This window comes from Xanthomonas sp. NCPPB 1132 (assembly GCF_056629235.1).
In genome coordinates this window covers 1154490-1210146 of sequence record NZ_CM152819.1, presented here as the reverse complement: position 1 = coordinate 1210146, position 55657 = coordinate 1154490, and the positions used below count along the sequence as shown (strand labels likewise).

At 69.9% G+C, this 55657-nt stretch carries 52 protein-coding genes and 1 other RNA gene (2 of these 53 only partly in view); 27 read left to right on the top strand and 26 right to left on the bottom strand.

Translation table 11 applies throughout. From position 1 onward, the window contains the following. A protein-coding gene (locus AC1G9L_RS05255) for an MFS transporter (RefSeq protein WP_481071020.1) crosses the window boundary here: on the bottom strand, positions 1-1167 show its 5' portion. 249 nt of this gene lie to the left of the window's left edge; only the first 1167 of its 1416 coding nucleotides appear in the window; it begins with the start codon at positions 1165-1167; its stop codon lies beyond the left edge, outside the window. Positions 1168-1466: 299 nt separating this feature from the next. Between AC1G9L_RS05255 and AC1G9L_RS05250 the strand changes: the two genes are divergently transcribed. The 3 genes from AC1G9L_RS05250 to AC1G9L_RS05240 all read left to right on the top strand — a co-directional run bounded on the left by AC1G9L_RS05250 (position 1467) and on the right by AC1G9L_RS05240 (position 7122). Continuing rightward, the gene (locus AC1G9L_RS05250; RefSeq protein ID WP_019802386.1) at positions 1467-3926 is read left to right on the top strand and encodes a TonB-dependent receptor domain-containing protein; all 2460 of its coding nucleotides are present in this window, start codon (positions 1467-1469) and stop codon (positions 3924-3926) included. Between the two features lie 47 nt (positions 3927-3973). After that, positions 3974-5893, top strand: coding sequence for an alpha-amylase family glycosyl hydrolase (locus AC1G9L_RS05245; protein WP_019802387.1), 1920 nt, complete (start codon positions 3974-3976; stop codon positions 5891-5893). A 419-nt stretch (positions 5894-6312) separates the two neighbouring features. Beyond that, positions 6313-7122 carry a hypothetical protein gene (locus AC1G9L_RS05240; RefSeq protein WP_481070420.1) on the top strand — a complete coding sequence of 270 codons (810 nt, stop codon included), beginning with the start codon at positions 6313-6315 and terminating at the stop codon, positions 7120-7122. A 519-nt stretch (positions 7123-7641) separates the two neighbouring features. Here AC1G9L_RS05240 and AC1G9L_RS05235 read toward each other — a convergent pair. The 3 genes from AC1G9L_RS05235 to rsgA form a co-directional block, all read right to left on the bottom strand. Further along, the gene (locus AC1G9L_RS05235; protein WP_019802388.1) at positions 7642-8322 is read right to left on the bottom strand and encodes a DJ-1/PfpI family protein; all 681 of its coding nucleotides are present in this window, start codon (positions 8320-8322) and stop codon (positions 7642-7644) included. Between the two features lie 102 nt (positions 8323-8424). Then, positions 8425-9669 carry a flavohemoglobin expression-modulating QEGLA motif protein gene (locus tag AC1G9L_RS05230; protein WP_481070419.1) on the bottom strand — a complete coding sequence of 415 codons (1245 nt, stop codon included), beginning with the start codon at positions 9667-9669 and terminating at the stop codon, positions 8425-8427. Positions 9670-9677: 8 nt separating this feature from the next. Continuing rightward, positions 9678-10790 carry a ribosome small subunit-dependent GTPase A gene (gene rsgA, locus AC1G9L_RS05225; protein WP_481070418.1) on the bottom strand — a complete coding sequence of 371 codons (1113 nt, stop codon included), beginning with the start codon at positions 10788-10790 and terminating at the stop codon, positions 9678-9680. A 215-nt stretch (positions 10791-11005) separates the two neighbouring features. On the opposite strand from rsgA, the gene AC1G9L_RS05220 reads away from it, so the two are divergent. From AC1G9L_RS05220 to AC1G9L_RS05205, 4 genes are all read left to right on the top strand, one after another. Then, on the top strand, positions 11006-12283 hold the full coding sequence (locus AC1G9L_RS05220) for an aminotransferase class I/II-fold pyridoxal phosphate-dependent enzyme (RefSeq protein WP_019801768.1): 1278 nt from the start codon (positions 11006-11008) through the stop codon (positions 12281-12283). Positions 12284-12384: 101 nt separating this feature from the next. After that, entirely contained in the window at positions 12385-13026 is a 642-nt protein-coding gene (locus tag AC1G9L_RS05215) for an SGNH/GDSL hydrolase family protein (RefSeq protein WP_481070417.1), read from the top strand. A 57-nt stretch (positions 13027-13083) separates the two neighbouring features. Then, positions 13084-13755 carry a methyltransferase domain-containing protein gene (locus AC1G9L_RS05210; protein ID WP_017910897.1) on the top strand — a complete coding sequence of 224 codons (672 nt, stop codon included), beginning with the start codon at positions 13084-13086 and terminating at the stop codon, positions 13753-13755. A gap of 70 nt (positions 13756-13825) precedes the next feature. Next, positions 13826-14164 carry a hypothetical protein gene (locus tag AC1G9L_RS05205; RefSeq protein WP_019802291.1) on the top strand — a complete coding sequence of 113 codons (339 nt, stop codon included), beginning with the start codon at positions 13826-13828 and terminating at the stop codon, positions 14162-14164. Positions 14165-14242: 78 nt separating this feature from the next. Here the strand turns inward: AC1G9L_RS05205 and AC1G9L_RS05200 are convergent, their stop codons facing one another. After that, positions 14243-15034 carry a polysaccharide deacetylase family protein gene (locus AC1G9L_RS05200; RefSeq protein WP_481070416.1) on the bottom strand — a complete coding sequence of 264 codons (792 nt, stop codon included), beginning with the start codon at positions 15032-15034 and terminating at the stop codon, positions 14243-14245. A 42-nt stretch (positions 15035-15076) separates the two neighbouring features. Here AC1G9L_RS05200 and grxD point away from each other — a divergent pair, with 42 nt between their 5' ends. Beyond that, a complete protein-coding gene (grxD, locus tag AC1G9L_RS05195) occupies positions 15077-16003 on the top strand; it encodes a Grx4 family monothiol glutaredoxin (protein WP_019802293.1) in 927 nt (308 codons plus the stop codon). A gap of 497 nt (positions 16004-16500) precedes the next feature. Here grxD and AC1G9L_RS05190 read toward each other — a convergent pair whose 3' ends face one another. Continuing rightward, positions 16501-17046: a DUF924 family protein gene (locus AC1G9L_RS05190; protein ID WP_019802294.1), complete on the bottom strand. Its 546-nt coding sequence runs from the start codon at positions 17044-17046 to the stop codon at positions 16501-16503. A gap of 163 nt (positions 17047-17209) precedes the next feature. On the opposite strand from AC1G9L_RS05190, the gene AC1G9L_RS05185 reads away from it, so the two are divergent. Both AC1G9L_RS05185 and AC1G9L_RS05180 read left to right on the top strand, forming a co-directional pair. Next, positions 17210-18610 carry an amidohydrolase gene (locus tag AC1G9L_RS05185; RefSeq protein ID WP_481070415.1) on the top strand — a complete coding sequence of 467 codons (1401 nt, stop codon included), beginning with the start codon at positions 17210-17212 and terminating at the stop codon, positions 18608-18610. Continuing rightward, positions 18607-19896 carry an amidohydrolase family protein gene (locus AC1G9L_RS05180; RefSeq protein ID WP_481070414.1) on the top strand — a complete coding sequence of 430 codons (1290 nt, stop codon included), beginning with the start codon at positions 18607-18609 and terminating at the stop codon, positions 19894-19896. Before AC1G9L_RS05185 ends, AC1G9L_RS05180 begins: the two co-directional genes overlap by 4 nt. Before the next feature lie 96 nt (positions 19897-19992). On the opposite strand, the gene AC1G9L_RS05175 is transcribed toward AC1G9L_RS05180, so the two are convergent. Continuing rightward, on the bottom strand, positions 19993-20826 hold the full coding sequence (locus AC1G9L_RS05175) for a GH12 family glycosyl hydrolase domain-containing protein (RefSeq protein ID WP_481070413.1): 834 nt from the start codon (positions 20824-20826) through the stop codon (positions 19993-19995). 315 nt (positions 20827-21141) lie between these two features. Between AC1G9L_RS05175 and AC1G9L_RS05170 the strand changes: the two genes are divergently transcribed. From AC1G9L_RS05170 to AC1G9L_RS05160, 3 genes are all read left to right on the top strand, one after another. Then, the gene (locus AC1G9L_RS05170; RefSeq protein WP_481070412.1) at positions 21142-21771 is read left to right on the top strand and encodes a DsbA family protein; all 630 of its coding nucleotides are present in this window, start codon (positions 21142-21144) and stop codon (positions 21769-21771) included. Between the two features lie 47 nt (positions 21772-21818). Beyond that, complete coding sequence (locus AC1G9L_RS05165) at positions 21819-22760, top strand: DegV family protein (RefSeq protein ID WP_019801569.1); 942 nt, start codon at positions 21819-21821, stop codon at positions 22758-22760. Positions 22761-22840: 80 nt separating this feature from the next. Beyond that, positions 22841-23179, top strand: coding sequence for a hypothetical protein (locus AC1G9L_RS05160; protein WP_193314198.1), 339 nt, complete (start codon positions 22841-22843; stop codon positions 23177-23179). Positions 23180-23239: 60 nt separating this feature from the next. On the opposite strand, the gene AC1G9L_RS05155 is transcribed toward AC1G9L_RS05160, so the two are convergent. Both AC1G9L_RS05155 and AC1G9L_RS05150 read right to left on the bottom strand, forming a co-directional pair. After that, positions 23240-24151: a DMT family transporter gene (locus tag AC1G9L_RS05155; protein ID WP_481070411.1), complete on the bottom strand. Its 912-nt coding sequence runs from the start codon at positions 24149-24151 to the stop codon at positions 23240-23242. Further along, positions 24148-24939, bottom strand: a complete 792-nt coding sequence (locus tag AC1G9L_RS05150) for a PhzF family phenazine biosynthesis isomerase (protein WP_019800725.1) — start codon at positions 24937-24939, stop codon at positions 24148-24150. The genes AC1G9L_RS05155 and AC1G9L_RS05150 overlap by 4 nt, the downstream gene beginning before the upstream one ends. A 106-nt stretch (positions 24940-25045) precedes the next feature. Here AC1G9L_RS05150 and AC1G9L_RS05145 point away from each other — a divergent pair, with 106 nt between their 5' ends. Further along, positions 25046-26458: an aminotransferase-like domain-containing protein gene (locus tag AC1G9L_RS05145; protein ID WP_481070410.1), complete on the top strand. Its 1413-nt coding sequence runs from the start codon at positions 25046-25048 to the stop codon at positions 26456-26458. A gap of 228 nt (positions 26459-26686) precedes the next feature. Here the strand turns inward: AC1G9L_RS05145 and AC1G9L_RS05140 are convergent, their stop codons facing one another. From AC1G9L_RS05140 to AC1G9L_RS05120, 5 genes are all read right to left on the bottom strand, one after another. Then, positions 26687-26815 (bottom strand): hypothetical protein, encoded by a 129-nt coding sequence (locus AC1G9L_RS05140; protein WP_017916620.1) that lies wholly within the window; start codon positions 26813-26815, stop codon positions 26687-26689. A gap of 281 nt (positions 26816-27096) precedes the next feature. After that, entirely contained in the window at positions 27097-27927 is an 831-nt protein-coding gene (gene fghA, locus AC1G9L_RS05135; RefSeq protein WP_019799438.1) for an S-formylglutathione hydrolase, read from the bottom strand. A 95-nt stretch (positions 27928-28022) separates the two neighbouring features. After that, positions 28023-28595, bottom strand: a complete 573-nt coding sequence (gfa, locus tag AC1G9L_RS05130) for an S-(hydroxymethyl)glutathione synthase (protein ID WP_026143453.1) — start codon at positions 28593-28595, stop codon at positions 28023-28025. A gap of 70 nt (positions 28596-28665) precedes the next feature. Further along, positions 28666-29775 carry an S-(hydroxymethyl)glutathione dehydrogenase/class III alcohol dehydrogenase gene (locus tag AC1G9L_RS05125; RefSeq protein ID WP_019799439.1) on the bottom strand — a complete coding sequence of 370 codons (1110 nt, stop codon included), beginning with the start codon at positions 29773-29775 and terminating at the stop codon, positions 28666-28668. A 40-nt stretch (positions 29776-29815) separates the two neighbouring features. Further along, a complete protein-coding gene (locus tag AC1G9L_RS05120; RefSeq protein WP_019799440.1) occupies positions 29816-30091 on the bottom strand; it encodes a metal/formaldehyde-sensitive transcriptional repressor in 276 nt (91 codons plus the stop codon). Between the two features lie 314 nt (positions 30092-30405). Here AC1G9L_RS05120 and AC1G9L_RS05115 point away from each other — a divergent pair, with 314 nt between their 5' ends. Both AC1G9L_RS05115 and AC1G9L_RS05110 read left to right on the top strand, forming a co-directional pair. Beyond that, positions 30406-31116 carry a response regulator gene (locus AC1G9L_RS05115; protein WP_209030781.1) on the top strand — a complete coding sequence of 237 codons (711 nt, stop codon included), beginning with the start codon at positions 30406-30408 and terminating at the stop codon, positions 31114-31116. Then, on the top strand, positions 31113-32624 hold the full coding sequence (locus AC1G9L_RS05110; protein WP_481070409.1) for an ATP-binding protein: 1512 nt from the start codon (positions 31113-31115) through the stop codon (positions 32622-32624). Before AC1G9L_RS05115 ends, AC1G9L_RS05110 begins: the two co-directional genes overlap by 4 nt. 36 nt (positions 32625-32660) lie before the next feature. Here the strand turns inward: AC1G9L_RS05110 and AC1G9L_RS05105 are convergent, their stop codons facing one another. The 5 genes from AC1G9L_RS05105 to AC1G9L_RS05085 all read right to left on the bottom strand — a co-directional run bounded on the left by AC1G9L_RS05105 (position 32661) and on the right by AC1G9L_RS05085 (position 36057). Continuing rightward, the gene (locus AC1G9L_RS05105; protein ID WP_010344561.1) at positions 32661-33047 is read right to left on the bottom strand and encodes a YbjQ family protein; all 387 of its coding nucleotides are present in this window, start codon (positions 33045-33047) and stop codon (positions 32661-32663) included. Between the two features lie 74 nt (positions 33048-33121). Next, positions 33122-33451, bottom strand: a complete 330-nt coding sequence (locus AC1G9L_RS05100; protein ID WP_019801158.1) for a hypothetical protein — start codon at positions 33449-33451, stop codon at positions 33122-33124. Between the two features lie 94 nt (positions 33452-33545). Then, a complete protein-coding gene (locus AC1G9L_RS05095) occupies positions 33546-34127 on the bottom strand; it encodes a hypothetical protein (RefSeq protein WP_019801159.1) in 582 nt (193 codons plus the stop codon). 206 nt (positions 34128-34333) lie between these two features. Further along, complete coding sequence (locus tag AC1G9L_RS05090; protein WP_019801160.1) at positions 34334-34666, bottom strand: hypothetical protein; 333 nt, start codon at positions 34664-34666, stop codon at positions 34334-34336. A gap of 26 nt (positions 34667-34692) precedes the next feature. Continuing rightward, positions 34693-36057, bottom strand: a complete 1365-nt coding sequence (locus tag AC1G9L_RS05085) for a glutamate--cysteine ligase (RefSeq protein WP_019801161.1) — start codon at positions 36055-36057, stop codon at positions 34693-34695. Between the two features lie 220 nt (positions 36058-36277). Here AC1G9L_RS05085 and AC1G9L_RS05080 point away from each other — a divergent pair, with 220 nt between their 5' ends. From AC1G9L_RS05080 to AC1G9L_RS05060, 5 genes are all read left to right on the top strand, one after another. Further along, entirely contained in the window at positions 36278-36973 is a 696-nt protein-coding gene (locus AC1G9L_RS05080; protein WP_481070408.1) for a VIT1/CCC1 transporter family protein, read from the top strand. A gap of 145 nt (positions 36974-37118) precedes the next feature. Next, positions 37119-37541: a VOC family protein gene (locus tag AC1G9L_RS05075; RefSeq protein WP_019799920.1), complete on the top strand. Its 423-nt coding sequence runs from the start codon at positions 37119-37121 to the stop codon at positions 37539-37541. Positions 37542-37601: 60 nt separating this feature from the next. Beyond that, positions 37602-37677: non-coding RNA, sX9 sRNA (locus AC1G9L_RS05070), on the top strand. A 268-nt stretch (positions 37678-37945) separates the two neighbouring features. Next, a complete protein-coding gene (locus AC1G9L_RS05065) occupies positions 37946-38776 on the top strand; it encodes a helix-turn-helix transcriptional regulator (protein ID WP_481070407.1) in 831 nt (276 codons plus the stop codon). Between the two features lie 106 nt (positions 38777-38882). Next, a complete protein-coding gene (locus AC1G9L_RS05060) occupies positions 38883-39875 on the top strand; it encodes an MBL fold metallo-hydrolase (protein WP_481070406.1) in 993 nt (330 codons plus the stop codon). Between the two features lie 303 nt (positions 39876-40178). On the opposite strand, the gene yihA is transcribed toward AC1G9L_RS05060, so the two are convergent. Next, a complete protein-coding gene (yihA, locus tag AC1G9L_RS05055) occupies positions 40179-40802 on the bottom strand; it encodes a ribosome biogenesis GTP-binding protein YihA/YsxC (RefSeq protein ID WP_019802248.1) in 624 nt (207 codons plus the stop codon). A 129-nt stretch (positions 40803-40931) separates the two neighbouring features. Here yihA and AC1G9L_RS05050 point away from each other — a divergent pair, with 129 nt between their 5' ends. From AC1G9L_RS05050 to AC1G9L_RS05035, 4 genes are all read left to right on the top strand, one after another. Next, on the top strand, positions 40932-41753 hold the full coding sequence (locus AC1G9L_RS05050) for a c-type cytochrome (protein ID WP_481070405.1): 822 nt from the start codon (positions 40932-40934) through the stop codon (positions 41751-41753). A gap of 89 nt (positions 41754-41842) precedes the next feature. Then, positions 41843-42484, top strand: coding sequence for a DsbA family protein (locus tag AC1G9L_RS05045; protein WP_019801052.1), 642 nt, complete (start codon positions 41843-41845; stop codon positions 42482-42484). Positions 42485-42588: 104 nt separating this feature from the next. Next, positions 42589-43437 (top strand): thiol:disulfide interchange protein DsbA/DsbL, encoded by an 849-nt coding sequence (locus tag AC1G9L_RS05040; protein ID WP_481070404.1) that lies wholly within the window; start codon positions 42589-42591, stop codon positions 43435-43437. A gap of 25 nt (positions 43438-43462) precedes the next feature. Further along, entirely contained in the window at positions 43463-44230 is a 768-nt protein-coding gene (locus tag AC1G9L_RS05035) for an endonuclease/exonuclease/phosphatase family protein (RefSeq protein ID WP_019802074.1), read from the top strand. A 158-nt stretch (positions 44231-44388) separates the two neighbouring features. Here AC1G9L_RS05035 and AC1G9L_RS05030 read toward each other — a convergent pair whose 3' ends face one another. Continuing rightward, on the bottom strand, positions 44389-47277 hold the full coding sequence (locus tag AC1G9L_RS05030; protein WP_019802075.1) for a TonB-dependent receptor domain-containing protein: 2889 nt from the start codon (positions 47275-47277) through the stop codon (positions 44389-44391). An 889-nt stretch (positions 47278-48166) separates the two neighbouring features. Here AC1G9L_RS05030 and AC1G9L_RS05025 point away from each other — a divergent pair. After that, positions 48167-50134, top strand: a complete 1968-nt coding sequence (locus AC1G9L_RS05025; protein ID WP_481070403.1) for a transglycosylase SLT domain-containing protein — start codon at positions 48167-48169, stop codon at positions 50132-50134. Between the two features lie 131 nt (positions 50135-50265). After that, positions 50266-51501, top strand: coding sequence for a multifunctional CCA addition/repair protein (locus AC1G9L_RS05020; protein WP_481070402.1), 1236 nt, complete (start codon positions 50266-50268; stop codon positions 51499-51501). Positions 51502-51674: 173 nt separating this feature from the next. Here the strand turns inward: AC1G9L_RS05020 and AC1G9L_RS05015 are convergent, their stop codons facing one another. The 5 genes from AC1G9L_RS05015 to AC1G9L_RS04995 form a co-directional block, all read right to left on the bottom strand. After that, on the bottom strand, positions 51675-52523 hold the full coding sequence (locus AC1G9L_RS05015) for a M23 family metallopeptidase (RefSeq protein WP_481070401.1): 849 nt from the start codon (positions 52521-52523) through the stop codon (positions 51675-51677). Further along, complete coding sequence (locus tag AC1G9L_RS05010; RefSeq protein WP_019802453.1) at positions 52505-52855, bottom strand: hypothetical protein; 351 nt, start codon at positions 52853-52855, stop codon at positions 52505-52507. Before AC1G9L_RS05010 ends, AC1G9L_RS05015 begins: the two co-directional genes overlap by 19 nt. 128 nt (positions 52856-52983) lie before the next feature. Beyond that, on the bottom strand, positions 52984-53793 hold the full coding sequence (locus AC1G9L_RS05005) for a fructosamine kinase family protein (RefSeq protein WP_019802452.1): 810 nt from the start codon (positions 53791-53793) through the stop codon (positions 52984-52986). A gap of 114 nt (positions 53794-53907) precedes the next feature. Continuing rightward, complete coding sequence (gene nagA, locus AC1G9L_RS05000) at positions 53908-55053, bottom strand: N-acetylglucosamine-6-phosphate deacetylase (protein ID WP_481070400.1); 1146 nt, start codon at positions 55051-55053, stop codon at positions 53908-53910. Next, on the bottom strand, positions 55053-55657 hold the 3' portion of the coding sequence (locus AC1G9L_RS04995; protein WP_209246297.1) for an SIS domain-containing protein. It continues 424 nt past the right edge of the window; only the last 605 of its 1029 coding nucleotides appear in the window; its start codon lies beyond the right edge, outside the window; the stop codon is at positions 55053-55055. Before AC1G9L_RS04995 ends, nagA begins: the two co-directional genes overlap by 1 nt.

The window sequence follows — 55657 nt, the reverse complement described above, 5'->3', positions numbered from 1 at the left end:
CATCGGCAGCACGATGAACAGGTTGAACAGGCCCATGTACACGCCGGTGCGTTCGGGCGGGATGCTGTTGGCCAGCATCAGGTAGGGATTGCCCATCATGCTGGCCCAGGCCAGGCCGATGCCGACCATCGGCAGCAGCAACAGCCAGCGGTCGTGGATCGACGGCAGCACGCACATGCCGATGCCGGCGGCGACCAGGCAGGCCGCGTGGGTGGCCTTGGGGCCGACGCGGCGCGCCACCGGCACCATCGCGAACGCGGCCAGGAAGGCGACGAAGTTGTAGAAGCCGCCGATCTGCCCGTTGACCAGGCCGGCCTCGCGGAAGCCATGCGAATCGGCCGCGGTGGTGCCGAACAGCGTGGTCGACAGCGACAGCACGATGTACTGCCAGTAGCAGAACATCGCATACCACTGGAACAGCATCACCGGCGCCATCTGCCGCATCGTCGGCGGCATCTGCCGCACCGCGTCGACGATCTCGCGCAGCGTCGCCAGCGGCCCGACCGCAGCGCTGCGCAGGCGCTGCAGCTGCGCCGCCGGCAGCACCGGCTCGCGCACGCTGCGCGCGGTGAGCAGGATCGAGGCGGCGGAGAAGCCCGCACCGATCGCGAACGCAGCGATGGTGACGTAGGGAATGTGGTGGGCGTTGGCCGCGTCCTGGTTCATGCCCAGCCACACCAGCAACGGCGGGGTGACGTAGGCCAGGGTCTGGCCGAGGCCGGTGAACGCGCTCTGGGTCAGGTAACCCAGCGGCCGCTGCGGCGGCGCCAGCACGTCGCTGACCAGCGCGCGGTACGGCTCCATCGCCACGTTGTTGGCCGCATCCAGCATCCACAGCAGCGCCACCGCCATCCACAGCGCCACACTGAAGGGCATGGTCAGCAGGCACAGGCTGCAGACCAGCGCGCCCACCACCATGTACGGCATGCGTCGGCCCCAGCGGGTCACGGTACGGTCGCTGAGCACGCCGACCACCGGTTGCAGCACCAGCCCGGTGATCGGGCCGGCCAGCCACAGGTAGGGCAGGTTGGCGTGGTCGGCACCCAGGTAGTTGTAGATCGGGCTCATGTTGCTCTGCTGCAGCCCGAAGCTGTACTGCACGCCGAAGAAACCGGCGTTGAGCGCCAGCACGCGCGAGAGCGGAAGCAGGGGACGATCGGAACGCATGAGCATCGGCATCGGCCTGGGCGGGTCGGGCACGCGGGAGGCGTGCCGCAGCGGCGGAGCGGAGTGTCGCCGTGCTTGCAATCGTTTGTAACGCTGCGCTGCACCATGCAGAATGCTTCGATCTCCCAACGATAAGGTTGGCGTAAGCGCCCCTGGTGGATTTGCTGCACTGCAAATTGCAATCGATTGCGGACAGCCGTATCTGTACGCCGCCGCACCCACCGACCGCGCCGCGCCCTGCCCGTTCCGGCAGCGGCGCGCCGCCACCCACTGCACCACTCGCTTCGGGAGAGACAGCGATGCACCACCCTTCGATCCGCCTGCAGACCCTGGCCCTGGCCGTCGCCGCGGCGCTGTCCGCCCCGGCCGCACTTGCGCAACAGGCCACGCCCGCCGCTGCCGACACCCCGGCGGCGCAGGGCGACGTGATCAGCCTGGACTCGGTGTTCGTCACCGGCACCGCCACGCCCAAGAGCAAGCTCAAGTCCAGCGTCTCGGTCAGCACCGTCGGCGCCGAGGCGATCGAACAGTCGGCACCGCGCAGCACCGCCGAGATCTTCCGCAACATTCCCGGCATCCGCTCCGAATCCAGCGGCGGCGAAGGCAACGCCAACATCGCCGTGCGCGGCCTGCCGGTCGCCTCCGGCGGCGCCAAGTTCCTGCAGTTGCAGGAAGACGGCCTGCCGGTACTGGAATTCGGCGACATCGCCTTCGGCAATGCCGACATCTTCCTGCGCGCCGACTACAGCCTGGAGCGCATCGAGGCGATCCGCGGCGGCTCGGCGTCCACCTTCGCCAGCAACTCGCCCGGCGGCATCATCAATTTCATCAGCAAGACCGGCGACACCGCCGGTGGCAGCGTCGGCCTCACCCGCGGCCTGGGCGGCTACGACAACAGCCGCCTGGACTTCGACTACGGCGCACCGTTCGCCGAGCACTGGCAGTTCAACGTCGGCGGTTTCTACCGGCGCGGCGATGGCGTGCGCGATGCCGGCTACACCACCGACAAGGGCGGCCAGCTCAAGGCCAACCTGACCCGGCTGTTCGACAACGGTTACGTGCGCGTCTACGCCAAGTACCTCAACGACCGCGCCGCCGGCTACCTGCCGGTGCCCACGCGGGTCAGCGGCAGCGACGGGTCGCCGCACTTCGGCAGCATCGACGGTTTCGATCCCGGCACCGACACGCTGTACAGCCCGTACTTTCGCAGCAGTGCCTCCCTCGATGGCGGCAACAAGCCCTCGCGCGTGGAACTGGGCGACGGCATGCATCCGCTGTCGCGCGCGTTCGGCGCCGAGGCGCAGTTCGACATCGGCGGCGGCTGGACCCTGACCGACAAGTTCCGCATCGCCGATACCTCCGGCCGCTTCGTCGCGCCGTTCCCCGCGCAGGTCGCCGATGCCGGCGCACTGGCGGCGAGCATCGGCGGCGCCGGTGCCGGCCTGCGCTACGTCGACGGCCCGAACGCCGGCCAGGCCTACACCGGGCTGGCGCTGCGCACGCATCTGTTCAACGTGCACCTCAACGACCTGGGCAACGCGGTCAACGACCTCAGCCTGGCGCGCGACTTCGGCAGCGGCGACGGCGGCAATCTCAACCTCAAGGCCGGCTGGTACACCTCGCGGCAGACCATCGACGTGGACTGGACCTGGAACTCCTACGTGCAGTCGCTGGGCCACCGTGCGCGGCTGCTGGACGTGGTCGCCGCCGACGGCAGCCTGCGCTCGCAGGACGGCCTGTACGCCTACGGCGTGCCGTACTGGGGGCTGGACAACACCCGCCACTACGACGTGCGCTACGACATCAACGCTCCTTACCTGGCGCTGAGCTGGGACCAGGGCCCGCTGAGCGTGGACGGCAGCCTGCGCTACGACATGGGCCGCGCGCGCGGCAACACCGCCGGCGGCGTGCTGGCCAGCAATGTCGACGTGAACGGCGACGGCGTGATCGAGGCGCCGGAGCAAAGCGTGGCGACCATCGACTACGCCAACCCCAAGCCGGTGCGCTACGACTGGAACTACCTGTCGTATTCGTTCGGCGGCAACTACATGCTCAACGACGACCTGGCCGCGTTCGCGCGCTACAGCCGCGGCGCGCGCGCCAACGCCGACCGCCTGCTGTTCGGCGTGGTCCGCGACGACGGCTCGGTGTCCTCCAACGAGGCGGTCAACGTGGTCAAGCAGCTTGAGGGCGGCCTGAAGTGGCGCAGCGGCGGGCTGAGCCTGTTCGCCACCGCCTTCGCCGCGCGCACCCAGGAACAGAACTACGAAGCCACCACCCAGCGCTTCTTCGACCGCACCTACAAGGCGCACGGCCTGGAACTGGAAGCCGCTTACCGCACTGGCGGCTTCAGCCTCAACGGCGGCCTGACCTGGACCGACGCCACCATCGACAAGGACCAGATCACCCCGGCCAACGCCGGCAACACCCCGCGTCGGCAGGCGCGCTTTGTCTGGCAGCTGACGCCGAGCTACCGCGGCGAGCGCTACCAGGTCGGGGTCAATGCGATCGGCACCAGCTCGGCCTACACCCAGGACAGCAACCAACTGAAGATGCCGGGCTACACCCAGGTCAACCTGTTCGGCGATTACCGCATCACCGATGCGCTGACCGTCTCGCTCAACGTCAACAACCTGTTCAACACCTTCGGCCTGACCGAAGCGGAGGAAGCGTCGATCGCCGACGCGGCTTCCGGTGTGATCCGTGCGCGCTCGATCCCGGGCCGCACGTCCAGCATCAGCTTGCGCTACGACTTCTGACGAGGACCGCACACCCGCGCCCCGCCCGGGGCGCGGCCAAGCCCCCCATGACCGCACCCGCTCCTTCCGCACTGTCCGCGCTCGCCCACACCCTGTGGCAGGCGCATCTGCAACCGGACGCCGCCGACGCAGTGCTGCCACGCCTGCAACGCCACGGCGAACGCCTGCTCGCCCCATTGCATGCGCTGTACGGCGCGCATCCGGCGTTCGCGCAATGGTTGCCGCAGTGGCTGACGCAACTGGCGGCCACCGCCAATGCGCGGCCGCCGGCGCTGCGCCAGCTCGATGCCGAGCGCGCGCCCGACTGGTTCGCCACCCCGGCGATGCTCGGCTATAGCGCCTATGTCGACCGCTTCGCCGGCACCTTGCATGGCGTCGGCGAACGCGTGCCCTACCTGCAGGAACTGGGCGTACGCTACCTGCACCTGCTGCCGTTCCTGCGCGCGCGCGCCGGCGACAACGACGGCGGCTTCGCGGTCAGCGACTACGGCCAGGTCGAGCCGCGGCTGGGCGACACCGCCGATCTGGCGGCACTGACCGCACGCCTGCGCGCGGCCGGCATCAGCCTGTGCGCCGATTTCGTGCTCAACCACACCGCCGACGATCACCCGTGGGCGCTGGCGGCCAAGCGCGGCGATGCGCGGCATCTGGACTACTACCACCACTTCTCCGACCGCAGCGCGCCGGACGCCTACGAGCGCACCCTGGGCCAGGTGTTCCCGCACACCGCCCCGGGCAACTTCACCTGGGTGCAGGACGCCGATGCCTGGCTGTGGACCACGTTCTACCCCTACCAATGGGATCTGGACTGGAGCAACCCCGCAGTGTTCGGCGAAATGGCGCTGGCACTGCTGCACCTGGCCAACCTGGGCGTGGAGGTGTTTCGCCTGGATTCCACCGCCTACCTGTGGAAGCGCCCGGGCACCGACTGCATGAACCAGCCGGAGGCGCACACGATCCTGCAGGCGCTGCGCGCACTCACCGACATCCTGGCGCCAGCGGTGCTGCTGAAGGCCGAGGCGATCGTGCCGATGGCGCAGTTGCCGCCGTATTTCGGCGAAGGCGCCGCGCGCGGCCACGAATGCCACCTGGCCTACCACAGCACGCTGATGGCAGCCGGCTGGGTGGCACTGGCCGAGCAGCGCGGCGACATCGTGCAGGCGGCGATCGCACACACGCCGGCGCTGCCGCCAGCCTGCGGCTGGCTCAGCTACGTGCGCTGCCACGACGACATCGGCTGGAACGTGCTGCAGCGCGAAGCCGCCGGTGGCGATGGCGTCGCGCCGTTCGCGCTGGCGCGCATCGCCCAGTTCTACGCCGGCCGCACCGCGGACAGCTACGCGCGCGGCGAAGCCTTCCAGAGCAGTGGCGATGGCGTGCACGGCAGCAACGGCATGAGCGCGGCGCTGGTCGGCATCGCCGCGGCGCTGGCCGCCAGCGACAGCGACGCGCTGGAACTGGGCGTGCGCCGCCTGCTGCTGCTGTACGCGGTGGCGCTGGCGATGCCGGGCATCCCACTGCTGTACATGGGCGACGAACTGGCGCTGGGCAACGACGAGGACTATCGCCACGACCCGCTACGCCAGCACGAAGGTCGTTGGCTGCACCGTCCGGTCATGGACTGGACACGCGCGGCGCAACGCCACGACCCCGACAGCCTGCCCGGCCAGGTCTACACCCGTCTGCGCGGATTGATCGCCGCGCGTACTGGAACCGTTGCACTGGCCGCCGACCAGCCACTGCGCGCGGTACCACTGGGCAATCCCGCCCTGCTCGGGCTGGCGCGCGGCGAGGCGTTCGTGGCGGTGTACAACTTCAGTGCGGAGCCGGTTGCGGTGGAGGTCGCCGATGCGCTTGGAGCAGGCGACTGGCAAGCCATTGCCGATGGCGGCAATGATCCGGCAACGCTGGTGCACTGGGATGGCATCCTGCCGGCGTACGGCCTGCGTTGGTGGCGGCGCGGCTGAGCCACGGTCTTTCAGAAATCGGGCCAGATCGTCCGATGAGCCCATACTCAAGGTAGAGTGAGGGGGCAGGTGCTTGAAATTGCAAATTTCAGCTGCAATGCTGGGTCTTAATCAAGCCGAGTATCGGCACTGCTTGTCAAGGACTGGTGGCAGATATGAAAATCCAAGCATTGGAGGCTTATCTACGATATCCGATTGTTCGCAATCTTTCACGGGTCTTACACAGATGCGGCCCGGCGCCGCTGCAAGAACAAATTCCATCGAAGCGCAAAGTGCTTCGTCGGTATCGCAAGACAACACATTCGGGGCCGCATTGAGTCAGCGCCCAATTAAGCAAGACATTGTTTGTGCGCCCCACGGAAGACCGAGAAATAAAAATATGCGCCTAACGAAACGACTGAAGACATGGTGAAATCAGGATGAAGAAAAGATACTACTTGCCCGCTGCATTTGCGATTATAGCAATCCTGATCTTTACCGCGAATATAGACAGAAAAAGCACAAAAACAGAAGATCCAATAAAAACCACACTTGTCACCCCCCCCCGCCCCCCTTCAAAGATATCGCAGCAAATTTCGGAAACTCAATTTCCGGAAGGGAACATCATGGATATCGCCCCCGCACTGAGAGCCAAAGCTGAAAGCGGAGACGCCAAATCAGCGCTTGCACTTTATCTAAAACTTTCATTGTGCCAAAGCACACTACACACCCAAGTCTCTACTGATGAAATAAAAGCGTATGCAGCAGCAGGCATCAGTCCAGAGCGGTTTGCGGAAAATATAGAAAAACGAATATCTCAATGCACCGGAGTATCAGATAAAGATCTTTCTAGCAGGGGCGAATGGCTCGAAGAAGCGGCCATACATGGAGATCTACAAGCAAAATTACTATACGCCAGTGATCCGGAGGCCATCGTTGGCGACTCGACCGATATGTTACGCAATCCTGAAAAGGTAATTGACTACAAGAAAAAGGCCGTTAGGTTTCTATCTGAAGCAGCATCTACTGGAAGCCCTGATGGATTAATGAAAATGGGCGACGCCTATAATGACGGAATCCTCTTACCAAAGGATCCGGTTAAAGCCTATGCATTTTACCGTGCCACTCAGATGACAACACCAAGCATCCTTTCAACCACCCTATCACAAATGGAGCTAGAACTAACACCAGCGCAAATATCCGAGGGCAAAAAAGAAGCCCTATCTATATATAAAAATTGCTGTGCTTGAGCTTAAAAATAATCCACCCAAGGAACTTTGACATGGATAGAAGTCTCGCAAGAATAATTATTTTTATCTTCTCAATCCTCCCAATTTCTATACTGGCCATGGCAGCGGTTTATGGCCCATACCATGAGGTCATTTATCTTGGAACACCAGAACCAGGACCGACAGCGGAGTACACTCTCAAAAAATACATGCACCCACTGCCTAACTCCCCAGCAGTAACTGTCGGCCCTGGCGACAAAGTAATACTTTGTAATGGAAGCACCTGCGTTACCTATACCAGGACCAACAACGGATGGTTGGGAGGCCCCCCAATCCAACAACAGGTGGTTGATGGTGGCGGTGGCGGTAATGGCGGCGGCGGCGGTGACGGCGGTGGTGGTGGTGGCGGCGGTGGTGGCGGTGGTGGCTGGACTCCGACTCCACCCCCTCCAAGCACCTGCCCCAAGTGCACAGTAACTGTTGGCTGATCTGAAGCGCCCACGGCATGTCGCTCCACCATGCCGTGGGCGCCAGAGGGAATCAATTATTCAGCATCTCCAACAACGCCTCAGCCGCCGCCTCGGACGACGCTGGATTCTGTCCGGTGACCAGGCGGCCATCCTCGACCACGTGCACGCCCCAGGCCGCACATTTGCTGTAGTCGCCGCCCAGGCGCTGCAGTTCGTCCTCGACCAGGAACGGCACCACATCGGTCAGGCCCACCGCGGCTTCCTCGCCGTTGGTGAAGCCAGTGACGCGGCGGCCTTTCACCAACGGCGCGCCATCGGCCGCGGTCACCCGGCGCAGCACGCCCGGTGCATGGCAGACGAAGCCGATCGGCTTGCCGCCGCGCGCGAACGCTTCGATCAGGGCGATGGAGTCGCGGTCTTCGGCCAGATCCCACAGCGGGCCGTGGCCGCCCGGGTAGAACAGCGCGTCGTAGTCGTCCACGCGCACCGACGCCAAGATCTGCGTGCTCGCCAGTTGCTGCTGCGCCGCCGGGTCGTCCTTGAAACGCCGGGTGGCCTCGGTCTGCGCGTCCGGCGCATCGCTCTTCGGGTCCAGCGGCGGTTGCCCACCCTTGGGCGACGCAAGGGTCAGTTCGGCACCGGCGTCCTTGAACGTGTAATACGGCGCGGCGAACTCTTCCAGCCAGAAGCCGGTCTTGTGGCCGGTGTCGCCGAGGCGGTCGTGCGACGTCAGCACCATCAGGATCTTCATGCGGGTCTCCTCGTGAGGGGAAAGCGGCCATACGGGGGCAGGCCGGGCGCCGCAGTATCGGCAGCCGCACATTCGCGGCGGGTGAGCGCGACGTGTCGCCGTTCAGTCCACCTGATCCATGCGAATCCGGTTGGCGAACAGCGAGAACGCCAGCATCCCGGCCAGGCCGCTGGCGCGCGCCACCCAGGTCGGCAACCAGCGCGGCGGCGCCAGCACGCCGGACTCGAACAGCGGCGCGAACGCGGCCACGTCCTCCAGCGCCATCTTGCCGGCGAACAGCCAGCGGCACAGCGGCAGCCGGTCGCGCTGCAGCGCCTGGCGGAAGAACGTGTGCACCGACACCAGGCCGCGCAGGTACACGGTGTCCTTGGTGAACGCGGCGCCGCCGGTGGTCGGCACGCCGCGGAACACGCGCTGCGCCGAGGAAAAGCTTTCCGCCGGCGATTGCCCGGCCGCATCGAAGTAGCGGAACACCTCGATGAAGTCGGCGCCGTCGCGGGCCAGCGCGATCGCCTCAATGCGCAGGCTGATCCGCTTCATCCGCTCGATGTCGATGCTGCCGGTGATCTGCTCGGCGAAGGTCGCCAGGCCTTCCTGGGTGGCGGTGGTGCGCGGCGAGGACAGTGCCAGGCTCGGCAGCTGCGCCTGTTGCCGGCCGTTGAGCGCGGTCAGCGAATGCACCAGCGCCTCGTGGTGGAACAGTTGCGCGCGGTCGTAGTCGCTGAAGTGCGCGCCGGAGCGCAGGCGGATGCGCTGCGCACCGGCGGCGGCCTTGGCCAGCAGGTCCGGATCCAGTTCCACCGTGATCACCCGCGCGCCGAAGAATTCGTCCAGATCGCGCTGCAACAGCAGGCGCAAGGCGGTGGCCGACACCGGCACCTGCTCCTCGGCCGAGAACAGCTCGCGGTCCAGCTCGTGGGCGATGCGGATGAAATGGCCGGCGGCCTCGCGGGTGGTGGGACCGTGGCCGGGCATCGGGTCGTCCGGCACGCCGAACAACTGCGCCGAGTACGTGCCCACCGCCGGCGTGCCGAGCGCTTCCAGCAGGGCCGCGGCCAGATCCCAGCTATGCACCGAGGCCTGCAGGTAGGCGCCGAGCGGATGTGCCGGATCGGCGGCCTCGGCGATCGCCGCCAGCTCGCGACGGGTGTCGGCGAAATCCAGCCTGGGGTAGTCCACCTGCGGCAGCTGCGGCTGCCCGCGCGCCACGCTCTCCAGGAACGGCGTCTGCAACGCCACCGGCCAACTCGCCAGCGCCAGCAGGCGGATGCCGCGCACCGCCTTGACCAGCCGCGCATCGAGCGCGGCGTGGTGGCGGATCTCGGCCGGCAGCGCGCGTTTGGCCACGGCCGGCGTCAGCGGCGCAGGGTGCGCGGCGGCGGGCGCTTGCCGCCCGGCTTGCCGCCGCCGGGCTTGCCGCTGCGGCCGGCGGCCGCGTTCTGCGCCTGGCGCTGCGCCAGCTTGCCGGCGGCGCCGGCCACTTCCTCGCGCAGCTTCAGGTAGTTGGCCAGGCGCGCGGCATCGATCTCGCCGCGCTCGATCGCCGCCTGCACCGCGCAGCCCGGCTCGGCCAGGTGCGCGCAATCGTTGAAGCGGCACTGCGCGGCCAGCGCCTCGATGTCGGCGAAGGCGCCCTCGGCCAGGTCTTCCTCGCCGGTGGGCTTGAGTTCGCGCATGCCCGGGGTGTCGATCAGGCAGGCGCCGGACGGCAGCGGCAGCAGCGCGCGATGGGTGGTGGTGTGGCGGCCGCGCGAGTCGGTGGCGCGCACCGCTGCGGTGCGCATCTTCTGCACGCCGAGCAAGGTGTTGGTGAGGGTGGACTTGCCGGCGCCGGACGAGCCGACCAGCACCGCGGTCTGCCCCGGCCCCAGCCACGGCCGCAGCGCGGCGACGCTGTCGGCCTCGCGCGCATTGACGGTCAACAGCGGGATCGACTGCGCCGCCAGTTCCTCCAGCACCGCCAGTGCGTCGTCGGCGTACTCGGTGAGGTCGGCCTTGGTCAGCACCACCACCGGCGCCGCACCGCCGCCGCCCACCAGCAGCAGATAGCGCTCGATCCGCCGCGGGTTGAAGTCCGCATCCAGGCCGCAGACGATGAACACCGTGTCGATGTTGGCCGCGATCACCTGCTGGTGGTAGTGCTCGCCGGCGGCGCCGCGCTTGATCGCGGTGCGCCGCGGCAGCAGCGCGACGATGCGCGTGTCCTCCAGCAACACCCAATCGCCGACCGCGGCGCGCTCGTGGCTGGGAAAGCGCGGCCGCTGCCAGTCCGGCAGCGATTCGACCTTGAATCCGGTGTCCACCGCGTCGGCGACCACGTAGCCGGTGCGGTGCTGCTCCACCACCCGCGCCGGCCGCGCCTGCGGATGCGCCTCGAACAGCGCGCGCCAGGCCGGCTCCTCGGGCAATCCAGGCCAGGGCCAGCCGATGGGGCGCAACGCGTCGAAGTCGATCGGGGAGGAGGTCATGCGCGGATTCTAGAGGGTGTGCCGGGCCCGGAGGTGAGCGCAGTCCGGCCGTGGGGGCGACGTGCGCGGGCATGCCTGGCGCCGCCGCCTCGCCCATCGCAGCACCAAGCGCGCAGGCCGCCCGCAGTAGACGGCCCGCCACCACGCAGCCCCCGCCCCGCCGCGGTGTCACATTTCCGCTACCATGCAGGTCCCACGCCCCACCGGCCAATGCGATGCCCACCCTGCCGATCAAGCCGCTCGCGATCCGCGAACGCCTGTCCGAAGTCCGCTACGAGATCCGCGGCGAACTGGCACGGCGAGCCCGCGAGCTGGAGGCCCAGGGGCGCAAGCTGATCAAGCTCAACATCGGCAATCCCGGCGCGTTCGGCTTCCGTGCGCCCGAGCACCTGCAGCGCGCGATCGCCGACGACATGGGCCGCACCGATCCCTACACCCACCAGCAGGGCCTGCCGGAGGCGCGCGAGGCGATCGCCGCGGCCTACGCCCGGCGCCAGCATCCGGACGCGCACCCGGACCGCATCTTCGTCGGCAACGGCGTCAGCGAGCTGATCGACCTGTCGCTGCGCGCGCTGCTCAACCCCGGCGACGAAGTGCTGGTGCCCTCGCCCGACTACCCGCTGTGGTCGGCGGCCACCATCCTCAACGACGGCCGCCCGGTGTACTACCGCTGCGCGCCGGAGAACGGCTTCCAGCCCGACCCGGTGGAGATCGAGACGCTGGTGTCCTCGCGCACCCGCGCCATCGTGCTGATCAACCCGAACAACCCCAGCGGCGCCAGCTACTCGCGCGCGCTGCTGGAGAAGATCGTCGCCATCGCGGTCAAGCACAACCTGCTGCTGATGGTCGACGAAATCTACGACCAGGTGCTGTACGACGCCGCGGATTTCGTGTCGGTGGCGCCGCTGGCCGGCGCGCATCCGTGCATCAGCTTCGGCGGCCTGAGCAAGGTGCACCGCGCCTGCGGCTGGCGCGTGGGCTGGGCGCTGCTGTCCGGCGATAGCGAGCGCGTCGGCGATTTCCGCAACGCCATGGACCTGCTCGGCGCGCTGCGCCTGTGCGCCAACGTGCCCGGCCAGTTCGCCATCGATGCCGCGGTCAACGGCCCGGACACAATCTCGCCGTTGTGCGCGCCCGGCGGCCGCCTGTACGAGACCCGCCGCGCGGTGATCGAGGCCTGCGCGGCGAGCGAACACCTGTCGCTGGTGCAGCCGGCCGGTGCGCTGTACGCGTTCCCGGCCGTGGTCGGCGCCGCCGCGCGTGGCTTCGACGATCACGCTTTCGCCCTGGAACTGATGGAACAGGAAGGCGTGCTGGTGGTGCCCGGCTCCAGCTTCAACGTGCCCTACCGGCACCATTTCCGCGTCACCCTGCTGCCGGAAGCGGCGACGATGCGCGAGGTGTTCGCGCGCATCGACCGCGTGCTGGCGCGCCGCGCCGAGGACGCCACCAAGGTGGTGCCGCTGAAGCCGCGGGCGGCTGTGGGGCGGTGAGTGGGGAATGGGGAATGGGGAATGGGGATCGGGAATGGCTGAGCGTGCGCCGTTCCTGGATCGCGTATCCCGGTGATCTGGCAGCTGCCGGTTCCGCATAGATGAGCAAAGGCAGTTTCGCCACGCCCGAGCACATACCGCTGCGCTACCTGGCGCTGGGCGATTCCTACACGATCGGCGAAGGCGTTGATGTCGACGGACGCTGGCCGATGCAGCTGGCGGCGGCGCTGCGCCGCGACGGCATCGCCCTGGCCGATCCGCAGATCGTCGCCACCACCGGCTGGACCACCGACGAACTGGACGCCGGCATCGACGCGGCCACGCCGCAGGGTCCGTTCGACCTGGTGACGCTGCTGATCGGCGTCAACAACCAGTACCGCGGCTATCCGCTCGACGGCTACCGCGCGCAGTTCGACGCGCTGCTGCAGCGCGCGATCGGTTTCGCCGACGCGCGGCCGCAGCGGGTGCTGGCGGTGTCGATCCCGGACTGGGGCGTGACCGCCTTCGCACAGCCGCCCGCACACGATCCGGCACGCATCGCCGCGCAGATCGACGCCTTCAACGCCGCCGCGCAGGCCTGCTGCGCCGCGCGCGCGGTGCGCTTCGTCGACATCACCGCCTGCAGCCGCGACGGCGGCGGCGACGCGGCGATGCTGGCCGCCGACGGGCTGCATCCGTCGGCGGCGATGTACGCGCGCTGGACCGCGCTGCTGTTGCCGGCGGCACGCGATGCGTTAGCCTAGCTGGCGTACGCCCGCTGCCAAGGACCGACATTGCGCGACGCCAGCACCACCCAGCCCATGACCCGCCCGCAGGCCCTGGCCATCGCCCGCGCCTTCCTGCCCACGCACCCGCTGGGCAATCGCTACGACTATTACTACACGCGCACCAAGCTGCGCACCGATCCGCTCTACCCCGGCGTGCTCGCCGCGCTGCGCGGCACCGACGCGCCGGTACTGGATCTGGGCTGCGGGCTGGGCCTGCTCGCGCACGCGCTGCGCGCCGACGGCCAGCGCCAGCGCTACCACGGCGTGGACATCGACGCGGCCAAGATCCGCCGCGCCGGCGCCATCGCCGCGCGCAACGGGCTGCAGGACACGCATTTTGCGGTGGTCGACCTGGGCCAGTCCTGGCCCGAGCACCACGGCAGCGTCGCGATCCTGGACGTGCTGCAGTACCTGGACCGCGACATGCAGTCCAACCTGATCCGCAGCGTGGCGCGCATGCTCACGCCCGGCGCCAAGCTGGTGATCCGCAGCGGCCTGGGCGATGCCAGCGGCCGCGGCCGCACCAGCCGCATCACCGACGTGCTCGCGCACCTGGCCGGCTGGATGCAGGAGCTGCCCAAGGCCTACCCCACCCGCGACAGTCTGCAGGCCCAGCTCGACGCCGCCGGCCTGCGCGCCAGCTTCGCGCCGTTGTACGGCAACACGCCGTTCAACAACTGGCTGATCGTGGCGGAGCCGCGTTGAGGCGGGTGCAGGAAGGCCGCTTACGCAGCGGCCGCGTCGGCTGCGCCGACCCGCATCCGGTTGGCCGCGCATGACCGCACCCGCGCCACGGCCACGCTCCGGCCTGGGTATCGCGTCCCTGGCGACCAGCCTGCTCAGCGCGTTGGTGCTGCTCGCGGCGCTGGTGCTCAGCACCTTCTTCGTGATTCCGACATTCGCCGCTGGTCCGCACGCGCCGATGTCGCTGCTGCTCGGCCTGCTGGCACTGTTCACCGCCATCGCGCAGGTCTGCGCCATCGCGCTGGGCATCGGCAACTGCCTGCAGCCTGATCGCAGCAAGCAGTATGGCCTCCTCGGCCTGTCGTGCGCCCTGCTCACCCTCGGCGCGATGGCGGCGCTGATGGCCTACGGCATGACGCGACCGGGCTGATTCAGGCGCCGAGCGAACCGATCGGCACCCGGCGTGCCGCGCGCATCGCAATGCCGCGGCACGCGATGCACCTCCGAGTCAATCCGGCAGCACCGCCTGCAGCCCACGTGCCTGCAACGCCTGCAACACCCCCTCCACGATCGCCGGGTTGTGCCCGTGCGCCGCGCCCTCGTGCAGCAGCACGATGGCGCCGGGGCGCAGGTCGCGGGCGATGCGCGCAACGGTGATGGCGGGGTCGCAGCGCACGCCATCGAAGCCGCGCGCGCTCCAGGCCACCCGGGTCAGGCGATGCCGGCGCAACGGTGCGGCGACGAAAGGGTTGGTCATGCCCACCACCGAGCGGTACCAGCGCGGCGCAGTGCCGGCGATCGCGGCCAGGGTCTGCTGCGCCTGGCCGATTTCCTGGGCCATGCGTCGCGGCCCCAAGGCCCAGAACCACGCCTGCGGGTGATGCTGGCTGTGGTTGCCGATGCCGTGGCCGCGGCGCAGGATCTCGCGCACCAGTTGCGGGCGCGCGGCGGCGCGGGCGCCGACCAGGAAGAAGGTGGCCTTGGCCTGGTGGCGGTCGAGCAGGTCCAGGATCGCCGCGGTGTCGTCGGACGGGCCGTCGTCGATGGTCAGCCACACCCGCGGTGCGCTGCCGGGCAGGCGGTCCAGCACTGGCGCGTACAGCCGCGCCCGCGGCAGGAACACCGGCAGCACCAGCGCCGCGTGCGACAGCAGCAGCGCCGGCAGGCCGACCTGCCAGCCGTACACCCACCACAGCGCCGCCACCAGCGCCTGCGAGGCCAGCGCCCAGGGCAGCCAGCGGTACGGGTGGCGCGGGATGCGATGCAGCGTTTCCGGAACTGTCATGCCCCATGATGCCATGCGGCGTAGAATGACCGGTCCGACTCTGCGACGACTGCTGCCATGTCCCTCGACCCCGCCCTGCGCTCCCGTATCGAAACGCTGCTCAGCTCCAACCGCGTCGTGCTGTTCATGAAAGGCCAGCCGGGCATGCCGCAGTGCGGCTTCTCCGCCAAGGCGGTAGGCGCGCTGAACGAGCTCGGCGTCGACTTCGCCCACGTCAACGTGCTGGCCGACCAGGACATCCGCGAGGGCATCAAGGTCTACGGCGACTGGCCGACCATCCCGCAGCTGTACGTGGACGGCGAACTGATCGGCGGCAGCGACATCATCCTGCAGATGGCCGGCAGCGGCGAACTGAGCGAACTGCTCGGCGTGGCCGCGCCGGACCGCACGCCGCCGTCGATCACCATCACCGATGCCGCCGCCGAGATGCTGCGCGGCGCGCTGGCCGACGCCCCGGGCGCGAGCCTGGCGCTGGCGATCGATGCGCAGTTCCAGCCGAACTTCCAGCTGGCGCCGACCGATCCCAACGCCATCGCCGCCGAGTCCAACGGCCTGCGCGTGCAGTTCGACCTGGGCAGCGCGCGCCGCGCCGACGGCATCACCATCGACTGGGTGGACGATATCCGCGGCCGCGGCCTGGCGATCGACAATCCCAATGCGCCCAAGCCGGTGCAGGACCTCAGCCCGCGCGACGCCGACGACCAGGTGCGCGCCGGCGGCCTGCTCCTGGTTGACGTGCGCCCGCCGGAGGAGCGCGCGGTGGCGGCGGTCAACGTGCCGTTCCGCACCCTCGACGGCGAGCAGCGCGCGCAACTGGAAGCACTGCCCAAGGACACCGCCCTGGCCTTCCTGTGCCACCGCGGCGGCCGCAGCGCGCAGGCCGCCGAGCACTTCCGTTCGCTGGGCTTCAGCAAGGTGCACAACGTCGTCGGCGGCATCGACGCCTGGACCGACCAGGTCGACGGCAGCGTGCCAAAGTACTGAGTCACGCACCTCGTCGTTTGCGTCCAGTGCGGACGCGCCGAAAGGGCGATCGAACGATCGCCCTTTTTTGTGCCCGCGCGCCGCGTTCGCCACAACGCGCAACCGCGCAACCGCGTAGGAGCGGCTTCAGCCGCGACCGGGCCTTACCGGGAACGCCCGGTCGCGGCTGAAGCCGCTCCTACCCTGGGCACACCACCGTTTGGCGTTTTGCGCACCTGCTGACGGCAGCAGCGAAGTCCGGCAATCCTTGTGGGAGGGACTTCAGTCCCGACTGCAATGAGGTCGAATGCGCCCGATGACTTCGCTCGTCGCGGCTGAAGCCGCTCCCACAAGAAGCGCACTCCTTGTCCCTGGTGCGCGTACCAGGCAAATGCTGGCAGCCGTGCCAGCAGCCTGGTGCCTCCCTGTGGGAGGGACTTCAGTCCCGACTGCAGTGACATCCGATGCACCACTGGCTTCGCTGCCATGAAGCAGCGAACGCGCAGGCACCGCCTCCCTCACCCAGCGAAGCCACCCGCATCCAGGAACGCCTGCTCTTCGGCCATGGTCGTGCGCCCCAGCGCCGCATTGCGGTGCGGGAAGCGGCCGAAGCGCTGGATCACGTCCTCGTGCACCACCGCCCACTGCAGCGACTCGGCATCGCCGAGCGCGCTGAACAGCTCCACTGCCTGGCGCTGCCGCGCCGCGTCCTCGGCATGCGTGTAGGGCAGGTAGAAGAACATCCGCAGTTCCGCATCGATCTCTTGATCGAAGCCGGCCGCCAGCGCCTGGTCGGCGTAGCGGCAGGCCAGGCCGTCGGTGGCGAAGGCGTGGGCGCTGCCGCGGAACACGTTGCGCGGCACCTGGTCGAGCAACAGAAGCAGCGCCAGCGCGCCCTCGGCGTCGGCCAGCCAGTCGGCGCGTTCGCCGCGCGCGGCGGCGTGGTGCGCCTCCAGCAGGTGCTGGCGGACATTGGCGTCGAAGGAGTCGTTGGCGGCGAACCAGCGCTCGCGGCCGGCGCTGCGCCAGAAGTCCACGACGGTGCGCGCGGGGGTGTCGGTCATCGCAGTTTCCATGGGCGGCAATCGGCCTGGATAGCAGGGTCGGCGTCGCGATCCGGTGCAGCCGGGCGCGCCGATGCCGCACCCGCACTTGGCAAGCGCGCCGGCTCGGGCTAGCGTGCGGGCACGGCCGCAAGGGCCGCGTCCATCTTCCGGGGAAAATCCGATGCGTCATCTGTTGCTCGCCTGCCTGGGCGTGGCGTTGTGCGGCCCTGCCGCGGCCGCCTCGCGTTTCGTCGACGATCCCTATCCCAGCACCTACCGCGCGCTGCCGTCGGTGCCGGTGCTGATCGAACACGCCACCGTGCTCACCGGCACCGGCGAGCGCCTGGACGATGCCGACGTGCTGCTGCAGGACGGCCGCGTGCAGGCGGTCGGCCGCGCGCTGGCCGCGCCGGCCAACGCCACCCGCATCGACGGCCACGGCAAGTGGGTCACGCCCGGCATCATCGACGTGCACTCGCACCTGGGCGTCTACCCGAGCCCGGGCGTCAGCGCGCACAGCGACGGCAACGAGGCGACCGCGCCGGTGACCCCGAACGTGTGGGCCGAGCATTCGATCTGGCCGCAGGATCCCGGCTTCGGCACCGCGCTGGCCGGCGGCGTCACCGCGCTGCAGGTGCTGCCCGGCTCGGCCAACCTGGTCGGCGGCCGCGGCGTCACGTTGAAGAACGTGCCAGCCACCACCTACCAGGCAATGAAGTTCCCGGGCGCGCCGTGGGGCCTGAAGATGGCCTGCGGCGAGAACCCCAAGCGGGTCTACGGCGAAAAGGGCGGCCCGTCCACGCGCATGGGCAACGTCGCCGGCTACCGCGCCGCCTTCATCGACGCCAGCGAATACCTGCGCAAGAACGCGCCCAAGCAGAAGAACCCGCCCAAGCGTCACTGGTGGAGCCGCGGCAACGGCGACAACGACAGCAGCGGCGACAGCGGCGGCAAGCGCGACCTCAAGCTGGACACGCTGGCCGGCGCGATCAACGGCGACATCCGCGTGCACATCCACTGCTACCGCGCCGACGAGATGACCACCATGCTCGACCTGGCCAAGGAGTTCGGCTTCAAGATCGCCGCCTTCCACCATGGCGTGGAGGCCTACAAGATCGCCGACCGCCTGGCCCAGGAGAACGTCTGCGGCGCGCTGTGGGCCGACTGGTGGGGCTTCAAGATGGAGGCCTTCGACGGCATCCAGGAGAACATCGCCCTGGTCGATCGCCCCGCCAACGGCTGCGCGATCGTGCACTCGGATTCGGAGGAAGGCATCCAGCGACTCAACCAGGAAGCGGCCAAGGCGATGGCCGCCGGCCGCCGCGCCGGCATGGACATCCCGCCCGAACGCGCGATCCGCTGGCTGACCAGCAACCCGGCCAAGGCGCTGGGCATCGACAGGCAGACCGGTTCGCTGGAGCCGGGCAAGATGGCCGACGTGGTGCTGTGGAACGGCAACCCCTTCAGCTCCTACGCCCTGGCCGACAAGGTCTACATCGACGGCGCGCAGGTCTACGACCGCGCCGACCGTCGCCTGCAACCGACCTCCGATTTCATGCTCGGCCAGGAGGCTGCCCGATGAGCCGCGCCCGACTCTCGTCCCCTCGCCTGGCGCAGCGCCTGGCCCTGGCCGCCTGCCTGCTGCTGGGCAGCGCGCCCGGGTTCGCCCAGGACTTACTGATCCGCGGCGCCACCGTGCACACCGCCAGCGCCCGCGGCACCCTCGCCAATGCCGACGTACTGGTCCAGGGCGGCGTGATCCGCGCGGTCGGCCCCGGCCTGAGCGCGCCGGCCGGCGTCGCCGTGGTCGAGGCCAAGGGCCGGCCGCTGACCCCGGCGCTGTTCGGCGGCATCACCGAGATCGGCATCGAGGAGGTCTCCGGCGAGGCCTCCACTGTCGACAGCACGCTGACTCTGCCGCACGACCAGCCGATGCGTCCGGAGTTCGACGTGACCCTGGCCTACAACCCCGAATCGGTGCTGATCCCGGTCGCACGCGTGGAAGGCATCGGCTTCACCGCGCTCGGCGCCAACACCGGCGGCGCCTTCGTCGCCGGCCAGGGCGCGGTGATGCGCCTGGACGGCGGCGCCGACCCGATCGGCCCGCGCGCGCTGTACCTGCGCCTGGGCAGCGATGCGCTGGAGCTGAGCGGCAAGTCGCGCGCGGCACAGTGGATGCTGCTCGACCAACTGGTCGCCGAAGCGCGCGGGCGCATGCCCGCCGACTCGCCGCACGCGCTGCTGACCCCGGCCGGACGCGCGGTGCTGGCGCGCTACCTCGCCGGCCAGGGCCGCATCGTGGTCACGGTGAACCGCGCGGCCGACATCCGCCAGCTGCTGCGTTGGGCACAGCGCGAGAAGGTGCGCATCGCCATCGCCGGCGGCGACGAGGCCTGGAAGCTGGCGCCGGAACTGGCGAAGGCGCAGGTGCCGGTGTTCGTCAATGCGCTGGACGACCTGCCGGCCAGCTTCGACCAGATCGGCGCCACCCTGGAGAACGCCGCGCGCCTCAACGCCGCCGGCGTGGCGGTGAGTTTCACCCAGGGCGGCGACGGCGCGCACAACGCGCGCAAGCAGCGGCAACTGGCCGGCAACGCGGTTGCGCACGGGCTGCCGTGGGACGCCGCCCTGGCCGGCCTGACCCGGGTCCCGGCCGAGGCCTTCGGCGTGGGCGATCGTCTGGGCAGCATCGCCCCGGGCAAGCTCGCCGATCTGGTCCTGTGGGAAGGCGACCCGCTGGACGTGGCGCATTACGCCGAGCAGGTCTGGTTGGGCGGCCGCGCCATCCCGATGCGCTCGCGGCAGACCGAGCTGCGCGACCGCTACATGCAGCAGAGCGGCGCGCTGCCGAAGGCGTACACCCACTAAACCGCGTCGAGCACGCCGGGACGGCATCGCACGGACGATGCCGCCCCGCGATAGCGGCGCCCCGCAACGCACAACGCGGCACTGTGCAAGGCGCCGTCAGTTGGCGCCGATATTGGCCTGGATCCAGGCCCAGCCGTTGCCGCGCACCACCTCGAAGCCGGCCTCGACCACGTGCAGGTACATCGCGTTGCTGAAGCGTCCGTCCTGCGCGCGGTGCGTGTGCAGCCAGGTCAGGAACGGCTTGATGTCGATGTTGAGATTGCCGTTGCTCGGCAGGGTCGGCTGGCCCGCGGTGTTGTGCGGAATGAAGGTGTAGACGTAGTAGCCGGCGGCGCTGTTCATGCCTTCCCACAGATCGAAGGTGTAGCCGCCGGCGCTGATGACGTTGCTGGCGGTGAGGGTGCCGATCGGATACGAGTTGTGGCCGCCCCAGATCATCACCTCGGCCTGCGGAATCGCGCTGGAGGACACCGTGCTGTCCCAGCGGAAGAACAGGTCGTAGGCGAAATCGCCGGCCAGGTTGCTGCCGCCGGACGAGTACGCGAAGGTCGCCGGCAACGACCGCAGCGCCGAGACCTGCCGCGGGAAGGTGCGGTCGGCGGTGGGATTGAAGCCGTAGTGCGAGCCGCGCAGGATCGCCGGATAGCCGTACAGGCTGGCGTTGGGGAAATTGAAGGTCACGGTCATGCTCGGCGTGCTGCCGCTGTGGAACGTGCCCTGGATGACGTTGTTGGGATCGTTGAAGTTGTTCACCCAGGCGTACTGGTTGCCGTACACCTGGTAGGGACCGGCCAGCGCCAGCGGCGCGACGGCGAACAGGGCGGCGGCGAACAGCGCGCGCAAAACGCGCGTTCGGCCGCGCCGCGGCGCGACGACGGTGGCGGGAAGGTGCGGCGAAGCGGCAGCGGAAACGGGAGCGGAAGCGTGCATGGCGGTCTCTCCTGGGCGTGCAGGGGCAGCGACACTGCTGCCGCGGCGGACGCTAGCAAGGCGCGCGCGCCGCGAGCTATGACAAGACCCGCGCGCGCCATGCGCCAGCGCAATAGCGCTACCGCGATCCAGGCCGCGGGCGTGGGCCGCTTCACAGGTATCTCGCGCCGGCGAGATTTTCGCCAATGCATCGTCTACGCCGTGCTGTCCGCATCCGCACCAGGCTGCAACGACGTCCCGCACTGCAGCATGCGCTGACAGGTCGCCGCGCGCGCAACGCCGCGATAAGCTGATGGGTCATTGCGGAGAAGCACGATGACATTGCGCTGGTACTTCGATTTCATCTCGCCGTTTTCCTATCTGCACTGGCAGCAGGTGAAAACGCTTCCGGAGTTCGACCGGATCCAGCCGGTGCCGATCGTGTTCGGTGCGGTGCTGGCGCAGTTGCAGGCGCGTGGGCCGGCCGAGGTGCCGCACAAGCGCGAGTTCACCTACCGCTTCGTGCAGTGGCAGGCGCAGCAGCAGGGCGTGCCGCTGCGTTTCCCGCCGGCGCACCCGTTCAACCCGCTGACCGCGCTGCGCCTGTGCGTCGCCGCCGGCACCACGCCGCAGGCCATCGACGCGATCTTCGACTGGCTGTGGCGCGACGGCCACGCCGGCGACGACGCCGCGGCGCTGGCGCCGGTCGGCCAGGCGCTGGGCATCGCCGACGTGGCCGCGGCCACCGCCGATGCGCAGGTCAAGGCGCAGCTGCGCGCCAACACCGAGCAGGCGCTGGCGGCCGGCGTGTTCGGCGTGCCGACCCTGCAGATCGACGACACCCTGCTGTGGGGCAACGACGCGCACCCGCTGATGCGGGCGGTGCTGGCCGACCCGCAGCTGCTGCAGCGCGGCGAGATGGCACGCCTGGCGACGCTGCCGGCCGCCGTGCAGCGCGGCGCCTGAGCGGCCGCCATGTGCATCGACATTTCCCCGTACTGGAGCTTCAGCGGATGCGTATCGGCATCGTCGTAGATTCCGCCTGCGATCTACCGCGGGACTACATCGCGCAACACGAGCTGGTGGTTTTGCCGATCAGCGTGCGCCTCGGCGGCACCGTGCTGGCCGATCAGCGCGACGAAGCGGCGACCCTGGAATTCCTGCACGCGCAGGTCAGCGCGCACGGCGCCGAGGCCGAGACCGTGCCGTACAGCGTGGGGCAGATCCGCGAGCTGTTCCTGGGCCGGCTGGTCATCGACTACGACCACGTGTTCTGCCTGACCATCGCCAAGACCCGCAGCCCGATCCACGACCACGCGCAGCAGGCCGGCTTCGCCATCCTCAGCGACTACAGGCCGATCCGCCAGGCCGCCGGCCACGCCTCGCCGTTCGCGCTGCGGGTGATCGACACCCAGAACCTGTTCGCCGCACAGGCGGTGGTCGCCGTCGAGGCGGTGCGCTTGCGCGCCGACGGCGCCAGCGTGCAGGCCATCCGCGAGCGGCTGGAGACGCTGGCCGAGCACACCCACGGCTACATGATCGCGCGCGACCTGTACTACCTGCGCAGCCGCGCGCGCAGCAAGGGCGACCGCAGCGTCGGCCTGCTCAGCGCCGCGCTCGGCTCGGCCCTGGACATCAAGCCGGTGCTGCACTGCCACCGCGGCGAGACCGCGCCGGTGGCCAAGCTCAAGGGCTTCGACCACGCCGTGCAGACGCTGTTCGGCCTGGCCGCCAAACGCGTGGCCGCCGGGCTGATGACGCCCACGCTGTGCCTGAGCTACGGCGGCGAACTGGCGGAACTGCGCGCCCTGCCCGGCTACGCGGCGCTGCGCCAGGCCTGCGACAGCCACGGCGTAGAGCTGCAGGAAAGCGTGATGAGCCTGACCGGCATGGTCAACGTGGGCAAGGGCGCGCTGGTGCTGGGCTTCGCCGGCGAGGCGCTGCGCTTCGGCTGATTCTTCCGAGCCGCGTCGACGGCGGCGCGGCGCCGGCTCTGCTAGGCTCGCCCGCTTCGTACCGCCCACAAGAGATGCCCATGGCCGTGACCTACTCGATCAGCCTGCCCGATCCCGCCCGTGCCCGCGGCAGCCAGCCGTCGCTGAGCTTCACTGCGCACGGCGCCGACGCCTTCGCCGAACAACTGCAGGCCGCGCTGAGCGACCCGGCCTGGTTCGAGCGCTGGCGCGCGCTGCAGCCGGAGCCGGACGAGGTCGATCCGGCGCTGGGCGTGACCGATCCGGCGGCACGGGTGACCGGCCGCCAGGACGATCTGCGCATCGACCTGTCCGCCACCACCAGCATCCCCGGCGACATCCTCAAGCAGCGCCTGCGCCTGCTGGCCGGCAGCGGCTGGGAACTGCGCGACGTGCGCTGAAACGCGCGCCCAGGCCACCGCACTGCGGTGGCCGACGCGCCTACGCGCAGCCGCGTCGCGCTACGACGCGGCCAGCGCCCGGCGCGGCCAGGACCAGCGCAGATTGACCGCCAGCGTGCCCAACACGATCAGCGCCAGGCCCAGCCACTGCACCGGCACCAGCCGGTGGCCGTACAGCAGGTAGTCCAGCAGCAGCGTCACCAGCGGATAGACGAACGCGACCACCGCGATCGCCGCCACGTGCAGGTGCCGGTAGGCGCTGTAGAACAGCACGTACACGATGCCGCTGTGGATCACCCCCAGGCCGACCAGCCAGAACCAGTGCCGCCCGGGATGCAGTGCGGCGCTGCTGGAGAAGCCAGCCAGCATCGCCGCACCGACCCAGCACTGCACCGTCACCACCGCCAGCGGCCGCTCGCGGCTGATCCGCCGCGACATCAGCAACGAGGCGCCGCACAGCAGCGCACCCAGCAGGGTCAACGCGATCCCGCCCAGGTAGCCGCGGTCGGCGCTGGACCACAGCCGCAGCGGATCGGCCGAGCAGGCCACGCCGACGAAGGCCAGCAGGGTCCAGCCCAGGTCGGCACGGCGGCTGCGCTCGCCCTGCAGCAACGCCGCCAGGATCAGCATGACGAACGGGAACACGTGGTAGACCATGGTCGCCACGCCGATCGACGAACGCGCCATGCCGGCGAACAGCGCCACCCAGTTGAGCACCAGCAGCACGCCGCTGAGCGCGGCGTCGCGCAGCAGCGCGCGCTCGCGCCACAGGCCGCGCAACTGCCCGCCGAGCAGGCCGCACACGGTCAGGAACAGCGCGCCGAACAGGCAGCGGTAGAACACCGCGGTCACCGGATCCTGGCCGCTCTCGTGCACGAACACGCCGACCGAGCCGATCAGCACCTCGGCCAGCAGCAACTGCCACAGTGCCCGCCGGGACGCGCCCGCGGATGTCGCGACGGCCGCGCTCATAGCACGATGCTCCCGTGCAGGTACTGCACCGCTGCGCCACGCACCTGCACGTGGTCCGGCAGCACCCGGCAGTCCAGTTCGCCGCCGCGCGCCGAGGCCTGCCACGCACGCAGGTCGCGCTTGCCCAGGCGCTGCGCCCACAGCGGCGCCAGCGCCGCGTGGATCGAGCCGGTCACCGGATCCTCGGCACCACCGTTGGCCGGCCAGAAATAACGCGAGACGAAATCGTGCTCGCGGCCGGGCGCGGTGACCGCGACATCGCGCGGTGCCAGCGCCAGCATCCGCGCCAGGTCCGGCACCACCGCGCGCACCTGGGCTTCGTCCGCGTACACGGCGATGTAGGCCTGGTCGTTGCGGTACGCCGCCTGCGGCGCGATCGACAACGCCTGCGCGAGCGCCTGCGGCACCGTCGCCAGCGCGGTCGGCGCCTGGTTCGGAAAGCGCAGGACGAAGCGCCCGTCGGCCTCGCGGTCCACCCCCAGTTCGCCGACCGCCGCGGCGCGGAACCGCAACGGCAGCGGCACCAGGCCCTGGGTGGCGACGACGAAGGCGCTGGCCAGGGTGGCATGTCCGCAGAACCCCACTTCGCGCAGCGGCGAGAACCAGCGGATCGCGAACGCGCCGTCGGCCTCGCGCACGAAGAACGCGGTCTCCGACAGATTGTTTTCGCTGGCGATGGCCTGCATCAGCGCGTCCGGCAACCACGCCTGCAGCGGCACCACCGCGGCCGGGTTGCCGCGGAACCGCACCGTGGTGAAGGCATCGACGATGAACAGCGGCAGTTGCACGCGCGGCCTCGGGAATGGGGAAGGACGCGGCCAGTGTGCGCCGGGGTGGGCGACCAGCACAGAGTCAGATACGCTGCAAATCGACCGATACAGATGAGGCCGCCGCATGCGCCTGTACGAAGCCCTCGCCAGCCAGCTGCGCGAACAGATCGCGCAGGGCACGCTGCGTGCCGGCGAGCGCCTGCCGTCGATCCGGCAACTGGCCGCCGGCCACGGCATCAGCGCCGCCACCGCGGTGCAGGCCTGCCTGCAACTGGAACGCGAAGGGCGGGTGCAGGCGCGGCCGCGCTCGGGCTACTTCGTGCGCGCCGCGGCCACGCCGCAACCGACCGGCGCAGGCACCACTACCCGGCGGCGCGCGCCGGGCACGGTCGCCAATCCGGCGCTGCAGGGCGTGCTGGACATGCTCGCGCGCTCTGACCTGGTGCCGCTGCACACCGCCACGCCGGCGGCGGCGCTGCTGCCCGGCGCGCACCTGGCCAGCGCACTGGCGCGGCAGTTGCGCCGCCAGCGCAGCGCCGCGCTCGACTACGCGCCGCCGCAGGGCCATGCCGCGCTGCGCCGGCAGATCGCGCAGCATTACGCGCATTGCGCCACCGCCGTGGCCGCCGACGAGGTGGTGGTGACCGCCGGCGCGATGGAGGCGATCAGCCTGGCCCTGCGCACGCTCACTGCGCCCGGCGACGTGGTGCTGGTCGAGACCCCGACCTACCACGGCATCCTGCAGGCGGTGGCGGCGCTGCGGCTGAAGGTGCTGGAAGTACCCAACCGTCCGGGCCAGGGCATCGACGCCGCACGCCTGGACGCGCTGCTGCAGCGCACGCCGGCGCGCGCCGCGGTGCTGGTGCCGAACTTCAACAATCCGCTCGGCAGCCTCACTCCGGACGCGGCCAAGCGCGCCCTGCTGGACAGTTGCGCGCGCCACGGCACGGTGGTGATCGAGGACGACATCTACGGAGAGCTCGATTGGTCGGGGCAGCGCCCACGGCCGCTGCGCCATTTCGACACCCATGGCAACGTGATCACCTGCGGCGCCTTCTCCAAGGTGCTGGCGCCTGGCCTGCGCGTGGGCTGGCTGCTCGGCGGCGCCTGGACCGACGCGCTGGTGCGCGCCAAGTATTTCTCCACCATCGGCGGCGCCAGCCTGCCGCAACTGGCCCTGGCCGACTACCTGCAGCGGCACGACCTGGAACGGCACCTGCGCAAACTGCGCCGCACCCTGGCCGACAACGGCCAGCGCCTGCGCGAGGCGGTGCTGCGGCACTGGCCGGCCGGCACCCGCATCGGCGACCCGGCCGGCGGCCTGTCGCTGTGGCTGCAACTGGCCGACGCCGGCAGCGGCCAGGCCTTGTTCGAGGCCGCCCTCGCCGCCGGCATCGGCACCTCGCCCGGGCACCTGTTCTCCAGCCGCGGCGACTACGCCGACCACCTGCGGCTGAGCTGCGGCCAACCGTGGAGCGAGACCCTGGAACACGCCATGCGGCGGCTGGGCACGCTGGCGGCGCGGCTGCCGCGCTGAAGGCAACGCCCGGCGCCATGCCGCTGCCCCGATGCGAAACGCGTACTGCCAGCGTTTTCCTGACAGTCCATCGCACCATGCTGTCCTACCGACACCGCGGGGCGATGCAGCGGATTGCACGCGAGCGCTTGCCGATCCCGGCGATCGCCGCCGCGGTACGACACGACCGCGTCAGCGCGTCCCGCGCAACGGCATCGTTGCGATCGCCGGCAGCCGGGACTGGCTGCGCTAGCGCGTGGCCGCGCCGATCGCCAATGCCACGCAGGCACCGAACACGGTGCAGGCCAGCATCGCCACCGCGCTGAGCGGGCTGCGCCAGCGCTGCCAGGGGAGCAGCAAGGTGCGACGGCAGGACATGGCGCGGCTCCGATCCAGTGACGTGGGCATGGCGAACATTGCGGAATCTAGCCAGCGCCCGTCTCAGCAGGCGCGAACGCGATCGCACAACCGCACGCCGGGGGCCGCCGCCCCCACGTTTGTTTACGAGACCGGCCACACCGCCGCCGTGATGGTCACGGCGCTGTCATGTGCACTGCCGGGTGCGTGCCGCATGCATCACGTGCCTGCGGCGGCCTGGCCGCGGTGTGCGGCACCCTGCCGGGCGGCCCGCGTCGCGCGCGGCCGCCGGCGGAGCGCGCTCAGTCCTGCAGCGCGCGCGCGTGGAAGGCGATGTGCTCGCCGATGAAGCTGCCGATGAAGTAGTAGCTGTGGTCGTAGCCGGGCTGCATGCGCAGGGTCAACGGATAGCCGGCGGCCTCGGCGGCGGCCTGCAGCAGCTGCGGGCGCAACTGCTTGTCGAGGAACTCGTCGCCACCGCCCTGGTCGACCAGCAGCGGCAGGCGCTCGCTGGCGCTGCCGATCAGCACGCTGGCGTCGTACGCCTGCCACTGCGCGCGGTCCTCGCCCAGGTAGGCGGTGAAGGCCTTCTCGCCCCACGGCACCTGCGTGGGCGCCACGATCGGCGAGAACGCCGACACGCTGCGGTAGCGGCCGGGATTCTTCAGCGCGATCACAAGGGCGCCGTGGCCGCCCATCGAATGCCCGCTGATCGCGCGCCGGCCGTTGTGCGGGAACTGCGCCTCGATCAGCGCCGGCAGTTCCTGCACCACGTAGTCGTACATGCGGTAGTGCGCGGCCCACGGCGCCTGGGTGGCGTTGACGTAGAAGCCGGCGCCCTTGCCCAGGTCGTAGCCCTCGGCATCGGCGACGTTCTCCCCGCGCGGGCTGGTGTCGGGCGCGACCAGGATCACGCCATGCTCGGCCGCATAGCGCTGCGCGCCGGCCTTGGTGATGAAGTTCTGCTCGGTGCAGGTCAGGCCGCTGAGCCAGTACAGCACCGGCAGCTTGCTGTGCTCGGCCTGCGGCGGCAGGTACACGGCGACCTGCATGCTGCAGCCGAGCACGGCCGAATCGTGGCGATAGACGTCCTGCCAGCCGCCGCAGCAGGCGTGGTGTTCGATGCGTTCCATGGGCAGTTCCGGGAGGGAAGAGGGCCTGCGACCGCGCGCGGCCGCAGGCGGAGATGCCGCGACGCGTCGACCGGCGACGCGCGCGGCAGCGGACGTCAGTGCAGCACGCCGTTCTTGCGCGCCACGTGGGTGGAGATCGCATCCATCAACGGCGGCGACAGGCAGTCGTACGGTTCCAGCTTCAGTTCGCGCAGGCGGTTGCGCACCCCGTCCATCGCCTCCGGACGCGTTCCGCTCTCGATGATCGAGGACACGAACGCCGCGAAGCCCGGCGCCGACCAGCCCTGCTGCGGCGACAGTTCCGTGTGCACGAAATCCAGGCCGTAGAACGGATGCTCGGTGTTCTCGATGCGGCCGTACATGTGCACGCCGCAGCCGGTGCAGGCATGACGGCGGATGGTCGCGCTCTCGTCCACCACCTTGAGCTTCTCCTCGTGCGCGGTCACCTTGACCTTGTCGCGCGCCACCACCGCCACCACCGAGAAGGTCGCGCCCTTCGGCTTCCAGCACTTGGTACAGCCGCACGCATGGTTGTGCGCGGTCTGCGCCCCCACTTCCACCACCACCTTGTCGCTGGCGCAGTGGCATTCCAGGGTACCGCCCTGGAAATGCTCCGCGCCGGCACGCACGCCGGCATCCACCGACGGATGAATCGTCACAGTACTCATCTTGCCCCCTCCCGGGTTCGTTGCGTCGCTGCAATGCGCGGAAACGGCCGCGCGCCGGACTGACCTGCGGTCAGAAGTGGATGACGGTGCGGATCGACTTGCCCTCGTGCATCAGGTGGAAGGCTTCGTTGATCTCGTCCAGCGGCAGGGTGTGGGTGATGAACGGATCGAGATCGATCTCGCCGTGCATCGCCTGCTCCACCATGCCCGGCAACTGGGTGCGGCCCTTGACCCCGCCGAAGGCGCTGCCGCGCCAGACCCGGCCGGTGACCAGCTGGAACGGGCGCGTGCTGATTTCCTGGCCAGCGCCGGCCACGCCGATGATGACGCTCTCGCCCCAGCCCTTGTGGCAGCACTCCAGCGCCGAGCGCATCACGTGCACGTTGCCGATGCATTCGAAGCTGAAGTCCACGCCGCCATCGGTCAGCTCGACGATGACCTCCTGGATCGGCTTGCTGTAATCCTTGGGGTTGATGCAGTCGGTGGCGCCCATGCTGCGCGCCAGCTCGAACTTGCCCGGATTGGTGTCGATGGCCAGGATGCGGCCGGCCTTGGCCTGCACCGCGCCCTGGATCACCGCCAGGCCGATGCCGCCCAGGCCGAACACCGCCACGGTGTCGCCTTCCTTCACCTTGGCCGTGTTGTGCACCGCACCGATGCCGGTGGTGACGCCGCAGCCGAGCAGGCACACCTTCTCCAGCGGCGCCTCGGGATTGACCACGGCCAGCGAGATCTCCGGCACCACCGTGTACTCGCTGAAGGTGCTGCAGCCCATGTAGTGGTAGATCGGCTGGCCGTTGTAGGAGAAGCGGGTGGTGCCGTCGGGCATCAGGCCCTTGCCCTGGGTGGCGCGCACCGCCTGGCACAGATTGGTCTTGCCCGACAGGCAGAACTTGCACTTGCGGCACTCGGCCGTGTACAGCGGGATCACGTGGTCGCCGACCTTGACGCTGGTCACGCTCTCGCCCACCGCCTCGACGATGCCGCCGCCCTCGTGGCCGAGCACCGCCGGGAAGATGCCTTCCGGGTCGTCGCCGGACAGCGTGAACGCGTCGGTATGGCACACGCCGGTGTGGGTGATGCGCACCAGCACCTCGCCCTGGCGCGGCGGTTCGACATCGATCTCCACGATCTGCAGCGGCTGGCCGGCTTCGAAGGCAACGGCGGCTCGGGATTTCATGCGCTTTCTCCTGGCTGAGGAAATGGGTGTGGGGTGCGGATCACTTGAGATAGGAGCGGACCAGCATGCCCATCTCGCGCACGCGCGCGGCGCGCTGCGCGTCGGAGCTGGCGGGATGGCCGAATTCTTCGCGGACGTGGGCTTCCATCACCTCCGACATCAGGCCGTTGACCGCACCGCGGATGGCGGCGATCTGCTGCAGCACGGCAGCGCACTCCGTTCCCTCTTCCAGCGCGCGTTCCAGCGCCTCGGTCTGGCCGCGCAGGCGGCGGATGCGGGCGAGGACGCGCTTCTTCTCGTGCGGGGTATGCGGCATGCGGTGAGGCCCAAGAACTATACTGGGGGATAGTATGCCGGCCGCCGGCAAAAGAAAACGGCCGCGTACGCCGCACCCCCGGCCCAGCCTGTGACGGACGCCCCGCCGGCGCAGGTGCCGGCGCATGGCAACGCGTGTCGGCACAGGACACGCGACGGCCATGATCCCGCTGCCAGCTCTCCCTATGATGGCCATGCGTTCACGCGCGTGCCCCGGATGCGGTGGCCACGTCCCTGAGCGCCCCCAGTTCCAGGCAGCCGCGGCCACGTCTAGACTGGGCGACTCCCGTGTGGCGGCCCTTCAAGATCGTGGACATGAAATCCTTCATTCTGGTCGTCGACGACGATCCGGATCTGCGCCGACTCATCAGCGAGTTCCTGAGCGACCACGGCTACCAGGTGGACACCGCCGAGACCGTGGCGGACATGCGCCTGCGGATGGCCGAGCGCCAGCCGGACCTGGTGATCCTGGACGTGATGATGCCCGGCGAGGACGGCCTCAGCGCCGCCCGCCAGCTCGCCAGCGAGCGCGGCGCGCCGGCGGTGATCATGCTCAGCGCGCTGGGCAGCGACACCGACCGCATCATCGGCCTGGAGGTCGGCGCCGACGACTACCTGGCCAAGCCATGCAATCCGCGCGAGCTGCTGGCGCGGGTGCGCGCCCTGCTGCGGCGCAGCCAGGCCACGACGCTGCCGCCGGAAGCGCGCGGCAACGTCTACGAGTTCGCCGGCTGGCGGCTGGACGTGATCCGCCGCGACCTGCGCGACCCCACCGGCATCTTCATCAACCTCTCCGACGGCGAGTTCGCGCTGCTGCGCACCTTCGTCGAGCATCCGCAGCGCGTGCTCAGCCGCGACCAGTTGCTCGACTATGCGCGCGGCCGCGACACCGAGGTCTACGACCGCGCCATCGACAGCCAGATCAGCCGCCTGCGCCGCAAGATCAACGAACGCGTGCAGACCGAACTGATCCGCACCGTGCGCAACGAGGGCTACATGCTGCTGCCGAGCGTCGCCCGCCTGTGAGCGCGTCCACGCGCGCCCGCCGCGGCGTGCCGATCTTCGCCCGCGCCTTCCTGCTGCTGGTGGTGGCGCTGCTCACCGCGCAGCTGATCGGCATCGCCCTGGTGCTGCGCACGCCGGTCTACGAGATGCCGGTGCATCCGCCGGAGGTGATCGCCCTGCTCAGCACGCGCATGCCGGCCGGCACCCAGACCCTGAAGGTGCAGGACACCGCGCATGCGCCGCTGCCGGCGCGCGACCAGGTGCGCGACCGCAACGCCGAACGGGTGATGGCGCACTGGCTGGACGTGGCGCCGGACCAGGTGCGTTTCTACCGCAACAGCGACGGCCGCCTGGAGCGCCTGCGCCTGCGCCTGGGCGAACACCCACCGCCGCCGCCGCATGCCGTCGCCGCCGACGACGATGCGTCCTTGCACGGAGCGATGCCGCCGCCGCACGGGCAGGAGCCGCCACCGATGATGGAACCGCCGCCCGGCGCGGGCGAGCCACCGCACGATGGCGCCTTCGGCGGGGCCATGCGTGCGTCGGGCTGGCGCGAGCGCGGCTTCGCGCCGGCGGTGCCACTGCTGGACGGATTCACCGCCGCGCTGCGCCAGCCCGACGGGCGCTGGCGCAGCGTGATGTCGCCGCCGCGGCGGTTCTCCAACGAATTCAAGACCCAGGTGGTCATGCTGTTCCTGGCCGGCATGCTGGCGATGCTGCCGCTGGCCTGGTGGTTCTCGCGGGCGCTGTCGGCGCCGATCCGGCGCTTCGCCGAGGCGGCCGACCAGCTCGGCCGCAATCCCGACGCGCAACCGCTGCGGCGCAGCGGCCCAAGCGAGATCGTGCAGGCGGCCGATTCGTTCAACGCCATGCAGGCGCGCCTGAACCGGCTGATCAACGAGCGCACGCACATGGTCGCGGCGATCGCCCACGACCTGCGCACGCCGCTGGCGCGGCTGGCGTTCCGCCTGGAGACGCTGCAGTCGCCGCTGCGCGAGAAGACCATGGCCGACATCGACGAGATGAAGGCGATGATCTCCGCGGCGCTGGACTTCATCCACAACGACAGCCGCCGCGGCAAGCGCTCGCCGCTGGATTTCCGTCTGCTGGTGGAAAGCGTGGTCGACGACGCCAGCGACACCGGCGCCGATGTGGTCCTGCTGCTCGGCGATGCCATCACCCTCGACGGCGATCCGCTGTCGCTGCGGCGCATGGTGATGAACCTGGTGGAGAACGCGCTGAAGTACGGCAAGCGTGCGCGCCTGCAACTGCGTCACGAGGCCGGCGAGTGCGTGCTGTGGATCGACGACGATGGCCCCGGCATCGATCCGGCGCAGCGCGAAAAGCTGTTCCTGCCGTTCTTCCGCGGCGAGAACTCGCGCAACCGCGATACAGGCGGCATCGGCCTGGGCCTGTCGGTGGCGCACAGCATCGTGCTGGCGCATGGCGGCCAGATCGCCCTGGACAACCGCCCCGAGGGCGGCCTGCGGGTCAGCGTGCGGCTGCCCTGCCACGCGGTCGGCGGCTGAGCCGCCCCGCGGCCGGAGCGCCGCACGCCGACCGGCTCAGTGCGGGTTGGGCTCGACAATCACGGCCGTGCCGTAGCACAGCACCTCGGTCAGGCCGGCCATCAGCTCGGTGGCGTCGTAGCGCACCGCGACGATGGCATTGCCGCCCATCTGCCGCGCGTGCTGCAGCATGTCGCGGTAGGTCTCCAGGCGCGCCTGCTCGCACAGTTGGGTGTAGATGGTGATATTGCCGCCGAAGATGGTCTGCAGCCCGCCCAGGAAGTTGCCGACGATGGAGCGCGAGCGCACGGTGATGCCGCGCACGATGCCCAGATTGCGCACGATGCGGTAGCCGGGAAGCTCCAGCGCGGTGGTCACCATCGCATCGTTGAGCGGCGAGGCCGCCATCGCGCGTGGCGGCGAGGAATTGTACGGATCGGTCATGGATGCCCCCTGTAGCGCCGGTACGTGGCTCCGCGGACCGCGGACCCGGCACGCGTGCGCTGGAACCGGCAGTGTTAGCACCGCAGGAAGAACGACGCAATCGCCAGGACCAGGCCGCAGATCCACAGCAGCAGCATCGCCACGACGCCGGCCAGGACGACCGCGACGCGTCGCCAGCGGCGCAGGCCGCGCGCGCGCCGCACTACGTGCACGCACAATCCAGTGCCCAGCACCACACCGGTGACGATCACGACCCACCCGAGCAGATCGACGAGCGGATCCTTCGGGCCAACGTCAGCCGGGCATTGGCTGGTCGCATGCGCGGATGTCATGCAGCCGAGCAACACGCTCAGAACGCCGGCCCTGCCGCGGCGATGGCGCCCCACGCCGCTGCCCACCTTCATGCAGGTCGCGGACCCGGCGCGAACGCGACCAAGCGTGGGCAATACGAAGGGGCTCGACATGCAACGGGGCTTCGCGGAACGCACAAAATGCCGTTCAACGGATCGGCAGCGTGGGGCTGCCGGCACCTGTCGATGAGGGTCGCCGAAACTCGGCCGTCACGGATCGCGACAGCAAACGCGCGATGATCCAGCCATGCAGGGCGACGAAGGCCGCCGCGAAGACCACGCCGATCGCCGCCATGGCCCACAGCATCGGGCGCATGTCCGGCGCGCCCTGCATCTGCGCAACAGCGAACTGCTTCTGCATGAACGCGATCATCTGCACCTGCACGACCGCGCCGCCCAGGTTCCATGCGATCACCAGCGACATGGCCGCGATGAAGCACCACCGCGCCCAATTCAACCGCCGCAGAAGCCCGATCGAACTCGCCAGGGTCCACGCCGGAAACAGCGCAGTCCCAAGAAAAAACCACCGAAAGTGGAAAAAAATGAAGGCGATCGTCGGCGGCATTCCTGGCGGAAACCTGTGCACCGCATCGGCGAACTGCACGTGATCGAACATGGCGAACACAACCAAGACCTGCATGATGCCGACCACCGTGCCGAAGCCAGAGAGTGCAATGAAGATCGAGGCCAGGATGGTGACAAAATTCGACCGCGGCGGTGCCTGATGCATACGTCCCCCTGAAGACGAGTCGACAATAGTGCCGCCTGGCCGCTCCCCGCGCCATCGCCTGCAGCCACATCCGATCGCCGAACGCTCTAACCGCGTCGCGCCATGCGCATACGTCGGTTACCGTTCTGCCGGCACGACGCCGCAACAGGCGAAACGGCACTCAGCGGCACCGTCAGGCGGCGTCGCCCGCGGCGACGCGCATCGCCTCAACGTCGCTGCGCCAGCGCCGCGGCATGACGCCCCAGCAACAGCGGCAGTGCGGTCTTCCGCCAGAACACCAGGCTGACGTACCCCGAGGACATGCCGCCATGGCTGAGGCGCGGCACGAACACCGACTCGACAGAGGCGTCGTCCAGCGCCGTGCCGACCAGGCGCGCGAAGGTATCGGTGAGCAGCGCCTCGCACTGCGCGGACGTCGCCGGCAGCGGCGCGCCGGTCAGGGTCGACGCCATCTCCTCCCACAGATACGGATCGCCACGGCCGCCCCATGTAGGGGGCTCGCCCTGGAACAGGCCCGCGATGTCCTCGATTGCGGTCACCGTCGTGCCTGCGTGCGGCGCGACGCTCAGTACGCGAACTCGCGGAACACGTGGTCGATGTCGCCCTGCCACGCGCCATGGTACAGCGCCAGCTTGCGCTCGGCTGCGGTCTCGCCGGCGTGCAGGATTTCCACCAGCGGTTCGAGGAAGCGCGATTCGTCCTGGCCGTCGCGGTTCAACCGCGCACGGCGGCGCAGGCCACCCAGGGCGATCTTCACCGCCTCGGCGGCCAGGTCCTGCACGGTGCCGGTGCGGAACGGCAGCTTCAGCGCCTGCTTCGGCACGCCATCGCGCAGGGCATGGCGTTCGACCAGGCTGAAATCCTTGACCAGGTCCCAGGCCGCATCCAGCGCCGCATCGTCGTACAGCAGGCCGACCCAGAACGCCGACAGCGCACACAGCCGGCCCCACGGACCGGCGTCGGCGCCGCGCATTTCCAGGTACTTCTTCAGGCGCACTTCCGGGAACGCGGTGGTCATGTGGTCGGACCAGTCGCGCAGCGTCGGCAACGCGCCCGGCAAGGCCGGCAGCCTGCCCTGCAGGAAGTCGCGGAAGCTCTGTCCGCTGGCGTCCACGTAGGTGCCGTCGCGATAGGAGAAGTACATCGGCACGTCGAGCAGATAGTCGACGTAGCGCTCGTAGCCGAAGCCGTCCTCGAACACGAAATCGAGCATGCCGGTGCGGTCGGCGTCGGTATCGGTCCAGATGTGCGAGCGGTAGCTGAGGTAGCCGTTGGGCGTGCCGTCGGCGAACGGCGAATCGGCGAACAGCGCGGTGGCGATCGGCTGCAGCGCCAGCGACACGCGGAACTTCTTGATCATGTCTGCTTCGCTGGCGTAATCCAGGTTGACCTGCACCGTGCAGGTGCGGGTCATCATGTCCAGGCCGAGCGAACCGACCTTGGGCATGTACGCCTGCATGATCTTGTAGCGGCCCTTGGGCATCCACGGCATCTCGTCGCGACGCCACTTCGGCTGGAAGCCCATGCCGAGGAAGCCCAGGCCCAGTTCGTCGGCGACCTGCTTGACCTCGTTGAGGTGGCTGCCCACTTCCACGCAGGTGTCGTGAATGGTCGGCAGCGGCGCGCCGGACAGTTCCAACTGGCCGGCCGGCTCCAGCGTCACCGAGGCGCCGTCGCGCAGCAGGGCGATGGTGTGCCCGCCTTCCTGCACCGGCGCCCAGCCGAAGCGGGTCAGGCCCAGCAACAGGGCCTCGATGCCGCGCTCGCCGTCGAAGGTCGGCGGCCGCAGGTCGTCCAGGCGGAAGCCGAACTTCTCGTGCTCGGTGCCGATGCGCCACTGCGCTTCGGGTTTTTCTCCGGAGGCGAGCACCTCGACCAGTTCGGCGCGGTCGGTGATCGGCGTCTCGGCAACGTGGCTGGGGCTCGACAAGGGCAGGACTCGCACGGCGGGTGAGGCGATGTGGGGGCCGGGCCCGGCCATCGCAAGGCCCGCACTATAGCCTGCCGGGGGTGAGGCCCATATCGCTACCGGCGGCACTGCAGCATTCCACGGTCGCGCAGCCGCGGCGTCGAGAGTGAGACGCAGCAAGCGCCCGCGGCGCCGGCTTCGGTAGGCTGCGGACTCTCTCACCGCCCGCGGCAGGCAACGCATGCGCCCGACCCACTCCGAACGCCATCGTACCGACCGCGCCGGCTGGCTGCGCGCGGCCGTGCTCGGCGCCAACGACGGCATCCTGTCCGTGGCCGGCCTGGTGGTCGGCGTCGCCAGCAGCGGCGCGTCGGCGGCCACGGTGTTGACCACCGGTATCGCCGGCCTGGTCGCCGGCGCGATGTCGATGGCCGTCGGCGAATACGTGTCGGTGCAGTCGCAGGCCGACACCGAGCGCGCTGACCTGGCGCTGGAACGCCGCGAACTGCACGAGGATCCGCAGAGCGAGCTGGAGGAACTGACCGCGATCTATCGCCAGCGCGGGCTCGATCCCGCCCTCGCCCGCCAGGTCGCCGAGCAGTTGACCGCGCACGATGCGCTGGGCGCGCACGCGCGCGACGAACTCGGCATCACCGAGAGCCTGCGTGCGCGCCCGCTGCAGGCGGCCGCGGCATCGGCGGCGGCATTCTGCAGCGGCGCGGCGCTGCCGATCGTGGCCGCCTGGCTGGCACCGGACGGCCGGCAACTGTGGGTGACCGGCGCGGCCACCCTCGTCGGCCTGTCGCTGACCGGCGCGCTGGCCGCGCGCGCCGGCGGCGCCTCGGGCCTGCGCGGCGCGGTGCGCGTGGTGTTCTGGGGCGCAGCGGCGATGCTCGCCAGCGGCGCGATCGGCCATGTATTCGGCGTGCACGTCTGAGCGGACGCACACCGTACTGGGTAACATCACCGGCATGGCCGACACCCGTTTGCCCGAAATGCAAGGCAAGCGCACGCCCGTCGTTCAAAACGGAACCTGACCTGGAGGACTGAAAATCAACACGGGCACCTTCGTCGTCGACCACATGGGATTTTCCGTTTCATCGCTGGAGGAGGCGATCGCGTTCTGGACTGAGGCCATGGGCTTCGAACTTGTCCGCACAGGCGAAATGGGCGGCGATTTCCTGCGCGAGGTGACGGGCGTCGACGATCCGCGTTGCCGCATGGTGCTGGTGGTCTCGCCTGCCGGCTTTCCCATCGAACTGCTGGAATACTCGACAGCCCGCACATTGGGCAAGACACCCGCGAGCGCTGGCGCGATCGGCGCAGCCCATCTTGCCGTCACCGTGACGGACATCGACGTGGCGGTCGCCAGGATCCAGGCGCAGGGATGGCACTTGAAAGGATCTCCGCGACCGATCGAGGCAGGGCCACGCACGGGAACCGTCGTTGTCTACGTCAGCGGGCCCGACGGGATCACCATCGAGCTCATGCAACCTCCCAGGTAAGCGTGGCTGACAAAACGATTGCGCAGTCGCCAGACCGGTGCGTGCAGCGCTCGAATCCTCATGTGCCACTTGGACACCGCAGTTGCTGTGCGCCGCACGCGCCCGCCTGGCGACTGCTCGCACCGTTTTGTCAGCCACGTTGAAACCTCATCCGGCATGGTGTGGAGCGCTCCGGTTCTTTCGATCGCCGCTGGCTGAACGTGTCTGATGCACGTTGAGGCGATATGCGTCGGCTGTCAGCGGCGCAGACGACCAACCCGCGGGAAGCGGCCTGTGGCACGCCGAGACCGGCAGTTTGCGGGGCCGGCGCCAGCGCAGTCGTGGTGGCCCGGCCGGCTGCGACATAGCAGCTTGGTGCTTTGCTCTGAGCGCGCGCGCGCCGCGCTGCGCTAGCATCACGGGCCATGGCCGACACCACCTCTTCCGACGCCCTGCTGCTGGCGCGTCTTTCCAGCCTGGCCGACTGCACCCAGGCCGAGGGCTACGCCTGCATCAGCGCCCGCCGCGAACACGGCGCGCGCTCGGTGGAGATCCCGCGGCCGCAGCTGGCGATCCTGCTGCAGGGCCGCAAGCAGGTGCGCACCGCCACGCAGACCCTGGACTTCGTGCCGGGCGATCTGTTCCTGGTGACCCGGCACTGCCGCATCGATGTGGTCAACATCCCGGATCCGCACAGCGGCCTGTACCTGAGCGTGCTGGTGCCGCTGTGCGAGGAAGCGCTGAGCGCCGCCCGCGTGCTGTGGAACGAGCCGCTGCCCGCCGCTGGCGCGGAACTGGCGCGCCTGCGTGCCGAGACGTTCGGCGGCACCCTGCTGCAATGGCGGCAGGCGCTGCAGGACGGCCGCTACACCGAGGCGCGGCTGGCGCTGGCGGCCCTGGTGGTGGCGCTGTGCCGGCAAGGCCACGGCGGCCTGCTGCTGCCGCCGGCGCCAAGCGTGGCGGCGCAGGTGCGCGAGCTGATCGCCGCACAGCCGCAACGCGGCTGGCGTTCGCGCGACATCGAAGACCAGCTGGGACTGAGCGGTGCGACCCTGCGCCGGCACCTGGCCGGCGAAGGCACCTCCTTGCGCGAGCTGCTCGCCGATGCGCGCCTGGCGCATGCGATGCAGCTGCTGTACACCACGCGCTGGCCGCTGAAGACGGTCGCCGCGCACGCCGGCTACCGCTCGGTGCGCAGCTTCAGCCAACGCTTCCAGCAACGCTACGGCCTGGATCCGGCGAGCATCGGCAATTGAGCCACGTCGGCGTTGAGCGCCGCGCGCAGCGGAATGAGCGAATCGCGCAGCGGGACCGGCGCAGCATGCCGGTACCGCGGCGCCTGCCGCATTGCCAGGAAATCCCATGTCCGTGTTCCCGTTGCGCGCGCTGTGCGCGCTGGCCCTGATCGCCAGCGCGGCGCTGACGCTGCCGCCCATCGCCCATGCCGCCGCGCCGGAGAGCGTCGTTGCGCAAGTGCCCGGCGTCTATCGCCAGGCAGTCGGCCGCTTGCGCATCACCGCCCTGTTCGACGGCACCGTGGCGCTGCCGCGCGCGCAACTGGCGAACATCCCGCCGGAGGCGATCGCGCGCCTGCTCGACCACCGCTACGTGCCGGAGAACGACAAGGGCCTGCAGACCGCGGTCAACGCCTACCTGATCCAGGACGGCACGCACCTGACCCTGGTCGATACCGGCACCGCGACCTGCTTCGGCCCCGGACTCGGCCAGGTGCTGGCCAACCTGCGCGCCGCCGGCTACGCACCCGAGCAGGTCGACGACGTGCTGCTGACCCATGCCCATCCCGATCACCTGTGCGGCCTGCTCGATGCGCAAGGCCAGCCGGCCTATCCCAAGGCGACGGTGTGGCTGAGCGCCGCCGACGCCGCGTACTGGCTGGATCCGGCCAGCGAGGCCGGCGCGCCGCAGATGCTGCGCTTCGCCTTCCCGCTGGCGCGCGCGGCGGTGGCGCCGTACCAGGCTGCGCAGCGGCTGCGGCGCTTCCACCCCGGCGACGCGTTGCCGGGCGGTGCGGTGGCGCTGGACACCCACGGGCACACGCCCGGGCACGTGTCGTACCGCTTCGACGGTGGTGCGGGGCAGCAATTGCTGGTGTGGGGCGACCTGGTGCACTACCACGCGGTGCAGTTCGCGCAACCGCAGGCCTCGTACGAGGCCGACAGCGACCGCGCCGCAGCGATCGCCGCACGCAAGCGCATGCTGGCGCAGGCTGCGGACCACGGCTGGTGGGTGGCCGGCGCGCACCTGCCGTTCCCGGGCCTGGGCCACGTGCGCCGCGAGGGCGAGGCGTTCGCCTGGGTGCCGGCGGAGTTTTCGCCGTTGCCGGCGGCGCCTTGATTGGCCCGTACCCTCATCCGGCCCTGCGGGGCACCTTCTCCCGAGGGGAGAAGGAACAGCCGCTAGCCCCTCTCCCCTCGGGAGAGGGGTTGGGGTGAGGGTCCGGCGCGAAGCGTCTCGCAGAGTTCGAGTGCACGAGGCTGCGCCCTTACCCTCATCCGCCCCTTCGGGGCACCTTCTCCCAGTGGGAGAAGGAGCAGCCGATAGCCCCTCTCCCCCCGGGAGAGGGGTTGGGGTGAGGGTCCGGCGCGAAAGCGTCTCGCAGCATTCAACCGCAAGAGGCCGAATCCGGCGCCACCCCACTCACTCCGCGACAGTCGGCTCCGTGTCCAATCCAAGCCAGCCGCCGACGATGCCACGCGCCTCGTCCACGCCCTGGCGGCTCTCGCCGGAAAAGGCCTGCACGCTGACGGTGTCGCCGAACGCGCTGGCCAGCTCCTTGCGCACCTGCTGCAGCACCTGCGCCTGCTGGCCGCGGCCGAGCTTGTCGGCCTTGGTCAGCAAGGCATGCGCCGGCAGGCCGCGCTGCACCGCATACCCGAGCATCTGCCGGTCGTAGTCCTTGAGCGGATGGCGGATGTCCATCACCACCACCAGCCCGCGCAGGGCCTCGCGCGTGCGGAAATAGGTGTCGATGAACTTCTGCCAGTGCGCCTGCAGTTCCTGCGGCACCTTGGCGTAGCCGTAGCCGGGCAGGTCCACCAGGTAGCGCTCGGGCTGGACCTGGAAGAACACCAGTTGCTGCGTGCGGCCGGGCGTCTTGGACACGCGGGCCAGGGCGTTCTGCCGGGTCAGCGCGTTCAGCGCGCTGGACTTGCCGGCGTTGGAGCGGCCGGCGAAGGCCACCTCCCAGCCGCCGTCGTCCGGCAACTGACGGGCATTGTGGGCGGACAACAGGTACTGGGCACGTTCGAGGATCAGCGACATCCGCCTAGGATCGCACGTCCGCGGCCCCGGGCGGGCTTCGTTGACCGCCGGGCCGCGGCATGCCGATAATCGCGCGAGTGCGGTCGCCGGCCCGGCAGCCGCGGGGTCGGGTCATACGGAGCTTCAGCAATGCGCCACGCTCGCGTTCTTGCCTTTGCCGGTCTAGCGGTTTCCGTCGCCGCCGCGGTCGCGTTCGCGCAGACCTCGGTGGTTCCCATTCCAGACCACGCCCCGGTGCGCACCACGCCGCTGGAGAGCGACGTCGGCAAGGCCGCCTGGGGCGACCCCAAGGCCGGCCAGGCCAAGGCGGCGGCCTGCGCCGCCTGCCACGGTGCGGACGGCAATCCCGCCATCGCCATGTATCCGCGCATCGCCGGCCAGATGGAGCGCTACAGCGCGCGGCAGATGGCGCTGATCGCCCACGGCGAGCGCACCAGCGGCGCGGTCGCGGCAATGGTGCCGTTCGTGCAGCCGTTGAGCACGCAGGACATGCGCGACATCGGCGCCTACTTCGCCACGCAGAAGGCCGGCGCCGGCATCGCCGACGACGCGGTGATCGCCGACGGCCCGTACGCCGGCATGAAGTTCTACGAGGTCGGCCAGCAGATGTATCGCGGCGGCGATGCGACCCGCGGCATCCCCGCATGCATGGCCTGCCACGGCCCGGCCGGCGCCGGCAACCCCGGCCCCGCCTACCCGCATCTGGGTGGCCAGCACGCCGACTACGTGGCGCGGCGCCTGCAGGAGTACCAGGCCGGCACCACCCAGGAGCGCGATCCGACGATGTTCAAGATCATGGCGCAGGTGGCCAAGCCGCTGACCGACCAGGAGATCAAGGCGCTGGGCAGCTACCTGCAGGGCCTGCACGACCGCGCCGACGACGCGGCCGCGGCGCAGGCCGCACCGGCCGCGGCAACGCCACAGCAGCCGGCGCCCGCGCAACAATCCTGACCGCGCGCCGCCGCCGCGGCGGCGCCGGCCCGTTTCCCCTTCGCGCCGGTCCCGACGACCGGCGTTCGTTTTTTGCCATTGGAGATCGCATGAATCGTCTGCCCCGCCTGCTGTTGTGCCTGCTCGCCCTGCTGCCGTTGAGCGCCTGCGCGCAACCCAAGTCCGCCACCGCGGTGGAAGGCGAGGACTACACCCTGATCGCCGACCCCAAGCCGTTCGCGCCGCTGGCCGGCAAGATCGAGGTGGTGGAAGTGTTCGGCTACACCTGCCCGCATTGCGCGCACTTCGAGCCGCTGCTGGAGGAATGGGCCGGCAAGCAGGCCAAGGACGTGCGCCTGACCCTGGTGCCGGCGGCGTTCGGCGGCTACTGGGACAGCTTCGCCGCCGCCTTCTATGCCGCGCAGCAACTGGGCGTGCAGAGCCGCAGCCACCGCGCCATGTTCGAGGCCATCCACGACAAGCGCAGCGTGCCGGTGCAGAACGTGGCGCCGGAGGAACTGGCCACGTTCTACGCCGGCTTCGGGGTCAAGCCGCAGGCCTTCATCGCCGCCTACCAGAGCCCGCAGGTCGCCGCGCAGGTGAAGGCCGCGCGCGATTTCGCCGTGCGCGCCGACATCGCCGGCACCCCGGCGCTGATCGTCAACGGCAAGTACCTGGTCAAGGGCAAGAACTTCGAGGACATGCTGCGCATCGCCGACGCGCTGATCGCCCGCGAGCGCGCCGGCAAGTAATCGGCGCACGGCGCTTCATCCGCGCCATGGCATCATGACGGGGTGGCCGGACCGCGCTTGCGGCGCGTCCGGCGTTTTCCCCCATCCTGCTGGAGATGTCGCCGATGAAGACCCGCTTCGCCCTGACCTTGATGGCCCTGCTGCCGATCCTGGTGGCATGCAAGGCCCAGGACGGCACTGCCGACACCGTCGCCCCTGCCTCCGGCACCGCCGCGGCCCCGGCTGCGCCTGCCGCCGGCGACACTGCCGCCGCGCCCGCCGAGACCCCGGCCGCGCCTGCAGCCACCACCGCCGATGCCGCCGCGCAGCCCGCCGCCACCGACGGCGACAGCGCCGCCGCGGCCAAGCCGGTCGCCGCCAAGACCCCGAACGGCCCGGAGCCGGTCGCCGGCACCGACTACGTCGACATCGCCGGCGGCCAGCCGTTCCAGCCGACCAACGGCAAGATCGAGGTGGCCGAGATCTTCGGCTACGTCTGCCCGGCCTGCGCGCGCTTCCAGCCGTTGATCGGCCCGTGGAAGGCCGGCCTGCCCTCCGACGTGCGCTTCGTCTATGTGCCGGCGATGTTCGGCGGCACCTGGGACGACTACGCCCGCGCGTTCTATGCCGCCGAGGCGCTGGGCGTGCAGGAGAAGACCCACGAGGCGCTGTACAAGGCGATCCACGTCGACGAGACCCTGAAGGGCGAGCGCGGCCGCGACTCGGTGCAGGACATCGCCAACTTCTACGCCAAGTACGGCGTGGACCCGAAGCAGTTCGCCGACACCATGGGCAGCTTCGCGGTGGCCACCAAGACCAACCGCGCCAAGCAGTTCGCCACCCGCAGCGGCATCACCGGCACGCCGTCGCTGATCATCAACGGCAAGTACCTGGTCAAGGGCAAGAGCTACGACGACATGCTGCGCGTGGCCGATCACCTGATCGCGCGCGAGCGCGCGGCGATGGCCAAGTAAGCCGTCCGTCCCGGGCCGCACCGCCGTGACCGCTCCCGCCACCCGCACCCTGCGCGTGCTGACCGCCAACATCCAGGCCGGTTCCAGCACGCGCCGCTACAGCGACTACGTGACCCGCAGCTGGTCGCATGCGCTGCCGGCCGGGCGCAAGCGCAGCAGCCTGGACGCGATCGCGCAACTGGCCAGCGACCATGACATCGTCGGCCTGCAGGAGGCCGACCCCGGCAGCCTGCGCTCGGGTTTCACCAACCAGACCCACTACCTGGCCGAGCGCGCCGGCTTCAACTACTGGAGCCACCAGCCGAACCGCCGCGTGGGCGGCGTGGCGTCCAGCGCCAACGGCCTGCTCAGCCGGCTGGAACCTGTGGAAGTGCAGGACCACGCCCTGCCCGGCCGACTCGGCGGGCGCGGCGTGCTGCTGGCCAAGTTCGGCAACGGTGCCGACGGCCTGGCGGTGGCGGTGGCGCACCTGTCGCTGGGCGCCAATTCGCGCGCGGCACAGTTGGCCTTCATCGCCGAGCTGCTGTCCGATCATCCCAACGCGGTGCTGATGGGCGACTTCAACTGCGTCGCCGACCGCCCGGAAATGCAGTTGCTCTACAAACGCACCCGGCTGCAACCGCCGGGCTGCGTGGTGCCGACCTTCCCGAGCTGGCGCCCGCAGCGCGCCATCGACCACATCCTGGTCAGCGACGGCCTGCGCTGCAACGTACAGCGAGCGGTGCCTGCGGCGTTCTCCGACCACCTGGCGGTGGCCACCGAGATCGACGTGCCGCAGCATTTGTTGCGCTGAGACAGCACGGTCGATTCTTGTAGCGCGTCGTCGCGGCTTCAGCCGCGACGGGCATTGCCGGGAACGTCCGTCGCGGCTGAAGCCGCTCCTACAGCTCGCATCGATACGCCTGCGGGAGCGTACACACACTCCCGCAGGGTGTCAGGCGTAGGCAGCGACTAGAACTTCAGATCCGCCCGCACATACAGGTAGCGCCCACCCGGAATGCCGTAGGTGGAGGCGTCGTAGCCGTTGAGCGAGCACGACAGGCAGATCGGCGGGTCCTTGTCGAAGACGTTGTTGACGCCGCCGCTGAGGGTCAGGCCCTTGAGCCAGTCGAAGCGGTAGCCGACCTGCAGGTCGTGGTAGGTGATCGCGTCCAGCGTGTTGGTGCCGGCGACAGGATTGCTGCACACCGGGAACGCGACCGCGTCGCCGCATTGCTCGGTCAGCTCGGAGATGTGCCGCAGCGTCCACGACGCATTCCAGCGCCCGCGCGACCAGTCCAGGCTCAGGTTGCTGGTCCACTCGGGAATCGAGCTGTCCACCACTTCCACGCCCGGGCGCTGCGGCTGCACCTGGCCGGCCGCGCCGGTGGCGACGTAGCGGGTGACGAAGGTGTTCTGCCAGCCGATCTTGAAGCGGCCGGCGGCGGTCTCCGGCGAGTTCCAGAACAGGTCCACGTCCCAGCCGTCGGTCTTGATCGAGCCGAGGTTGGTCAAGCGGTTGTTGAAGCCGTTGATGCCGCCGGTGGAGGCGCGGGTGATGCCGTCGCAGTAGGTCGGCGACAGCGTGTCCACGCACAGGTCGAGCTGGGTCTGCGCGTTGATCGCCTGAATCGCGCCGTCGATGTCGTGGCGGTAGAAGGTCACCTCCACGTCGAAGCGGTCCGACCACGGTACGTTGCTGGCGAACCACGGGCTCCACACGAAGCCGGCGCTGAAGCTGCGCGCCTTCTCCGGTTCCAGCGCGCGGTTGCCGCCGGTGGTCACCGAGATCTGCGAGTTGGCCTGCTGGTAGCCGGTCGGCACGCCGAGCGCGGCGCAGTTGCTGGCGCTGCCGCGCGGCGCGGTACCGCCCAGGCCGATCGAGCACGGGTCGGACAGGGTGAGGTCGGCGCGCGCGGCCGAGCCGTACAGTTCGCCGATGCTGGGCGCGCGGAAGCCTTCGGCGTAGCTGGCGCGCAGCACGAAGTCCGGCGCCACCTGCCAGCGCAGGCCGTACTTCGGGGTGAACTTGCCGCCGAAGGTGGAGTAGTCGGAATAGCGCCCGGCCAGGCTCAGATCCAGTTTGTCGCCCAGCGGCGAGTCGGCGAAGATCGGCACGCTCAGTTCGAGATAGGCCTCCTTGACGTCGTAGCTGCCCTGCGTCGGCAGCGACGGCACGCCGTTGTAGTGGCCGATCACCGTCAGCGGATCGGGGCGGTAGAAGCCCTCGTACTTGCGGTACTCCACGCCGGTGGCGAAGGACACCGCGCCGGCCGGCAGCCGGAACAGGTCGCTGCTGAGGTTGGCGGTGAACTGGGTCAGCTCGTTCTGGCTGCGGTCGTGCACCACCGGCTGGATCCAGCGCAGCATGTCCGGGGTGATGCTGCCGGCGCCGCCGAAGATGTTCAGCGGCACGCAGCCGGCCACCGCGGCGCACGCCGCCGGATCGCCCAGCGCCAGGTTGATGTTGTAGATGTTGTAGCTGCCGTAGTTGGTCTGCTCGGCCTTGTTCTTGCTGTAGGCGCCGTTGACGTCCCAGAACCAGGTGCGGTCGGCGCCCTCGAAGCTGCCGATGAAGCCGGTGCCGACATACTGGGTGTCCACGCGCTGCTCGAACACGCGCGCACCGCCTTCCACCGGGCGGCGCCCGATCATGATCAGGTTGCTGCCCGAATCCAGCGCGAAGCCGAACGGGTTGTAAGGGTTGGCGGCGGAGATGACGATGTTGTCGGCCAGCGGATTGCCGGTGCCGGCGTCGGGACCGAGGAAGATCGGCTCGGGCGCGGCCTGGTTGGTCGATTCGCGGCGGTTGCCGAGCAGCTTCAGGTACCACTGCACGTCATCGTTGAAGAAGAAGCGGAACTGGCCGAACACGCCCTTGCGCTCGGACGGCGTCAGCAGCAGGTTGGACGCGGCGAAGTTGTAGCGGTCGGCGGTGGTGAAGCAGTGGTAGTCGTCGCTGCGGGTGCAGCCGCCGGCGCCGTCGTAGCGCGGCGTGCCCACGCCGCTGTTGGGCGTCAGGTTCTGCTCGGCGCCGGTGTTGGGGTCGACGAAGATGAAGCGCCCGTCCGGCGTGGCCGAGCTGCCGAAGGTCAGGCCGGTGCCGGGAATCGGATACAGCGACTGCGCGCGGTCGCGCGCGTAGATCGGATCCTGCTTGGTGTAGCTGGCGCCGAGGAACAGGCTGGTGCGCTCGGTGCTGTGGCCCCAGGCCAGGTCCACGCCCTTGCTGGCGCCATCGCCCTTGTCGTACTCGCCGTAGTTCAGGGTGACCTGGCCGCCCTCGAAATTGCGCCGGGTGATGATGTTGACCACGCCGGCGATGGCATCGGAGCCGTACAGCGAGGACGCGCCGTCCTCCAGTACCTCGACGCGCTCGACGATGGCCAGCGGGATGGTGTTGAGATCGGTGGCCGCGCCCACGCCCGAGGCCGAGGACTCGTTGACCCAGCGCATGCCGTCGACCAGCACCAGCACGCGCTTGGCGCCGAGATGGCGCAGATCGACCTGCGCCGAGCCGGCGCCGACGCCGCTGCCGTCCGGCGGAAAGCCGAAATTGCCGGAGGAATTGAACTTGGCGTTCAAGGCCGAACCGGAGGCGGTGAGTTCCTGCAGCACATCGCCGATGGAGGTCAGGCCGGTGCGTTCGATGTCGGCGCGGCTCAGGGTCTGCACCGGCACCTGGCCTTCGACTTCGGCGCGGCGGATGCGGGTGCCGGTGACCTGCACGCTGTCCAGCGTGGTGGCAGTGCCGGGAGCGGCCGGGGGCGTCTGTTGCTGGGCGCCGGCGATGGCGGGGACACCGCCGAGCAGGACCAGGGATACCGCGAAGACCAAAGGATGGCGGTGCAGGAAATTCATCCGTCTCTCTCTCCAGAAAGGATGTGGGTCGGCCGCTGCGACCCCCTGCACCGCGACGGCGTGGAATTCTTTGTAAACAAATCGTAAACGGCCTGCAAGCGTCCGGCCGGCAAAGCGCGGGCCATCGCGACGACTGGTCGATCTGGTAGACACGAGGGCCGCGAGACGCAGCCAACTGGTGAGATGCCGAAGCCCCTCTCCCCTCGGGAGAGGGGTTGGGGTGAGGGTACGGAGCGCGAAGCGCCCGCGCGATCTGGCGATCAAAGGCTTCGCCCGTACCCTCATCCGCCCCTGCGGGGCACCTTCTCCCAATGGGAGAAGGGAAACGCCGAAGCCCCTCTCCCACCGGGAGAGGGGTTGGGGTGAGGGTACGGCGCGCGAAGCGCCCGCGCGATCTGGCGATCAGAGGCTTCGCCCCTACCCTCATCCGCCCCTGCGGGGCACCTTCCCCCGAAAAGGGGGCCATGGTCCCGATGGGAGAAGGGAAACGCCAAAGCCCCTCTCCCACCGGGAGAGGGGTTGGGGTGAGGGTAAGGCGCGAAGCGTCCGCGCGATCTGGCGATCAGAAGCTTCGCCCGTACCCTCATCCGCCCCTGCGGGGCACCTTCCCCCCGAAAAGGGGGCCATGGTCCCGATGGGAGAAGGGGAACGCCAAAGCCCCTCTCCCCTTGGGAGAGGGGTTGGGGTGAGGGTACGGCGCGAAGCGACTCGCGGAGTTCAGGCGTACGAAGCTGCACCCGCATCTCACCCGCCCGTGCCGGAGCACAAAAATGCAGGCCGGCACGCAATACCGATCTGCAACGCTCCAGGGCATCGCACTGACACGACGTGTCGTGGCTCTACGCGTCGTTGAAACGGCGATTCATCCGCGTTCGGTATAGTCCCGCGCATGATCCTGCGCACGTCTCTCCTGCTGTTCGCCGCCGCGTTGTGCGGCCCCGTTTCCGCCCTCGCCCAGTCCCTGGATGCGCAACGCCCGGCGATCCGCTCGGCGATCGACGATGCCGAACAGGGCCGCTTCGACCCGGTCCGCGCGGCCGCCTTCAAGCAGCATCCGCTGTACGGCTGGCTGGAGTACGCCAACCTGCGCCGCACCATCGACAAGGTGTCCGATGCGCAGGCGCAGGACTTCCTCAAGCGCTACGCCGGGCAGCCGGTGGCCGAGAGTTTCCGCGCGCTGTGGCTGCCGGCGCTGGCGCGGCGCGAGGACTGGCCGGCGCTGCTGGCGAACTGGAAACCCACCGAGAACCTCGGCCTGCGCTGCGCCCAGCTCAATGCGCGCCAGGCCACCGGCCGTGCCGACGCGCAATGGACCGACGAAGCGCAGGCGCTGTGGCGCAACGCCGGCAAGTCGCTGCCCGACGCCTGCGACCCGGTGTTTGCGGTCCTGCAGGCGCGCGGCGGCATGACCGATGCGCTGCGCTGGGCGCGCGTGGAAGCGGCGGCGGACGCACAGCAGCCGGCGGTGATGCGCGCCGCCGCACGCGGCCTGCCCGCGGCCGAGCTGGCCCTGGCCAACGACTACGCGGCGTTCCTGGACGCGGTGCACACGCGTGCGCTGAACTGGCCCAAGACCGAGCGCAGCCGCAAGGTGGCGGTGGACGGGCTGCAGAAGCTGGCCAAGACCGACCCGGACGCCGCCGAGCGGCAACTGCCGCAATTCGCCCAGACACTGCAGTTCAGTGAGGCGCAGCGCGGTGCGGTGCTGTACCAGATCGCGCTGTGGACGGTGGCCTCGTACGGGCCGGATTCGGCGCGCCGGCTCAACGCCGTGCCCGAGTCCGCCTACGACGAACGCCTGCACGAGTGGCGCGCGCGCGAGGCGATGGCGCGCGGCGACTGGCCGGCGGCCCTGGCCGCGATCCGCAAGATGCCGCCGGCGCAGCGCAACGATTCGCGCTGGCAGTACTTCGAGGCGCGGCTGGCGGAGAAGACCGGCAATGCCGGCGAGGCGCAGCGGCTGTATCGCGCGGCGGCCAGCTCTGCCACCTTCCACGGCTTCCTGGCCGCCGACCGGCTGAAGCAGCCGTACGCGCTGTGCCCATGGGAACCGAACGACAGCGCACAGGCGCAGGCGGCGGTGGCGCGCGATCCGGCGCTGGTCCGCGCACTGGAACTGTTCAAGATCGACCGCGCCGGCTGGGCGGTGGCCGAGTGGAACGATGCGCTGAGCCGCTTCGACGACACCCAGCGGCGCCTGGCGGTGGAAGTGGCCAGCGCCAACGGCTGGTTCGACCGCGCGGTGTTCGGGCTCGGCAAGCGCCCGGAGGAACAGCGCCTGTACACGCTGCGCTTCCCGCTGCACCACGCCGACACCATCCGCCGCGAAGCCGGCAAGAACGCGATCGACCCGGCCTGGGTCGCCGCCGAGATCCGCGCCGAAAGCGTGTTCAACCCGAACGCGCGCTCCCCGGCCAACGCGATGGGCCTGATGCAGGTGGTGCCGGCCACCGGCGCCAGCGTCGCCCGCAGCCTCGGCCTGGCCGGCTACGGCGGCGCCGCCAGCCTGTATGACCCGGACACCAACATCGCCATCGGCACCGCCTACCTGCGCCAGTTGCTCAACACCTACGGCCTGCCCTACCTGACCATCGCCGCCTACAACGCCGGCCCCGGCCCGGCCGCACGCTGGCAGAGCCAGCGCCCGGGCCACGATGCCGACTTCTGGATCGAGACGGTCAGCTACAAGGAAACCCGCGAATACGTGGCGCGCATCCTCGCCTTCAGCGTGATCTACGACTGGCGCCTCAACGGCGACGCCCTGCCGGTCACCGAACGCATGCTCGGCAAGCTGGACGCGCCGCGGAAGAAGTTTGTGTGTACGGCCGCCGATGCGGCGGCCGGGAATCGGGAATAGAGAATGGGGAATCGCAACGGCGCGCCGCGCGCAACCGCGCCGAACAGTGGGTCAACACGCCAGCGCGACATCAGGCGAAGGGAATCTGCTTTTACCATTCCCCATTCCCTATTCCCCATTCCCAGCCCCCAATGAACATCTACCTCGTCGGCGGCGCCGTGCGCGACGCCTTGCTCGGTCAACCGCCCGGCGACCGCGACTGGGTGGTGGTCGGCGCCAGCGCGCAGCAGATGCTGGAGTTGGGCTACAAGCAGGTGGGCCGCGATTTCCCGGTGTTCCTGCATCCGCGCAGCGGCGAGGAGTACGCGCTGGCGCGCACCGAGCGCAAGGCCGGGCGCGGTTACCACGGCTTCGTGGTGCAGGCCGATCCGTCGGTGACGCTGGAAGAGGATCTGCAGCGGCGCGACTTCACCATCAACGCGATCGCCCGCGACGAGGCCGATGGGCGTCTGGTCGATCCGTATGGCGGCGCGCGCGATCTCGAGCAGCGGGTACTGCGCCATGTCGGCCCGGCCTTCGCCGAGGATCCGCTGCGGGTGCTGCGCGCGGCGCGGTTCATGGCGCGGCTGGCGCCCCTGGGATTCGTCGTCGCGGCCGAGACCATGGAGCTGATGCGCGCGATGGCCGCCGGCGGCGAACTGGAAACGCTGGTGCCCGAACGCGTCTGGCAGGAACTGCGGCGCAGCCTGGCCTCGGCGCAGCCCTCGGCGTTCCTGCGCACGCTGCGCGAGGCCGATGCGCTGCGCTGGGTGCTGCCGGAGCTGGATGCGCTGTACGGGGTGCCGCAACGCGCCGAGTACCACCCCGAGGTCGACACCGGGCGCCATCAGGAGCTGGTCAGCGACATGGCCGCGCGGCTGGCGCCGGGCGACGCGCTGATCGGCTTCGCCGCGCTGACCCACGACCTGGGCAAGGCACTGACGCCGCCGGAGGAATGGCCGCGCCACCTGATGCACGAGCAACGCGGCCTGGCGCCGCTGCGCACGCTGTGCGAACGCCTCAAGGTGCCGCAGGAGCATCGGCAACTGGCCGAGATCGCCTGCCGCGAGCATCTGAACGTGCATCGCCTGGCCGAGTTGCGCGAGCGCACCGTACACGAACTGCTGCAGCGCTGCGACGGCTTCCGCAAGCCCGAACGCATCGCGCAGCTGGCAACGGTGTGCGAGGCCGACAAGCGCGGCCGCCTCGGCAGCGAGGATGCCGATTATCCGCAGGGCCCGGCGCTGCAGCGCCTGCATGCGGCGGCGCTGGCGGTGAACGCGCGCGACCTGGCCGCGCAGGGCCTGAGCGGCCCGCAGATCGGCGAGGCCCTGGCCAAGGCGCGGATCGCGGCGATCGCCGCGGCGCGGCGGACGTCCGCAGACTGACGCGGCAGGGCCGTGCGCCGCAGGCCGGCTCGCCGGTACGGCGGGACCTGATGCACGGCGGTTCGAAGCTGCTGGCGGTTGCGTCGAGCGCGCAGTCCGCAGAGGTTGGCCGAGAACGATTCCGGCCCCCTCGACACCCGCAACCGCTGCGCGCGACGGGTTGGCGCCGTTGGTCAGGGACCCGGCCGTGACGGATCGGGAAACTGAATCACCACGTCGTTGAGCGGCAGTTGCGCCCGGCGATAGTCGATCGGCGAGGCCTGCCATGGCTCGCCCTGCCCAAACAGCTGGGCTTCGGATTCGGCGCCGAGGTAGCCGAATCGCTCGAACGCGTAGGGCACGCCTTCCGAACCTTCGAACGCGACGGCATTGGACAGCTGGAAATGCAGATGCGGCGCGGCGGAATTGCCGGACTGTCCCAACTGCGCGAGCACTTGCCCCCGCTGCACCCGGTCGCCCGGTTTCACCGTGAGGCTGCCCCGCCGCAGATGCGCATAGCTTGCGAAGGTGCCCGGGGCGATCTCCAGTACCACGTAGTTGCCGAACAGGCCGTCACTGGTCAGCGCGGTGGGCTCCGGCTGCGCGCTGAGCGGCTGGTGTTCGGCCTCGCCATCGCGCGCGCTGCGCACGACGCCGTCGGCCACGGCCAGCACGTCCGCGCCATAGCCGATCCAGTCGGCGTAGCGGGACCTGCGGATGTCCTTCACGCCCGATCTCAGCGCATGCCCGGCAGCGTCGACGCCGACCAGATCCAGGGCGTAGCGCTGCGGAATGGTCAGTTGCCCGTTCACCGCCACCAGGCTGCCCCAATGGTGCGACTGCGCTTCGCCGGGACCTTCGTGGGCCAGCCAGCGGCCACCGCGCAACGGCGCGCCGATGACCATGGGCATCGCATTGCCGACCTCGACGATGACGCCATCGAGCGTGCTGCGTATGCGGCCGTCCGAGATGAAGTGCATGCGGTGACGAAGGCGGTGCGGCACGGACGCACCCGCCGGCACGGTCAACCAGACGAAGAACACCGCGCGCCTGCCCGGGAGGATCGCCAGCGGTTCCTGTACCCCGGCGCAGGCTTCACCACGCGCGCCAGTTGCGTTGCATCCAGCGCCAGCAGGGGCGTGACCGCATCGTCAGTGAACACCTCCAGCCCCTGCGGTGCGAGCGCGCCGGAGTCGCCGTAGAAGTTGCTGACGTGCAGCTCATAGGCCAGATGCATGCGCCCGTCGCTGCCGGTAAACGCCGCGGGCGGGAACGGCACATGCGCTTCCACCGGCGCCAAGGCGTCCTCGGCGCGGGCAGCGGAAATGCCGGCGATTCCTGCCAACAGGAGTGCCAGCGCGACGCTGCGAATCATTCGATGCACACTCTCCGGCAGAGGCATGGAGCGAAACGACGACCTGGTTCCTGCGCCATCGCCACGTGGAAACCGATGACCAAGCTTGCCGACGACCGGGGCCGGCCGCAAGGCGTCCTTCGGCGCGCCTATCCGAAGCGGGACAGCACCTGCCGCACGCGTGCGGCGTAGCCGCCACCGAACAGGTTGAGGTGATTGAGCAGGTGATAGAGGTTGTACAGCGGCGCGCGCTCGCGCCAGTCGTTGGCCAACGGCGCGTGCTCGGCGTAACTGCGCAGCAGGGACGGGTCGGGTTCGCCGAACAGCGTCAGCATCGCCAGTTCGGCCTCGGCCCAGCCATGGTGGGCCGCGCCGGCGTCGATCAGCGCCGGCAGGCCATCGCCTGCGCAATGCAGATTGCCTTGCCACAGGTCGCCGTGCAGCAGGACCGGCGGCTGCACCGGGATCAACTGCGGCAGGCGCTCGTACAGTCGCTCGAGACGGGCCATGTCGGCGGCGGTCAGCGCACCGCCGCGCAGCGCGCGCTGCGCCTGCGGGCGCAAGCGCCGTTCGACGAAGAACCGATGGCCATCGCGGTCGGCGCGGTTGTCCTGCGGGATGTCGCCGATGTAGCCGTCATGATCGAAACCGAAGCGCACGCCACGTACCCGGTGCTGGCGTGCCAGGCCCTCGCCGGCGAAGCAGGCGAAGCGCGGATGCGGCGCCGCGGTGCCCAGGTCTTCGAGCAGCAGCCAGTCCTCGCCTCGCGCATGCACCTGCGGCACGCGCAGACCGCCTGCGGCACGCAACGCGTCCAGGCCGCGCACTTCGGCAGCGAAGAAACCGGCCGGCATGGCGTGGCGGCGTTTGCAGATCGCACCGCGGCCGTCGCGCAGCGTCAGCCGGTGCAGACCATCGCGCGGCGGCACGGCGAACAGGTCGGTGAAGTTCTGTGGCATTGGACGAGGCTAACGCATGCCATGTGTGCCCTGCGCCATCGCGAATACGTCACTGCGCCCGCACTCACGACATGCGCACTTCCCGCGGCACGCGCAAGGCGATGCCGCGTCGCCCTACTCCATCACACCCGCGATCCAGGTATGCCGGACCTGCAACGCCTCGTCCAGCAGCACCAGGTCAGCCTGGTAGCCGGGCGCGATGTGGCCGTAGCGGTGGTCCAGGCCCACGCACTGCGCCGGGTACAGCGAGGCCATGCGCGCGGCTTCTTCCAGCGGCACGTCCAGCCACTGCACGCTGTTGCGCACCGCGCTGGCCATGTCCAGCGCCGAGCCGGCCAGGGCACCGGCGGCATTGCGCACCACGCCGTCGATGGCGGTGATGGTTTCGCCGTACAGGTCGAACGCGGGGCTGTCGGCGCCGACCATCGGCATCGCGTCGGTGACCAGGAACACGGTGCCGCGCGGCTTGGCCGCCAGCGCCACGCGCAGGCTGGCCGGATGCACGTGCACGCCGTCGACGATCACGCCGCACCAGGCGTTGCGATCTTCCAGCGCCGCGCCGACCACGCCGGGATCGCGTCCCTGCAACGGGGTCATGGCGTTGTACAGATGGGTGAAGCCGCAGATGCCGGCGTCCAGCCCGGCGCGGGCCTCTTCGTAGCTGGCGGCGGTGTGGCCGGCGAACACGCGCGCACCGGCCGCGGCCAGGGTGCGGATGCTGGCCGCCGGCACGCGCTCCGGTGCCAGGGTGATCAGGGTGACGCCGTTGTCCAGCGAGGTGGCCATGGCCAGTTCGTCGGCGTCGGGCACGCGGAACTTGTCGGCGTTGTGGGTGCCCTTGCGCGCCGGCGCCAGGTAGGGTCCTTCCAGGTGGATGCCGAGCACGCCCGGCACGCCTTCGGCGATGGCCTGGCGCGTGGCGGCGATCGCCGCGCGCATCACCTCCACGTCGTCGCTGATCAGTGTCGGCAGGTAGCCGGTGGTGCCGTAGCGGCGATGGCCCTGGCCGATGCGGCGCAGCGCCTCGACGTCGGTGCGGTTGTTGAACAGCACCCCGCCGCCGCCGTTGACCTGCAGGTCGATGAAGCCCGGCAGCAGGCTGCCGCCGCCCAGGTCGTGCTGCACCGGCGCTGCCGCCACGCGCGGGTCGGCGTCGTCGAGCAGGGCGAGGATGCGCCCGCCCTCCAGCAGCACGCTGACGCCGTCGAGGAATCCGTCCTCGCCGAGCACGCGCGCGTTGCGCAGCGCCACCGTGGTCATCAGACGGTCTCCGTCACTTTGTTCAGATGCGGCGGCAGGTCCGGGTTGTAGCCGCGGCGCAGCGCCAGGGCGTTGATCGCGCGGTAGAAGCTCTGGATCGCCAGCAACGGCGCGCACGCGGGGTGCGGCGCAGCGACCAGCGGCAGGTCGCCGCCGGCGCTGGCCAGCCATACCTGCGCGCCGCGGCCGCGGAACTCCTCGGCCAGGCGCCGGGTGCCCTCGCCGGCTTCGTCCGGCTGGTCGAACGCCAGCACCGGGAAGCCCGGGCCGACCAGGGCCATCGGCCCGTGCTTCACTTCCGCCGAGCTGTAGGCCTCGGCGTGCAGGCCGCAGGTCTCCTTGAACTTCAGCGCCGCTTCCTGCGCCGCCGCCAGGCCGAGGCCGCGGTCGAGCACGAACAGGTTGTGCGCCTCGACCAGGCCGTCGGTCAGCGAGCGCCAGTCGGCCTGCCAGGCCGCACGCAGCGCCTGCGGCAATTCCTGCAGTGCGCCCAGCAGCGCCGGGTCGTTCTTCCAGTGCGCGCCGAGCTGCAGGATCGCCGCCAGCGAGGCCAGGTAGCTCTTGGTCGCGGCCACGCTCTTCTCCGGGCCGGCGCCGAGCGGGA

Coding starts and splice junctions, on each gene's coding strand:
- AC1G9L_RS05250 (WP_019802386.1), top strand. CDS start 1,467: ATGCACCACCCTTCGATCCGCCTGCAGACCCTGGCCCTGGCCGTCGCC.
- AC1G9L_RS05245 (WP_019802387.1), top strand. CDS start 3,974: ATGACCGCACCCGCTCCTTCCGCACTGTCCGCGCTCGCCCACACCCTG.
- AC1G9L_RS05240 (WP_481070420.1), top strand. CDS start 6,313: ATGAAGAAAAGATACTACTTGCCCGCTGCATTTGCGATTATAGCAATC.
- AC1G9L_RS05235 (WP_019802388.1), bottom strand. CDS start 8,322: ATGAAGATCCTGATGGTGCTGACGTCGCACGACCGCCTCGGCGACACC.
- rsgA (WP_481070418.1), bottom strand. CDS start 10,790: ATGACCTCCTCCCCGATCGACTTCGACGCGTTGCGCCCCATCGGCTGG.
- AC1G9L_RS05220 (WP_019801768.1), top strand. CDS start 11,006: ATGCCCACCCTGCCGATCAAGCCGCTCGCGATCCGCGAACGCCTGTCC.
- AC1G9L_RS05215 (WP_481070417.1), top strand. CDS start 12,385: ATGAGCAAAGGCAGTTTCGCCACGCCCGAGCACATACCGCTGCGCTAC.
- AC1G9L_RS05210 (WP_017910897.1), top strand. CDS start 13,084: ATGACCCGCCCGCAGGCCCTGGCCATCGCCCGCGCCTTCCTGCCCACG.
- AC1G9L_RS05205 (WP_019802291.1), top strand. CDS start 13,826: ATGACCGCACCCGCGCCACGGCCACGCTCCGGCCTGGGTATCGCGTCC.
- AC1G9L_RS05200 (WP_481070416.1), bottom strand. CDS start 15,034: ATGGCATCATGGGGCATGACAGTTCCGGAAACGCTGCATCGCATCCCG.
- grxD (WP_019802293.1), top strand. CDS start 15,077: ATGTCCCTCGACCCCGCCCTGCGCTCCCGTATCGAAACGCTGCTCAGC.
- AC1G9L_RS05190 (WP_019802294.1), bottom strand. CDS start 17,046: ATGACCGACACCCCCGCGCGCACCGTCGTGGACTTCTGGCGCAGCGCC.
- AC1G9L_RS05185 (WP_481070415.1), top strand. CDS start 17,210: ATGCGTCATCTGTTGCTCGCCTGCCTGGGCGTGGCGTTGTGCGGCCCT.
- AC1G9L_RS05180 (WP_481070414.1), top strand. CDS start 18,607: ATGAGCCGCGCCCGACTCTCGTCCCCTCGCCTGGCGCAGCGCCTGGCC.
- AC1G9L_RS05175 (WP_481070413.1), bottom strand. CDS start 20,826: ATGCACGCTTCCGCTCCCGTTTCCGCTGCCGCTTCGCCGCACCTTCCC.
- AC1G9L_RS05170 (WP_481070412.1), top strand. CDS start 21,142: ATGACATTGCGCTGGTACTTCGATTTCATCTCGCCGTTTTCCTATCTG.
- AC1G9L_RS05165 (WP_019801569.1), top strand. CDS start 21,819: ATGCGTATCGGCATCGTCGTAGATTCCGCCTGCGATCTACCGCGGGAC.
- AC1G9L_RS05160 (WP_193314198.1), top strand. CDS start 22,841: ATGGCCGTGACCTACTCGATCAGCCTGCCCGATCCCGCCCGTGCCCGC.
- AC1G9L_RS05155 (WP_481070411.1), bottom strand. CDS start 24,151: ATGAGCGCGGCCGTCGCGACATCCGCGGGCGCGTCCCGGCGGGCACTG.
- AC1G9L_RS05145 (WP_481070410.1), top strand. CDS start 25,046: ATGCGCCTGTACGAAGCCCTCGCCAGCCAGCTGCGCGAACAGATCGCG.
- AC1G9L_RS05140 (WP_017916620.1), bottom strand. CDS start 26,815: ATGTCCTGCCGTCGCACCTTGCTGCTCCCCTGGCAGCGCTGGCGCAGC.
- fghA (WP_019799438.1), bottom strand. CDS start 27,927: ATGGAACGCATCGAACACCACGCCTGCTGCGGCGGCTGGCAGGACGTC.
- gfa (WP_026143453.1), bottom strand. CDS start 28,595: ATGAGTACTGTGACGATTCATCCGTCGGTGGATGCCGGCGTGCGTGCC.
- AC1G9L_RS05125 (WP_019799439.1), bottom strand. CDS start 29,775: ATGAAATCCCGAGCCGCCGTTGCCTTCGAAGCCGGCCAGCCGCTGCAG.
- AC1G9L_RS05120 (WP_019799440.1), bottom strand. CDS start 30,091: ATGCCGCATACCCCGCACGAGAAGAAGCGCGTCCTCGCCCGCATCCGC.
- AC1G9L_RS05115 (WP_209030781.1), top strand. CDS start 30,406: ATGAAATCCTTCATTCTGGTCGTCGACGACGATCCGGATCTGCGCCGA.
- AC1G9L_RS05105 (WP_010344561.1), bottom strand. CDS start 33,047: ATGACCGATCCGTACAATTCCTCGCCGCCACGCGCGATGGCGGCCTCG.
- AC1G9L_RS05100 (WP_019801158.1), bottom strand. CDS start 33,451: ATGAAGGTGGGCAGCGGCGTGGGGCGCCATCGCCGCGGCAGGGCCGGC.
- AC1G9L_RS05095 (WP_019801159.1), bottom strand. CDS start 34,127: ATGCATCAGGCACCGCCGCGGTCGAATTTTGTCACCATCCTGGCCTCG.
- AC1G9L_RS05080 (WP_481070408.1), top strand. CDS start 36,278: ATGCGCCCGACCCACTCCGAACGCCATCGTACCGACCGCGCCGGCTGG.
- AC1G9L_RS05075 (WP_019799920.1), top strand. CDS start 37,119: ATGGGATTTTCCGTTTCATCGCTGGAGGAGGCGATCGCGTTCTGGACT.
- AC1G9L_RS05065 (WP_481070407.1), top strand. CDS start 37,946: ATGGCCGACACCACCTCTTCCGACGCCCTGCTGCTGGCGCGTCTTTCC.
- AC1G9L_RS05060 (WP_481070406.1), top strand. CDS start 38,883: ATGTCCGTGTTCCCGTTGCGCGCGCTGTGCGCGCTGGCCCTGATCGCC.
- yihA (WP_019802248.1), bottom strand. CDS start 40,802: ATGTCGCTGATCCTCGAACGTGCCCAGTACCTGTTGTCCGCCCACAAT.
- AC1G9L_RS05050 (WP_481070405.1), top strand. CDS start 40,932: ATGCGCCACGCTCGCGTTCTTGCCTTTGCCGGTCTAGCGGTTTCCGTC.
- AC1G9L_RS05045 (WP_019801052.1), top strand. CDS start 41,843: ATGAATCGTCTGCCCCGCCTGCTGTTGTGCCTGCTCGCCCTGCTGCCG.
- AC1G9L_RS05040 (WP_481070404.1), top strand. CDS start 42,589: ATGAAGACCCGCTTCGCCCTGACCTTGATGGCCCTGCTGCCGATCCTG.
- AC1G9L_RS05030 (WP_019802075.1), bottom strand. CDS start 47,277: ATGAATTTCCTGCACCGCCATCCTTTGGTCTTCGCGGTATCCCTGGTC.
- AC1G9L_RS05025 (WP_481070403.1), top strand. CDS start 48,167: ATGATCCTGCGCACGTCTCTCCTGCTGTTCGCCGCCGCGTTGTGCGGC.
- AC1G9L_RS05020 (WP_481070402.1), top strand. CDS start 50,266: ATGAACATCTACCTCGTCGGCGGCGCCGTGCGCGACGCCTTGCTCGGT.
- AC1G9L_RS05010 (WP_019802453.1), bottom strand. CDS start 52,855: ATGATTCGCAGCGTCGCGCTGGCACTCCTGTTGGCAGGAATCGCCGGC.
- AC1G9L_RS05005 (WP_019802452.1), bottom strand. CDS start 53,793: ATGCCACAGAACTTCACCGACCTGTTCGCCGTGCCGCCGCGCGATGGT.
- nagA (WP_481070400.1), bottom strand. CDS start 55,053: ATGACCACGGTGGCGCTGCGCAACGCGCGCGTGCTCGGCGAGGACGGA.